Raw genomic sequence first — 54,290 nt, 5'->3', positions numbered from 1 at the left:
CGCCACCGGCGGGTGGGAACCGGCCTGGGAAGGTCTCAAGGCCCTCCGTGAGAAGAGCCTCGACGTCGACCTGCTGATGATCGTCGCCGCGCTCGGAGCGGCCTCGATCGGCCAGGCCATGGACGGTGCCCTGCTGATCGTCATCTTCGCGAACTCGGGCGCCCTCGAGGCGCTGGCCACCGCGCGGACGGCCGACTCGGTCCGCGGCCTGCTCGACCTCGCGCCCGCCACCGCCGTACGTCTGCTCCCGGACGGCGGCGAACAGGTGCTGTCCGTGGCCGAGTTGACGGTCGGTGACACGGTGCTCGTCCGGCCCGGCGACCGCGTCGGCGCCGACGGCACGGTGCTCGACGGGGCGAGCGACGTGGACCAGGCGGCCATCACCGGCGAACCCCTGCCGGTGGCCAAGACCCCCGGCGACGAGGTGTTCGCGGGCACCGTCAACGGCGCCGGCGCCCTGCGCGTCCGCGTACAGCGCGACGCCTCGGACTCCGTGATCGCCCGCATCGTACGGATGGTTCAGGAGGCATCCGAGACCAAGGCTCCCACCCAGCTGTTCATCGAAAAGGTGGAGCAGCGCTACTCGCTCGGCATGGTGGCCGCCACGCTCGCCGTCTTCCTGATCCCGTTCGTGGTCGGCGAGCCGCTGTCGGAAGCGCTGCTGCGCGCCATGACGTTCATGATCGTGGCCTCGCCGTGCGCGGTGGTGCTCGCGACGATGCCGCCGCTGCTCGCCGCGATCGCCAACGCCGGGCGCCACGGCGTACTGGTGAAATCGGCCGTGGTGATGGAGCGCCTCGCGCAGGTCGACGCGATCGCCCTCGACAAGACCGGCACGCTCACCGAAGGCACCCCTCAGGTCACCGATGTCCGCCCGCTCGCGGAATCCGGCCTGGACGAGGAGGAGTTGCTGGCGACGGCGGCCGCGGCCGAGCACCCCAGCGAGCACCCGCTGGCGCGCGCGATCGTCGCGGCGGCACGCGAACGCGGGCTCGAGCTGCGCACGGCCGAGCACTTCGCCTCGGTGCCGGGAGTCGGCGTCACGGCGACGGTCGCCGGCAGGGGCGTCTCGGTGGGCGCCCCGGCAGGGCTCCCCGAGGAGGCACCCGTACGGGAACCGGAGGAGGGAATGCTCGTACGGGAGTTGGCGGGCGGCGGCCGCACCGTCGTCGTGGTGCGCATCGACGGCGTGCCGGTCGGCGCCCTGGGTCTCGCCGACCGGCTCCGGCCGGGCGCCGCGGCCACGGTCGCCTCCCTGACGCAGCTCACCGGCACCGCGCCCACGCTCCTGACCGGGGACAACCCCCGCGCGGCGGCCCGGCTCGCGGCCGAGGCCGGCATCCAGGACGTACGAGCCGGGCTGCTGCCCGAGCACAAGGTGGAGGCCGTACGGGAGTGGGAGGGAGCCGGGCGCAAGGTCCTGGTCGTCGGAGACGGGGTCAACGACGCACCGGCCCTCGCCGCCGCGCACATCGGCGTCGCCATGGGCCGGTCCGGCTCGGACCTCGCGTTGGAGACCGCCGACGCGGTGATCGTCCGTGACGAACTCGCCACGGTCCCGGCCGTGTTGGCCCTCGCCCGCCGCGCCCGCAGGATCGTCGTCCAGAACCTCGTGATCGCCGGGGTGTTCATCGCCGGCCTGGTGATCTGGGACCTGGCGGGCGAGCTGCCCCTGCCCCTGGGCGTCGCGGGCCACGAGGGCTCCACGGTCCTCGTCGGCCTGAACGGGCTGCGATTGCTGCGGGAGCGGGCTTGGCGACGGGCCGTCGGATCCGCCGCGCAGGTTTCCTGAGGGCCGCCGACTCGGCACGCCAGGGCACGCGGCGCCCCGGACCGTAGGAACTCCTGGCGGAGGTCGCGCTCCTGTCAGCTGCCGGGCAGGTCGAGATCCTTGCGCGCCTGCTCGAACGCGTCGGCCCACACGAACAGCCGCTGTGACGGCGGCACCTCGTGGTAGTTGTAGAGGCCGACGACGCTCAGGTCGCGCAGGTCGACACAGATCCGCCGGTACGCCTCGTCGACCGTCCGCTTCGGGTCGTCGAGCCGCTCGGCGCCCAGCTTGACGCAGGCACGGAACTCGTACGCGAGCAGCAGGTCGGCACCGAACTCGGCCCACATGCCCCGTCGTTCGGTCCACGCCCGGTCGGCCTCGGCGAGCAGCAGGTTCAGGTCCGCGTTGTGGGGGAGCGAGGGGTGGACGAGGAACAGGGCTCCCCAGCCGGAGGCGACCATGTCCAGGTTGAACGTACGGCGGTCGGGGTGGTCCCTGGGTGGCAGCGGATCCGCCGAGTCCCCCGCGAACCACGGCGCCGTATAGGCGAGGAGCCGGCCGTAGCGGTCGATGATCTCGCCGGTCGGGATGACCGCCGTTCTGCGCCGGGCGCCGGACGGGCGGGTGAGACGCCGGTCGAGGAGGACGTCGAACACGGCACTGGCCCGGTTCCCCGCGGCGATGTGCCGCTCGGCGGCGTCGGGGGTCAGCCGCTCGGCCAGGTACGCGCGCAAGGCGCCGGGCAGGAACGCGTCGAAGGTCCCGTCGGTCAGTCGGGCCAGACAACGGTCCAGCTTCACCTGGGCAGTGGCGGGCAATCCGGCGTAGTGGGCCTTCTCGGGAGTGTCCACCGACACCATGCGCACCGGCTGCTCGATGACGGGCGTGTCCCCGTCGGAGGTCCGCAGCAGCCGCTGGGCGGCGGGCGGCCGCGTCACTCGGGGAAAGTCGAACTCGATCATTCTCTGGCCTCCCGCTCAGGGCGCCGCACGGTGCCATGGGAAGCGAACACCCGGAGCGACCTCGACGCAATGGCGCTGCTCGACCCCGTGTGATCCGATGCCCTGTCCCTGTCCCTGTCCCTGTCCCTGTCCCTGTCGAGCGGCGTCGACCACCACCGGCCCCCGGATGCTCGCGCCGCTCCACCGCGTCGTGGCGGCCCCGGGACGCGGTCCAGGCGATGACGCGGGCGGCGGGGCTACGCCGGCCAGGATCCGTACACGCTCACGGACTTCGGCGGACTCGGCCATGTACGGAGCGTGCTCAGTCCCGGGGGCTGCCGGAAGGCCCGCCGTCCGCACGGCGGCCCTCGCCCCGGCGGCGGAAGTCGGGCAGGTCGAGCGCCTTCGCCGCAAGTGGGTGCCCCTGGTCGCGGCAGTGCTCCAGGACGAACCGCCACAGCTCGTCACGGAGCATGTGGGCACCGGCGGTGTCGCCCTCGGCGACGGCGGCCCGGATCAGATCCGTCCGGCGGGACACCTCCGCCTCGACCTCTTCCAGCGTCACGTCCCGGCCTCCTTCGCCTGCCGCGAGGCCCGCCCGGTGGACCGGGCGGCACTCCCGGCCATGGAACCGGCCCGCAGGCGGCACCGCGAGGGGCACTGCTCCCACCGGGGGTGCCGCTGCACCGTTCGGGCCCCCCGGAGTGCGCCGGCGCGGCGGCGACGTCACGTTGTGGGGCAGGACGACGGCATACGACGAGAGCGGGTGACGGCATGCAGATCAAGTGCACCAACGCGAGCACCGGACAGGGTGTGACGGTGGGTTCGGCGGAGGAGTTCCGGGGCGTGGTCTACGGCATCGCCCTGACCCGCGGCGAGTCGGGCGACGCTGCGGACAGGATGTGCGACTCCATTCTGGGCGCCGTCCGCGACAGCGCCACGGTGTACAACTACCAGGGCTGGACGTTCGAAACGCGTTGACGGCGCAGGCGCCCGGTGGCGGCCGTCAGCGCAGGCGCCTGGCCGCGGCGTGGAGTTCGTCGAGTGCGGCAAGGGCGAGAGGTGCCAGCTCGCCCGGGTTCTCGTCGCGACTGGGGTCGGTCCACCGGCTGAAGCCGAGATGGAAGGCCAGGACGCCGAGTTCGGCCGCCACCTGTGCCGTGGCCAGGGAGGTACCGCGTCGGGTCAGCGCCTCGGTGATGGCCGCGGCCAGGCCGGCCCTCTTGGCGGTGCTGCGCCGGCGCAGTTCGTCGTTCGCCTCGATCGCGGCGTGCATCAACGGGCCGACCTCGCGGTTGAAGGCGGTCATCCCGGCCGAGGCGTGCTCCAGGCCGGCGGCCAGAGCCGTCATCGGTGTGGCGTCCGCCGGGGCCGCCGCGATGCCTTCGCTCAGCAGGCGGCTCAGCGTTTCCTGCCCCGCGGTGAGGACATCCCGCTTGTCCCCGAAGTGCCGGTGGAAGGTGCTGCGGGTGAGTCCGGCACGCTCGGCCACCTCGCTGACCGTCGTCGCGTCGTAGCCCTTCTCGGCGAACAGCTGAAGCGCCGCCATGACCAGGCGCTGGCGGGTGTCCGGCTTCCATCTGGGCATACGCCGATCCTACGCGATGCGACAGATGTCGCATCGCGAGGTATGGTGATGAGACACCTGTCGCATCACTGGAGTGTCTCCCATGCGCGTATTCGTCACCGGCGGCACGGGCCTCATCGGTTCCGCAGTCGTCTCCGAGCTTCTCTCCGCAGGTCACACCGTCACTGCCCTCGCCCGTTCCGAGGTCTCCGCTGCACGTGCGAAAGCCGCGGGTGCGGACGTGCTCCGCGGCGGCCTCGCCGATCTGGACGTCCTGCGCTCCGGCGCCGAGCAGGCGGACGGTGTGATCCACCTGGCGTTCAGCAACGACTTCAGCTCGCCCGAGGCGCTCGCCCACGGTGTTGCCGAGGAGGCCGACGCGCTCGCGACGCTGGGGGAGGTGCTCACCGGTACCGACCGGCCGCTGGTCACTGTCGCCGGTACGCCCGTGGCGGCCGGCCGACCCGCCACGGAGGACGACCCGCTGTCCGCGGAGGGGCCCGTCGCGGGACGGAGCGAGTCGGTCAACCGTGCCCTGGCGCTGGCTTCGCAAGGGGTGCGCAGCTCGGCTGTGCGGCTGCCGCGCACGGTTCACAACCAGGGCGACGGCGGGTTCGCCGGCATGCTGACCGGCATCGCCCGCCGTGCGGGTGTCGCCGGCTACCCGGGCGACGGCGCCCAGCGCTGGCCCGCGGTCCACGCCCTCGACGCGGCGGTCCTGTTCCGCCTTGCCCTGGAGAAGGCGCCCGCGGGAACGTCCTGGCATGCGGTGGCCGACGAAGGCGATGCCGTCGCCGACATCGCCGCCGTCATCGGACGCCGGCTCGGTCTGCCCGTCGCCTCGGTCCCGCAGGAGAACTTCGGCCCTCTCGGTCCCATCTTCGCCACGGACCAGCCTGCCTCCAGCGCGCACACCCGCAGTGCCCTTGGCTGGCAGCCGTCCCGGCCGCCGCTGCTCAGCGACCTGGAGAACCTGCGCGCGTGACCGCTTTCACCGGGCGGCAGATCAGGCGGCGGTGGCGTCGCAGCGGAAGTGGCACTGGATGACGGTGCCCTGCTCGGGCGTGGTGTGCACGCGGACGAGGTCGGCGACCACGTTCACCAACAGCAGTCCGCGGCCGCCCACTTGACCCCGGGGCGGCGGGCGCCGGCCGGCCAGCGGGTCGTCCAGGTGCCCGGCGTCACGGACCTCGCAGACGATGTACCGGTCCTGCGACCACATTCGCAGGGTCCCCGACCCGCCCGCGTGCTTCACGCTGTTCGTGGTCAACTCGGCCACGGCCAGCGCCAGATCGTCCATCCGGTCCGCGGGCAGACCGAGGTCGTGCGCCCGTCGCAGCGCCTGGTGCCGGATCTCGGCCAGCATCCCCGCGCCGTACGTCGTCTCCCACGCCTCGGGGAGCGCGGTCAGGGGCTGGTTGTAGCGGGCGACGATCTCGTCCGGCGCGTAGGCGTGGCTGGTCTCCTCCGTACCGGATGCGATGACGGTGGGATGGGTCGCGTAGGCGTCCGTCAGCACGGACTCCTCCAGCCGCGTGGTGTCGTACGGGCAGAGGATGGTCGCCTCGCGCCCCTGGAACGCCAGGTTGATGAGGGCCTCGTGCTGCACGCAGGCGGGGTACTCCGTCTCGGAGCGGCCGGCCCAGATCGGCTCACCGATGATGCGGACCCTCTGCGCGGGGTGCGCGTCGGCGAAGGCGCGCAGGACGCGGGGAATGATGCGGCCGGGGTTGCGCCCCTCCTGGGTCATGTCGAGCAGGCGTATGTGCCGTGCCAGGTCGCCCAGTTCGTCCCGGATCAGGTCCAGATTGGCCGGGGGAACGGCCACCGCCACCGGCTCGCCCGCGTCCAGGCCGGCGCGCACGAAGGGCACGGTGCCGGCCACGTACTCCTGCTCGTCCCGGTAGAACAGGGCCGGATGGTCGAAGGGTTCGGTGTACGCGCTCACCGTCATGAGGCGGCCACCTCGATCGTCACCAGCTCGGGCCAGAACAGCTCCAGCATGCGGCTCATGGTCCGGGGCGGGCGGTGCAGAACGATGCGCTGCCCGTCGTCCAGCCGCTGCGCGGTCACCGCCAGAGCAGTCACGCCGGCGACGTCCGTGAACGTGACCGCGGCCACGTCCAGGTGGTACGGGTGCAGCGGCTCGGCGACCAGCCGTTCGAGCGCCCGCTCCCAGACGGGAAACGTGGGCAGGCAGATCTCGCCGCTCACCTTCAGGCCGGCTCGGTCCGGCAGGGAACAGAAGCTCAACTCACCCACCCCTCCGGCCGGCTCACCTGTCGGCGGGCACCCACCCCGTGGGTCGCTCACATCGCCTCCGGCTTTCCTGTAGACCGTCGCGCCGAAAGTACTCCTGCCCGGGCCGACGAGTCTCATCCCTGTGGGATTCGCGGCAGGCCCGCCGCCGCACTCACCCTGCGGCGGCGGGCACCGGGAAGATCATGCAACTGCTGGTCGCGTGCGCCAGCACACGGTCGCCCTCGTCCACCAACTGGGCCTGGGCGAGCGCCGTTTGGCGGCCGCGGCTGATGATCGTGCCGATGGCGCGGATCCGGCCCGTGTCCGAGGTGATGCGCTTCAGGAACTTCACCGACAGGTCGAGTGACGTATAGCCCATGCCCGGCGGGAGCGTGGACTGCACAGCACAGCCCGCCGCCGAGTCGAGGAGGGTGGCGTAGACGCCGCCGTGCACACTGCCGATCGGGTTGTAGTGCTCCTCGCCCGGGGTCATCGAGAACACGGCCCTGCCCTCCGCCACCTCGTCCAGCGTGAAGTCGAGGGTGGCCGAGATCGGGGCCGCGGGCAGCTGTCGCTTCTGCACGGAGCGCAGGAATTCCAGGCCGGAGGCGGTGCCCACCGCGGCGGCGGTGATCGAGGGGTCGTCCCATTCATAGGTGCGTACGCGTCCCATGTGCTGCATCCCTCCGGCTGACTTCGTCAGCTGAAGCTAGCCCAGTGTTCCACTGGCTGTCAAAGGTGAAGCCAGCCTCTAGGGTGGAGGCATGGAGTTCCTCGAGACGAGTACGGAGAACTGTCCCGTCCAGCGCACACTCGAACTGGTCGGGGAGAAATGGACGCTCCTGGTCGTCCGGGATGCCGCCAACGGGGTGCGGCGCTTCGACGATTTCCGCCGGCACATCGGCCTTTCGGAGGCCGTCCTGAGCGACCGGCTGCGCAAGCTGACCGCAGCCGGGATCCTGCGGGCCGTCCCCTACCAGGAGCCGGGAAGCCGCACGCGCAACGAGTACCGGATGACCCGCAAGGGCTGGGATCTGTGGCCCGTACTCGTCGCGCTGAAGCAGTGGGGCGACACCCACGCCCCCGACCCCGAGGGCCCCGTCCTCGATGTGCACCATGCCGAGTGCGGGGCCCCGGTGCGCGTGGTCGTCGAGTGCTCGGCCGAGCACGAGGCCCTCGATCCGACGCAGGTGATCGCGCGCCCCGGGCCCGGGGCGCGGCGCCGTGCTACCCCAGCGCGGGAATCTCGATAGCCGGGCACCGGTTCATCACCATCTCCAGACCGGCCGCCCGCGTCCGCTCGTACGCCGCCTCGTCGATCACGCCCAGCTGGAACCAGACCGCCTTCGCGCCCTTCGCGACGGCCTCGTCCGCCACCGCGCCCGCCAGGTCGCTGTTGACGAACACGTCCACCACGTCGACGTCGAAGGGGATGGCGTCGAGGGACGGGTAGCCCTGCTCGCCGTGGACCGTCTCGGCCTTGGGGTGCACCGGCACGACGCGCTTGCCGAACTGCTGCAGCACCCGCGCGACCCCGTACGCCGCACGCTCCTGGTTGTTGGAGAGGCCCACGACGGCCCAGGTGTCGCCGGTCTCCGTGAGGATCTTGCGGATCGTTGCCTGGTCGGCGTACATGGACGGCTCCTCGCTGTCGCTGGTCATCGTCGTCGCTCGTCATCGCTCGCGATCACTCGTGTCTCGCGTATCGAACAGAACGTACGGCCCGGGGCGGGGATTCCCTCGCCGGCCGGGCCGCAGCGCATGTGTGCAGCGGAGAGCCAGGGGAGCCAGGGGAGAGTCAGGGGCGTTGCTGGAGTGCCGCCGTCACCGTGTCGTGGAAGCGGGTGTGGGCCTGTGCGCTCGGCGGGAGTTCCGGGTTCCACGGTGCGGTCCGTGCCGCGGCGGCGACCTCGGGCGGCAGGGCTGCCGCGTGCGCCCGGACATCGACGAGGAGCAGGTCCGCTCCGAGTGCCGTGGCCTGGGCCCAGGGCACCGTGGCCCAGTTCGCGCCCGGGCCTTCGCCGGGCTCCACCAGCTGCACGCCGAGTTCCGAGAGGGTGCTCAGGTCGGGCCAGGTGTGCGGGCGGGCCAGGTACGCCGTCTGCTCGTCCGCGGGGGAGAGGGCGAGCACGCGCAGGCGGGGCGCGGCCTGCGCCGCCAGCCTCAACCGCTCGCGTGCCGCGACGAGTTCGGCCTCCGCGTCGGGATCCGGGCCCGCACCCAGCGCGCCGGCGAGCGCGTCGAAGCTGGCCCGGACCTCGGCCAGGGACCGGCCTCGGCTGACGTCGAGGGCGATCACCGGGACGTGCTCCTCCAGATGCTTGGCGGTCTCGGGCGCGATCCCGTACGGCTGGCCGCCGCCGTAGGTCACGGTCACCACGAGGTCCGGGTCCGCCGCGAGCAGCGCGTCCAGTTCGAGCTCGTCGCCGGCTCCGTAATAGGGGAGTCCGGCCAGTGGCAGCTCGCCGGCCTTCGCGGGGTCGGGTGCGGCCGGGTCGTCGTGGTCCGAGCCGAAGATCCCGGCGGGCCGCAGACCGTGATCCCACAGGGCGGCACCCGCCTGGATGTAGGCGACCACGGTCTGCGGGCGGTGCAGGGCGACGACGAGATGCCCGCGGTCGTCCGTGTACTCCCAGGGCCCGGGTAAGGGGGCGGATGAGCGTGCGGATTGGGATGTCATGCGTCCTCCATCTATTCGGGGGTACCTGCCCAGGCCCGTCACGGGCCAAGCCTGGGACCGGGCCGGGCGCGGAGCCGAGCGCGGATCCGCCGCGGAGGCCGGTCCGGTCTGCGCATACGCTGATCGGATGCAGGACGAGTACCGCACCGTGGCCCACGAGGGCGTGCACGAGACCGAGGTCAACCGCTCCCGTTTTCTGTGCGCCCTGGCCCCGGCGGCCTCCGAGCAGGAGGCGCAGGAGTTCATCGCCAGGATCCGCAAGGAGCACCCCACCGCGACCCACAACTGCTGGGCGTACGTCATCGGCGCCGACGGCGGGGTGCAGAAGGCGAGCGACGACGGGGAGCCGGGCGGCACCGCCGGCCTGCCGATGCTGCAGATGCTCACGCGGCGCGACATGCGGTACGTCGTGGCGGTGGTCACGCGCTATTACGGCGGAGTGAAGCTCGGCGCCGGCGGGCTGATCCGTGCGTACGGGGGAGCGGTGGGCGAGGCGCTCGACGCGCTGGGCACGATCACCAAACGCCGCTACCGCCTGGCCACCGTGACCGTCGACCACCAGCGCGCGGGCAAACTGCAGAACGACCTGCGGGCCGCCGGCCACGAAGTGCGCGACATGCAGTACGGAGAGGCCGTCACGCTCGAGATCGGCCTGCCGGACGCCGAGGTCGAGACCTTCCGCGGCTGGCTCGCGGACGCGACGGCGGGAACGGCCCGGCTCGAGCTGGGAGCGGAGGCGTACGGGTCGGCGGAGTGACGCGCGATGCCACGGGGGCGGTTCGGGCGGAGTGATACGCGGCCTCACGGGCGAGCCGGCCGTGGGGCCACGTGCCGCGCGACCTCACGGCCGGCTCGGCCGGTCAGTCGCGGTCGGCCTCCGGCACGAAGAAGCTGTCGTGGTCGACGAGGAACCGCTGGAACTCCTCGCCGCCGCGCTGCGCCATCTCCGCCACCTGCTCGAAGTACGCCTCGCGGGGAGCACCCGGCGAGAACAGCAGCAGCATCGAGGACGGGTCGTCCGAGTCGTTGCGGAAGGCGTGCAGCCCGCCGACGGGCACGTACAGGAAGTCGCCCTGACGCGCGGTGACCCACTCCTCGCCGTTGAAGAGGCCCACTTCGCCGGACAGCACGAAGAAGGACTCCGAGATCGAACGGTGGAAGTGCGTCTTCGGGCCGGGCGCCTTGGGGCCCAAGTCCACCTTGTACAGGCCGAATTCGCCGCCGGTCGTGGCGTGCGTGGCGAGATAGTGCGTGCGGTTGCCGCCCTTGCCGACCAGCTCCGGCTCGTGGTCGGCCCCCCGGAACACGGCGTTGACCTCGCCCTTTTCGCCGAGGTAGCGGGGCTCGGGGTAGGACATGTGCTTCTCCTCGCAGAGGGTGGGTGTCGCGCACCTGACAGCTTGATCGACCCTAGTCGAGAGGAGCTGCCGTGCCGGGGCTTTTCGCGGGTGCCCGAGGAAGCCGACCCGCCGGCACGGACAGGGCACGACCCGAAGAGACAGGGCACGACCCGAAGAGACAGGACGCGACAGGACGTGACCGGATCGCCGTCTGATGGAGCCGATACACGGGGAGCCGCCCGGGTTGTCCGACCCGCCCGTTAGTCTCGGGGATCATGAGGCTGCTGCACACATCCGACTGGCACCTGGGGCGGGCATTCCATCGCGTGAGTCTGCTCGACGCCCAGGCCGCGTTCATCGACCACCTCGTCGCCGTCGTGCGCGAGCAGCGGGTCGACGCGGTCGCCGTGGCCGGGGATGTGTACGACAGGGCGGTGCCGCCGCTGTCCGCCGTGGAGTTGTTCGACGACGCGCTGCACCGGCTCGCCGACCTCGGCGTACCGGTCGTGATGATCTCCGGGAACCATGACTCGGCCCGCCGGCTCGGCGTCGGCGCGGGGCTCATCGGCCGGGCCGGCATCCACCTGCGCACCGCACCGGCCGAGTGCGGCACCCCCGTGGTGCTCTCCGACGAGCATGGCGATGTGGCCTTCTACGGGCTCCCCTATCTCGAACCGGCCCTGGTCAAGGACGAGTTCAAGGTGGACAAGCCCGCGCACGAGACGGTGCTCGCCGCCGCGATGGACCGGGTTCGGGAGGATATGTCCGTACGGGGTGAGGGCACCCGGTCCGTCGTCCTCGCGCATGCCTTCGTGACCGGAGGCGAGCCGAGCGACAGCGAGCGGGACATCACGGTCGGCGGGGTCCAGTCCGTGCCGGCCGGGGTGTTCGACGGCGTGGACTATGTGGCGCTCGGTCATCTGCACGGCTGCCAGACCCTCACGGAGCGGGTGCGCTACTCGGGCTCCCCGCTCGCCTACTCCTTCTCCGAGCAGCACCACCGCAAGACCATGTGGCTGATCGACCTCGGTCCGGACGGGGCGGTCGAGGCCGAGCGGATCGACTGCCCGGTGCCCCGCCCGCTGGCCCGGATCGAGGGGCGGCTCGAAGAGCTGCTCGCGGATCCCGGGCTCGACCGTGTGACGGAGCACTGGGTGGAGGCCACGCTCACCGATCCCGTACGGCCTGCCGAGCCGATGGCGCAGCTCGCCGAGCGCTTCCCGCACGTGCTCAACCTGGTGTTCGCGCCCGAACGCGCGCCGGGCGATCCCCAGGTGTCCTACGCGCAGCGGCTCAAGGACCGCAGTGACGAGGAGGTCGCCGAGGACTTCGTCGCGCACGTGCGCGGTACGGGTCCCGACGGGGCCGAACAGGCCGTGCTGCGGGCCGCGTTCGACGCCGTGCGCGTGGACGACACCGTGCGTGAGGTGGCCCGATGAGACTGCACCGGATGACCCTCACGGCCTTCGGCCCCTTCGGCGGCACCCAGGAGGTCGACTTCGACGCCCTGTCGGAGGCGGGTCTCTTCCTGCTGCACGGACCGACCGGAGCGGGCAAGACCTCCGTACTCGACGCCGTCTGCTACGCGCTGTACGGGTCGGTGCCCGGGGCCCGGCAGAGCGCGGGGGCCACCTTGCGCAGCGACCATGCGGCCGCGGGGGCGCGCACCGAAGTCGTGCTCGAACTGACGGTGGGCGGACGCCATTTGGAGATCGGGCGGCAGCCTCCGTGGGAGCGCCCGAAGAAGCGCGGCACCGGCACCACCATGGAGAAGGCCCAGTCCTGGCTGCGCGAGTACGACGCACGGGCGGGCGGCTGGAAGGACCTCAGCCGCTCCCACCAGGAGATCGGCGAGGAGGTCGGACAGCTCCTCAGCATGAGCAAGGAGCAGTTCTGCCAGGTGGTGCTGCTGCCGCAGGGCGACTTCGCGCGCTTCCTGCGGGCCGACGCGGAAGCACGCGGCAAACTGCTCGGCCGGCTCTTCGACACCCGGCGCTTCGCCGCCGTCGAGCAGCATCTGGCCGAACAGCGGCGCGGCGCCGAAGCCCAGGTGAAGGCGGCCGACGCGAGCCTGCTCGCCCTCGCGCAGCGCATGGGCCAGGCGGCCGGCCGGACCTGCGAACTGCCGCTCCCCGAGCTCGCCGCCGGCGAACCCGGCCTGGCGGAAGGCGTGTTGACGTGGGCCGCATGTGCGCGCTCCGCCGCGCGGGAAGTGCTCGCGGTGACCCGTGCGGCCCAGGACGCGGCCCAGCTGGCGCGGGCCGGTGCGCAGCAGCGGCTCGAGAGCGTACGGGAGACGCACCGCCTCCAGCGCCGCCACGCCGAGGCGCACGCGCGTGCCGGGCGCCTCGCCGAGCGCGCCGAGGAACACCGTGCCGACCAGGAGCGGATGGAGCGGGCCCGCAAGGCGGAGTCCGTGGCTCCCGCCCTGTCCCTGCGGGCCGCCGCCTCCGCCGAGCAGCAGCGGACCGCGGCGGCCGAGAGCCGCGCGCGGCAGCTGCTGCCCGAGACCTTCGCCGGGGCCGAGGCCGCCGCCCTCGCGGCCGCCGCGCGCAAGGCCCACGAGGAGCTCGGGTCACTGGCCGCCGCCCGCCGCGCCGAACAGCGGCTCGGCGAACTGTCCCGCGAGCGGGCCGAGTTGGAGCGCGAGGAGCGCGCCGACGAGGAGGCACTGCAGGACGCCTCCGCTTGGCTGGCCGACTGGGACGCCGTACGGCATGACCATCAGGCGCGCATCGACGCGGCGCAGGAGGCCGCCGCCCGTGCGGGGCAGCTGGAGGGCCGGATCGGTCCGGCACGCGAGCAGCTGGACGCGGCGCGGCGCCGCGACGCGCTCACCGCCTCGGTCGCCGAGGCGGAGCTGGAAGCGCTCGACGCGGCCCGGCACGCGGGCGACGCGCGCGAACACTGGCTGAACCTCAAGGAGCAGCGGCTGCTCACCATCGCGGCCGAACTCGCCGCGCAGCTGACCGACGGCGCACCCTGCGCGGTGTGCGGGTCCGTCGAGCATCCTGCCCCCGCCCGTAAGAGCGAGGGGCATGTCGACCGCCAGGCCGAGGAGGCCGCGCTGGCCGCGTACCAGCGCGCCGACCAGGCACGCACCCAAGCCGAAAGCGCCCTCGCCTCCGTCCGTGCGGCCCTCGACGCCGTCACCGCGACGGCCGGCGACGCAACCGCGGGTGAACTGGCCTCCGGACTGGGGGACTTGGAGCGCACCTACGACGAGGTCCGCGCGCTCGCGTCCACGCTGCACGCCGCACGGGAAGCCTTCGCGCGCGACGAGCAGGAGTACGAGCGGCGCGTCACCGCCCGCCAGGAAGCCGGGACCCGCGCCGCCTCGCGCACCTCGCGGCGCGAAAGCCTCGCGCGGGAACAGGCCGCGCTCCAGGAGGAGTTGGACCGAGCCCGCGGCCACGCCGCCACCGTGGCGGACCGGGCCCGGCAGCTGGAGCGGCAGGCCGAGCTGCTCACCGACGCCGCCGAGGCCTCCCGGGCCGCGCAGGAAGCGGCCGAGCGACTCAAGGAGGCCGACGGCCGGCTCGCCGAGGCCGCCTACCGGGCCGGCTTCGAGACCCCGCAGGCCGCGGCGGCCGCGGCCCTGGACGAAGCGGCCCACCGCACCCTGCAGCACCGCCTCGACTCCTGGCAGCAGGAGGACCTCGCCGTACGGGCCGTCCTCGCCGAACCCGACACACAGGCCGCGGCCGAGCTCCCGCCGGCCGACCTCGCCACGGCCGAGCAGGCCGCCGAGCGCGCCGAGCAGACCCTGCGGCACACGCTCAGCGTCCGGTCGGCCGCCGAGGACCGGTGCAAGGAGCTCGACCGGCTCTCGCGCCAGGCCGCCGCCGAGGCTCGCCAACTGGCGCCGCTGCGCGAGGAGTACGAGCGCGTCGCCCGTCTCGCCACCCTCGCGGCGGGCACCTCCGCGGACAACGAGCGCAAGATGCGTCTGGAGTCGTATGTCCTCGCGGCCCGTCTCGAACAGGTCGCGGCCGCCGCGAGCATGCGGCTGCAGCGCATGTCCGCGGGCCGCTACACCCTCGTCCACTCCGACGACCGCGCGGGCCGCGGCGCCCGCAGCGGCCTCGGACTGCACGTCATCGACGCCTGGACCGGCCGCGAACGGGACACCGCGACGCTCTCCGGCGGCGAGACCTTCTTCGCCTCCCTCGCGCTCGCCCTCGGCCTCGCCGACGTCGTCACGGACGAAGCGGGCGGCGTCCGGCTCGACACCCTGTTCATCGACGAGGGCTTCGGCAGCCTCGACGACCAGACCCTCGACGAGGTGCTCGACGTCCTCGACTCCCTGCGCGAACGCGACCGCAGCGTCGGCATCGTCAGCCATGTCGCCGACCTGCGGCGGCGCATCCACGCCCAGCTGGAAGTGGTCAAGGGGCGCGCGGGCTCGGTGGTGCGGCAGCGCGGCGTGCAGGCCTGAGGCAGCACGTCCCCGGCGGCACGCGTACGCCCTGGCAGCTCGGGTACTCGTGGGCCGCGCCGCCTGGAGCAAGGGACGCGGCGGCGCGCACCCATCCGAGGGAGGGAAGCCACCATGCCCACAGGCAGCGAAACCGGAGGCGTCACCGGCACCAAGGACAAGGACTACAACCTGGTCTGGTACGTCGAGTCCTGCTTGAACAACGCGCTGCGCCTGGAGACCTACATCCAGGACGCGGAGCGCGAGAAGGACGAAGCGGTCGTCGAGCTGTTCCGCAAGGCGCAGGCCGACAGCCGCAAGGGCGCCGAAATGGGCAAGCGGCTGCTGCGCGAGCGGCTGGCCGGCTGAACAGGTGCGGCGCGAGGGCGGGCCCGTCGCATGGCGGGCCCGCCCTGCGTTCGGCCGCCGCGCGCTCAGCGGCTGATGGCCCGGCGCGGCAGCGGCGAGGAGTACACGACGCTCGTCGTGACCGACCCCAGAGCGCCGATCTTCCCGGAGACCTCTTCGAGATGGCTCATCGAGCGCGCCGCGACCTTCAGGACGAAGCAGTCGTCGCCCGTCACATGGTGGGCCTCGAGGATCTCCGGGGTCACCTCCAGCAGGTCGTGGAACGGTTTGTAGTTTCCGTTCGGATACCGCAGGCGTACGAACGCCAGGATCGGAAGCCCCAGTTGCTCCGGGACGACCACGGCGGTGTACCCCTTGATCACGCCCGCCTCCTCGAGGCGTCGCACCCGCTCGGTCACCGCGCTCGACGACATGGAGACGGTGCGGGCGAGCTCCGCGAAACTGGCGCGGCCGTCGCGCTGCAGGGCGTCGAGGATGAGCCAGTCGGTGGCGTCTGGGGAATAGCCGGTCATGACCGAGGAATAGCAGGCCAATCCCCGGCGGATCAAGGGGTACGCCGGGGAATCTCCCTGTTCTCCGCATGATCACCGGCCGTAGATTGTTGGGCATGACGACAGCACAGACCACCGTGACCAGCGACAACCCCGTTCTGCGGGTGCCCCCGGCCGCTCCGGCCGCGGCCGCCGCCTACTTCGCCGCCTCGCTCGCCTTCCACGCCGACGTCTCCGATGTCGCGGCCGCCCTGGCCGCCGACGGCGACCCCGGCTTCGTGGTGATCGACACGCGCTCCACCGCCTCCTGGGACCAGGGCCACATCCCCGGTGCGGTCCACCTGCCGACCGCCCTCATCCCGGAGCAGGCCGAGCAGCTGCTCGACAGGTCCGTCCCGGTGGTCACGTACTGCTGGGGCCCCGGCTGCAACGGCGCGACCCGCGCGGCCCTCGCCCTCGCCCAACTCGGCTTCCGGGTCAAGGAGATGCTCGGCGGCTTCGAGTACTGGGCCAGGGAAGGGTTCGCGTACGAGACCTGGGAGGGCTCGACCCGCCGGGACGCCGACCCGCTGACCGCACCCCTCGAGGGCGACTGCGGCTGCTGAGGCGGCCGGGGCGCGGACGGATCGGCCCGGCACGCGAAGGCTCGCGTGGGACAGGAGCGCGAGCCGCCCCACCCGCCGCAAGGCCGGACTCATGGCCCAGGCGAACCGACCGCAAGAACTAATGGCTTGAGGCGAGCCGACCGCGGCGCCATCATGATCCGTCATGCCCCGACTTCCGCACCCCACCCCCGAACAGCTCCGCCGTGACCCGCTCCCGCTGCGCGGCCGCACCGCCCTGGTGACGGGCGCGAGCCGGCGCGGTGGCATCGGTTTCGCCGTCGCGCGCCGGCTCGCCGCGTACGGAGCGAGCGTCTATCTGCACCACCACGTCCCGCATGACGACGCCATGCCCTGGGGCGGCGACCGGCCGGAATCCGTGGCCGCGGCCGTACGGGAGGTGCGCGGCGACCCCGACGCCGAGGTCGTCCACGGCCCGGGCGATCTGTCCGACCCGGCGGCCCCGGCGCAGCTGATCGAGACCGCGGCCGAGGCGCTCGGCGGACGGCTCGACATCCTCGTCGCCAACCACGCGCTGAGCGGCGACGACGGCCCGCTGCACGAGATCGACAGCACGATACTCGACCGTCACTGGGCCATCGACACGCGCTCCGTCATCCTCCTCGTCCAGGCCTACGCCCGGCACCGCGCCGGCCTGCCTGAACGTGCCCGCGGCGGGCGGGTGATGATGATGACCTCCGGCCAGGACATCGGCGGAGGGATGCCGCACGAGGTGGCGTACGCCCTGCAGAAGGGCGCCCTCGCCTCCGCCACCCGCACCCTCGCCACGGCACTGGGCGAGCAGCTCGTCACCGTGAACACCGTCAACCCCGGCCCGGTGGACACCGATTACCTCACGGGCGAGGTCTACGACCGCATCGCCTCGATGTTCCCCGCAGGACGCTGGGGGATGCCCGACGACCCCGCACGGCTCATCGCGTGGCTGGCCACCGACGAGGCCGAGTGGATCACGGGCAATGTCATCGACTCGGAGGGCGGCTTCCAGCGCTGATCCCGGACGGGACCGGTGCGGGTCCGCACGCAGCCGAGGGCGGCGGCGGCCGCGCGGGCTCCGGGGGCGCCGCCACGCGAACGGCGCCCCCGGACCCGTACCGCTCACAGCCGCGAAAGCTCCTCCACCAGGTCGTCCAGACCCAGCGAACCCTGCGACAGCGCCGCCATGTGCCAGGCCTTCGCGTCGAACGAATCCCCGTGTGCACGGCGGGCGTTCTCGCGGCCGAGCAGCCAGGCGCGCTCACCCAGCTTGTAGCCGATGGCCTGGCCCGGCGTGGACAGATAGCGGATCAGCTCGCTCTCCACGAAGTCCGCGGGCCGGCTGGAGTGGCTCGCGAAGAACTCGTGCGCCAACTCCGCAGTCCAGCGCTCACCCGGGTGGAACGGCGAGTCCGCCGGGATCTCGAGCTCCAGGTGCATGCCGATGTCGATGATCACGCGGATCGCCCGCATCATCTGCGCGTCGAGATAGCCGAGCCGCTCCTCGGCGTCCCGCAGGAAGCCCAGCTCGTCCATCAGCCGCTCCGCATACAGCGCCCAGCCCTCGGCGTTGGCGCTCACCATGCCGACCGAGGCCTGGTAGCGCGAGAGCGTGTCGGCGACGTGCACCCACTGCGCGAGCTGCAGATGGTGGCCCGGGACGCCCTCGTGGTACCAGGTCGACACCAGGTCGTAGACCGGGAAGCGGGTCTGGCCCATGGTCGGCAGCCAGGTGCGGCCCGGGCGCGAGAAGTCCTCCGAGGGCGAGGTGTAGTACGGGGCCGCGGCGCCGCCGGGCGGGGCGATCCGGGACTCCACCTTCCGTACCCGCTCGGCGAGTTCGAAGTGGGTGCCGTCCAGCGCCTCGATCGCCTCGTCCATCACCTGCTGCAGCCACGCGCGCACCTCCTCGACGCCCTCGATGTGCCGGCCGTGCTCGTCGAGGTGCGCGAGCGCCACCCACGGCGTCTCGGCGCCGGGCAGGATCTTCTCGGCCTCGACGCGCATCTCGCCGAGGATCCGGTGGAACTCCGCCCAGCCGTACGCGTAGGCCTCGTCGAGATCCAGATCCGTACCGTTGAAGTAGCGCGACCACCGGGCGTACCGCTCCCGGCCGACGGTGTCGGACGCGTCCGCGACCGCCGGCGCGTAGACCTCGCGCAGCCAGTCGCGCAGCTCCACCACGGCGGCCGTCGCGAGGCGGCCCGCCTCGTCGAGCTCCGGCCGCAGCGAGGCGGGCGCCGGGTCGGTGAACTCCTCGAACCAGCCCCGCTCCTGCCCCGCCCACTCGGTGAGCTGCCCGATGAACGTGGCCGTCGCGCGCGGACCGCCGTACATCTTCTTCTCCAGGCCGAGCGCGAGCGTCTCGCGGTACCCGGCGAGCGCCGCCGGCAGCGCCCGCAGCCGGGCGCCGACCGCGCGCCAGTCCTCCTCCGTGTCCACCGGCATCAGCGCGAACACGTCGTGCACTTCCTGCGCCGGCGACATGATGTTGCTGAGCGCGCACAGCGGTTCGTCCGCCTCGATCACCGCGAGCTGCGCCGTCAGGCGCTCGCGCAGCAGCCGCGCGCAGCGCCGCTCGTGCTCGCTCTCCGCGCCCGGGCCCTGCTCGGCGGCGTCGAGCCGGCGCAGGGTGGTGCGCGCGAGCTCGGCGAGCTGCCGGGTGCCTTCCGGCGACAGGTCGGGGAGCCGGGTGGCACTGCCGGGGTCGCCGAGATAGGTGCCGGTGATCGGGTCGAGGGCGATCAGGTCGTCGACATAGGCGTCGGCGACCTGACGGGGGAGAAGACTGCGCGTGGTGTCTGGCATGTGGACAATCTTGGTACGAGGAGCCGCCCGCCGTCACCGGATTCAGCTCTCGGCTTTCCGGCTGGACCAGGGCAACTTCCGCTCCTAGTACGCGAAAGCGACGCATCGTCCGACACGGACACCGGACACCGGACGCCGCACACCGGACACGTCCTGCGGGCAAGCGACCCGCCGTACCCACGGCGCCCAGAAGCTCAGCCGGCCGCCGGCGGCAGCAGCGGCCCGCAGTCCCACTGCTGGAAGATCAGCCGGGTCTCCACCCGCGCCACCTCGCGCCGCGCGGTGAACTCGTCCAGCACGAGCCGCTGCAGATCCGCGGTGTCGCGCACCGCCACATGCACCAAGTAGTCGTCGGGGCCGGTCAGATGGAACACGGCACGCGACTCGGGCAGCGCCCGGATCCGGTCCACGAACGGGCCGACCAGCTCCCGCCGGTGCGGCCGCACCTGGACCATGAGCAGCGCCTGCAGCCCGCGCCCCAGCTTCGCCGGATCCAGGCGCAGCTGGTGCCCGAGGATCACGCCGGCCCGGCGCAGCCGCGCCACCCGGTCCAGGCAGGTGGAGGCGGCCACGCCCACCTCGGCCGCGAGGTCGCGGTAGGTGGTCCGTGCGTCGTTCTGGAGCAGACGCAGAATGTCCAGATCGACCGGGTCCAGTACGACGGAATCGCTCACCGGCCGAACGTAGCACGGGATCTCGCGGCGCATCCCGGTGCGCTGTTCAGAATCCGTGCATGGCTACCGACGACCTCAGCGCCGCACCCCGGGCGCTCGCCACCGAAGCCGTGCACGCCGGCCGCGAGGACCTCGCCGGGCTCGGACTGCACGCCCCGCCGCTCGACCTGTCGACCACCTACCCGTCGTACGACAGCCGCGAGGAAGCCGCCCGGATCGACGCGTTCGCCGCGACCGGAGCGCTCGACGACGGCCCGCCCGTCTACGCGCGGCTGAGCAATCCGACCGTCGCCCGCTTCGAGACCGCCCTCGCCAAGCTCGAAGGCACCGAGAGCGCCGTCTCCTTCGCCAGCGGGATGGCCGCCCTGACCGCTGTGCTCCTGGTGCGCGCGAGCCTGGGCCTGCGCCACGTCGTGGCCGTCCGTCCGCTGTACGGCTGCAGCGACCATCTCCTGAACGCCGGGCTGCTCGGCACCGAGGTCACCTGGGTGGACCCGGCCGGCATCGCCGACGCGATCCGCCCCGACACCGGCTTGGTGCTCGTCGAGTCGCCGGCCAACCCGAACCTGCGCGAACTCGACCTGCGCGCCATCGCCCACTCCTGCGGCTCGGTGCCGCTGCTCGCCGACAACACCTTCGCCACCCCCGTGCTCCAGCGGCCCGTCGAGAGCGGTGCGCGGCTCGTGCTGCACAGCGCGACCAAGTACCTCGGCGGGCACGGCGACGTGATGGGCGGGATCGTGGCCTGCGACGAGGAGTTCGCGCGCAAGCTGCGCCAGGTGCGTTTCACGACGGGCGGTGTGCTGCATCCGTTCGCCGGTTATCTGCTGCTGCGCGGCCTGGCCACGCTGCCCGTCCGGATGCGGGCCGCCTCCGCGTCCGCCGCAGATCTCGCCGCGCGTCTGGCCGCCGACCCGCGGGTGAGCGCCGTGCACTACCCGCGGATCGGCGGCGCAATGGTCGCCTTCGAGACCGTGGGCGACCCGCACGAGGTGATCGCCTCCGTACGGCTGATCACCCCGGCGGTCAGCCTCGGCAGCGTCGACACGCTCATCCAGCACCCGGCGTCCATCAGCCACCGCATCGTGGACGCCGGGGACCGTCGGTCCTCGGGGGTGAGCGACCGGCTCCTGCGGATGTCGGTCGGTCTGGAGGACATCGAGGACCTGTGGGCCGACCTGGACCGTGCGCTCAGTGGGTCCCGGGCTCCTGAGGAGCGGGCCGGACGGCGTACGGACGCGGTGAGCTGACCGGCACCGCGGCGAGGCGGGCCGTGATCACCAGCGTGCCCTCCTCGATCTGGTAGTCCAGCGGCAGACCCAGGCCGCGCATCGCCGCCACCATCCCGGTGTTGGCGGCCCGGGTCACCGCGTACACACTCGCGCAGCCGGCCTCCACGGCCATCTCGACCAGCCGCTCCAGGAGTTCGGTGCCGATGCCGCGGCGCTGCCAGGCGTCCTCGACGAGCAGCGCCACCTCGGTCTCGTCCCCGTCCCAGAGCAGATGGCCGAGGCCGACGAGCCGGCCCGATGCTGTCTGGACGGCGAGGGTGCGGCCGTGGCGCGGTCCGAGCAGATGGTTCAGATACGAGTCCACGTCACCGACCGGGCCGTGGTAGCGCAGCCGCAGCGTCTCCGGCGAGCAGCGCTCGTGCATCGCCTTCGCCGCGTCCAGGTCGGCGATATCGGCACGGCGCACCGTGATCGCGTTGCCCTCCGGCAGCGTGAGCACGTCCTGGGCGCGCGGGATCCGTGGCCCGAGCCGTGCGTCGAGCTCCACGAGGGCCCGGGCGCGGGCGAACTCGGTGGGCGTGAACGGCAGATAGGGCCGCTCCACGACGATCTCCCCGCCCTCCCCGTCCCGCAGCCGCATCACACAGTCGTCGACCCGGCCCTCGACGGGGGCGTTCTGCGCCGCGCGGGCGCGTGACGCGGCCGGTACGGAGCGGATGGTGCAGCGGCCGAGCAACTGGCGCAGTGCGAGCGGGAGTTCCGCGGCGTCCAGGGCGGTACGGGTGGCCAGGCCCAGGACCCGCGTCGGCGCGTCCACGAGATCGTGGGCGTCGGCCCGCTCGATCCACGTGCCCGAGCCGCCGGCCGCCGCCACGGCGCGGGTGACCTCGGCGCTGGGCAGCTGCTGCGGGGTGCGCAGCAGGAACTCGTCCACCGTGCCCCGGGCGAGCGGATGGGTCTGAAGGCTCAGGATGTCCACGCGCAGGCCGGCGAGCGCGGCGCACAGCGCGGCCAGGGACCCCGGTTCGTCGCGCACGGTGGTGCGCATCCGCCACAGGGCGGTCGGTGTCTCCAGGGGTGCGGCCCCGGAGCCGGCCGCGGCGGTGGTCCCAGGGGCAGCCGCGAGGGCCGCGGCTGTGGCGCCCGTCGTCACGGGCGGTGGCGGCGACGGTGGTGCATGGCTATGTCGTCGTGCCCACCATGTGTGGAACCCGGCCGTGGCGAGCAGTGCGACGGCCGAGGCGATCAGCATCACGGGACCGCGCGGGCCCTTGACCACCGTCTTCGCGATGGTGTCGGCGACCGCCACGGCCGTGAACAGCGCGGCGAGTTCGACGACATCGCGGCGCCAATGGTGGCGTGTTGCGCGGCGCATACGCCCGGCGCGGCGCTTCCGGTCGGTCTCAGAGGTCACTTCCGTCATGGCAGCACTCTGGACGATCGGTGTTGCGTGATCACGAACGCTTTGTGACTGAGCGGTTAAGACGCCATCTGTCCTTTTTGCCGTCATGTTTCTTGCGGAACCCCACAGGAATCCAGCGGCTCCGGAACGGTCGTGATCGCGAGGTGCCGGAGGCCTCTGTGGCGACTGATGCGAGCTGATGTTCGTCGAATCCGGTCACGAATCGAACATCCGTGATCAGCCAGCAGTCGGACCGTGGCAAATTCCTCTGGATTATGCCAGTGGCTCTCGCGCCACCCTCCGTGCGTCATAGCCTCCTGGCCACGCAGGCACACAGCACCGCATGCGGTGCGCGGGAGGGGGCGATGGTGCCGGGGATCGATGTGACCTTGCTCGAGGCGATGAGTGTGCCCGGCGCGCGAGGGGCCACCATCGTCGACTGGACGTGCGGCTTCGCCCTGGACACGGCGGGCGAGGCGGCGCAGGGCGGGGTCGAATCGGCTGCCGGCGACACCGCCGAACTGGCCCGGATCGTCATGGAGTCGGCCGTGTTCACCGCCGGCCCCGAGGACTCCGGCGGACCGCCCGTCGAGGACGTCATCGTCACCACAGGCTCCACGTACCACCTCATACGCTTCGTGCCCGACGCCCTGGACGGCGCCGTGTTCCTGCACCTGTGGCTCGACCGCGACGCGGGCAATCTCGCGCTGGCCCGGCGCCGGCTCCAGTCCCTCGCCGAGGAGATGGCCCGGCCCTTCGCACCGCAGGGGTCGGGATGAGCCGCGTTGCGCCGCCGCCCGCCCTGCCGCTGCGCTCCTCGATGCTGCTGCGGCTGGCCGAGGAGCGCGCGGGCGGGGTGCTGCAACGCGAGACCGGGGCGTTATACCTGATCGACGGACAGGTGGTGCACGCCCACAGCGACACCGCGCCCGGGCTCGGCGACCTGCTCGTGGGCTGCGGCAAGGTGCCGTCCGCGCTCTGGGCGGATGCCCTGGACCGCGGCAACCGCGACAGCGGGCGCGCCGCCGAGCACCTGGTCAAGGACGGACAGCTCTCCGAGGGGACGCTCGAACTGTGCCGCCGCACCGCCCTGTTCGACGCGGCGTACTTCGCCCTCGCGCCGGGCGGCGGCCCCGCCCGCTTCCGGCACGGTGTGGTCGCGGACGACGGCCTGGCCCTCTCCGTCCCCGCCGGCCGGGTGCTCCGCGAGGCGATGCGCCGGCAAGGGCTCCTCGACGCCGTGTGGCCCGGGCCCGTGGTGGACGAGCAGCCGGTGAACCGCCGTACCGCGTGCCCGGACCGGCGGGTCCCGGCGCGCCAGCGGGCGCTGCTCGACCTCGTGGACGGCGCGCGCACCCCGGCCCAACTCGCCCGCGAGCTGGGCAGACCCGCCTTCCACGTGCTGCTCGACATACGCCGGCTCGCCGTGGCCGGGATGGTCGAACCGCCGGGCCCGCGCGCCCGGCAGCCGACCGCACCGAGCACCGAGGGCAGCGCGTCCGACGCCAGGGCGCGGGCACCGGACGTCTACGGCTTCACCACACCCGACATCGCTCTGCTGCAACGTGTCCGCGACGCCTTGGAGGCCCGTCTGTGACGCCGTACCTCCCCGAAGTGGCCGGGGCGCCCCCATGAGACGCATGAAGCGATGGCGAGCCGAGAGGAACCAGGCGATGGCGGCACAGGCCGAGTTGAACGGCGAGTTGGCGCGGTTGCGCGCCGCCGTGCCGCAGCTCACCGGGTCCCTCGTCGTCGGCATCGACGGCAAGGTGCTGGCCGAGGACTTCGGCGCGGCGGACGGCGGGCCGCGCGGCGCGCGCACCGCCGATGTGCTCGCGGCGGCCCAGCGGCTGTCCGCGGCGGCCGCGCTGGGCGGCGTACGCGAGTTCCTCGTCCGCGGCGACCAGGGCTGGCTGGCCGCGCACACCGCGGGCGACTCGGCCGTCCTGATGCTCGTGACCGAGGCCGGAACGAATGTCGGCCGGTTCCGCCTGGAGGCCGCATGGTCCGCCGCCCGGATCGCCGCGCTTCTCGCCGGGGCGCCCGAACAACTGGAGAAGACCACCTCATGAATCCCACCCCCCGTTCGCAGAACCGACGAAAAGGAAGTGCAGCTCCCATGATCAACACCGAGACGGCTCTCAAGGAAGCGATGACCGGCATAGAGGGCGCTCTCGGAGCGGCCCTGGTCGACTACGGCAGCGGCATGGCGCTCGGCACCCTGGGCGGAGGCAAGGACCTCGACCTGTCCGTCGCCGCGGCCGGCAACACGGATGTGGTGCGCGCCAAGGTGCGCACCATGGAGATGCTCGGGCTCAAGGACGAGATCGAGGACATCCTCATCACCCTCGGCGGCCAGTACCACCTCATCCGGCTGCTCAAGTCCCGCAACAACAGCGGGCTGTTCCTCTACCTCGCCCTGGACAAGCAGCGGGCCAACCTCGCCATGGCCCGCCACCAGCTGAAGCGCATCGAGAGCGAGCTGGACGTGTGACACGGCCGGGGGGGTGCCCCGCACCTGCGCGGCACCCCCCGACGTCACGTCGCCGAGGCTCCGTGCGTCACTGCCCCACGAGCCCCGGTTGCAGCACCTTCGTGAACAGCACGGCCCCCGTGTCCTCCCGCAGGCGCACCGTCAACTCCCCGCTGCCGCCGTCGATGTCCACCTCCCCGAAGTACTGGGGCGACTCGGCCGGCGACACGTTCGCCCGGGCCGGGGCCTTCACGAAGGACTGCTCGGGGCCGAAGGTCCCGTCCAGCTTCACCGCTGGGAAGCCGCCCGCCGCGAGCGGCCCCGACACGAACTCCCAGAACGGCGCGAAGTCCTTGAACGCGGCCCGCGACGGGTCGTAGTGCTGCGCCGAGGTGTAGTGGACATCCGCCGTGAGCCACAGCGTGCCGGTGATCCGCTGGTGCTTGATGTGGCGCAGGAGTTCGGCGATCTGCAGCTCACGGCCCAGCGGCGCACCCGGATCACCCTGCGCCACCGCCTCGTAGTTCACGGCGCCGTCCCCGACGACCAGGCCCAGCGGCATGTCCGAGGCGATCACCTTCCACACCGCGCGCGAACGCCCCAACTCCCGCTTCAGCCACGCCAGCTGCTCGGCGCCGAGGATGCCCACCGGGTCCTCGGTCTGCCGGTTCGGCGAGTTCTGATTGCGGTACGTCCGCATGTCGAGGACGAACACGTCCAGGAGCGGACCGTGCCGGACCACCCGGTGGACCCGCCCCTCGGTGCGCTGCCCGGACAGCGTGGAGATCGGGAAGTACTCGCCGAAGGCCTGCCGGGCCCGGGCCGCGAGCACGTCGACGTTCTTCTCCGTATAACGGGCGTCGTCCAGGATCTGCCCGGGGTACCAGTTGTTGCGCACCTCGTGGTCGTCCCACTGCACGATCGACGGGACCTGGGCGTTGAAGCGGCGCAGATTCTCGTCGAGCAGGTTGTAGCGGAACGTGCCGCGGAACTCGGCCAGCGTCTCGGCGACCTTGGCCTTCTCCTCCGTCATCACGTTCCGCCAGACCCGGCCGTCGGGCAGCGTCACCGTAGGCTGCAACGGCCCGTCCGCGTACACCGTGTCACCGCTGCACAGGAAGAAGTCGGGATCGCGCAGCCGCATCTGCTCGAAGACGCGGTAGCCGCCGAGCTCGGGGTTGATGCCCCAGCCCTGGCCCGCGATGTCCCCGGACCACACGAACCGCACGTCCTGGTGGCGCCGTTGGGGAGCGGTGCGGAACGTTCCGGCGACCGGCCGGCTCGTGCGCCGCGGGTCGTCGGGGTCCGCGAGCAGGACGCGGTAGTGGATCTGCTCGCCGGAGGGGAGGCCGTGCAGCCGCGTCGTCCCCGTGAAGTCCGTGCCGGGGCCCAGGAGCGGGCCGTGCCAGCGGCGGGTGCGGCGGAACGACGCGGTGGCGGAGGTCTCCACGATCATCCGGGCCGGCCGGTCGCTACGCACCCACACCAGGCCCGAGTGCGCGTCGATGTCCCCGGCCTGTACGCCCCATCCGGCGCTCGGCCGCCCGGACAGCGCGAGGGCGGGGGCGGAGCCGAGCGCGGGCAGGGCGAGCGCGGCGGACGCGGCGAGCGAGCCGCGGAGAACGGAGCGGCGGCCGGGAACGGGGCCTTGCTGACCCGTGGACATCGATGAGCCTCCTCGGACGGGACCGGCGGCGGTGCGGGACCAGACCTACTCGTGCGGCACTTCGGACACGCGAACCCCAAGTGAACAACTCCCGCACCCCGCAAGGGAACACGGCACGCTCCGGGCATCCGTTCCCACGGTGACACCGGGGTGCGCACGGGCTGACGTCCGTGGCCGGGTCCCCCTGCGGGCCTAGGCCTGTCCGGGGGCCTGACGTTGGGCCCGGCCCAGGCCGGGCCGCGGACCTGGCGTAGGGCCCGGCCTAGGCCGCGAGCCCGATGTGGGCGCGGTCCGGCCTGCCTAGGCTGAGGCCATGTCGATCAACGCCCGCAGTCACATCCGTATCGCCCGCCCGTCCCGCGACCTCGCCGCCGCCGAGCGGTTCTGGCGCGAGGGCCTCGGACTGAGCGTGGTGTGGCGCACGCAGGGCGACCACGCGCCCGGCGAGCACGACCTGCTGATGCTCGGGTGGCCCGAGGCGGACTGGCATCTCGAACTCGTCCACGAGGCGGCCCGTCCCGTCGAGCCGCGCCCCACCGAGGAGGACCTGCTCGTGGTCTATCTCGACGGCCCGGTTCCGGAGGACCTCGTGGCCGCGCTGGAGCGGCACGGCGGCAAGCGGGTGCTCTCGCCCAACCCGTACTGGAACGAGTGGGGTGTGACGATCGAGGACCCCGACGGGTACCGGCTCGTCCTGTGCACGCGCGCCTGGTCCAACTCCTGAGCCGGCGGTGAGCCCGCGGACCGGCCGACTGGCCCTGTTCCGGCCGCGATAGCGTCATGCTCATGACGCTTACCCCAGGCGCCCCCACCGTCCCCCACGACCTCGCCGTCTCGGCCGGTCAGGGCCGCAGAGCCCGCCGGGCCGTGGACGCGTTCGTCTGGCTGCTGACCCCGGTCCACCTCGTGGCGGTCTCGCTGCTCGTGCAGGCCGGGACCGTCTCCGACGCACTCGTCTTCGGCAACATGGCCACCCCGCTGGTCAGCCTGCTGGTCGCCTTCTACTCCGCCACCGGCTGGCACGTCCAGGTGTCGGCCGAGGGCCTGCTCACCGCCCGCACCCTGTCCGGCCGCCGCACCGTGGAGCTGGCCGCCCTCACCAAGGTGGGGCGGGTCGAGGCCGCGGGGGAAACGGGCGGCACCGACGACCGGCTGATCCTGACGGACGCCCACGGGGTACGTGTCATCGTCCACAAGTTCAAGGGCGGCGCGGACACGGTCGACCGCACCGTGCGCCGGGCCCTCCTGGAGCGCTCGATCGACGCCGGGGTGATCGTGTCCGCACGGGCCGCCGAGCGGCTCGGGCTGGCCGATGAAGTGGCGCGCGCCAACCGCAAGATGGTGCCCGGCCGTTCGGTGCCCGGCTGGGTCGGCGGCTGGCTGCCGATCGTGGCCACCCTCGTCTATGTTCCCGTCGGCTTCGGGCTGCTCATCGCGGGCTACCTGCTGGCGGGCAGCCCCTGACGGGACGGGCTAGCGGGCGCCCGGGGCGGCCTGTCGACCGTTCGCGACCACGCGCGCGAGCAGCCGTACGGCCTCATCGATGCGATACGGCGCCAGGGCCGCGTAACCGATCACGAGCCGCACCCGCCCGTCACCCGCGGCCTGTGCCGTGTACGCGTCGAGGAGCCGCACCGCGAGCCCCGCCTCGGCCGCCCGCTCCACCAGCTCCGGGCCGGGGGTGTCTCCCGGCGGCAGCGCGGCGATCACATGGAGCCCGGCGGCGATCCCGCTGACCTCCGTGCCGGGCAGATGCTCGGCCAGCGCCTCGACCAGCGCATTGCGCCGCTCACGGTACGTGCGCAGACAGCGCCGCAAGTGCCGGTCGTAGGCGCCGTGTTCGATGAACCGGGCGAGCGTCTCCTGGTCGAGTGCCGGATTCCCCAGGTCCATGAGGCGCTTGCGGGCCACCACCGCGTCGGCCAGCCGCTCCGGCACCACCATCCAGCCCAGACGCATCCCCGGCGCGAGGGACTTGCTGACGGAGCCGGTGTACGCGACGTGGTCCGGGTCGAGTCCCTGGAGCGCACCCACGGGCGCACGGTCGTAGCGGAAGTCCCCGTCGTAGTCGTCCTCGATCACGAGACCGTCCACCGACCGCGCCCAGTCGAGGAGTTGGGCCCGGCGCGCGGGGGAGTAGGCAAGGCCGGAAGGGAACTGGTGCGAGGGCGTGGCCACGAGCGTGCGCACCCCGGCCGCCCGCAGCATGCCGAGGTCCGGGCCCTCCTCGTCCAGGGGGACGCGCACGGTCCGCATGCCCGAGTGCGCGAACAGCTCCGCATGCTCGGGACTGCCGGGGTCCTCGGCGGCCACGGTGCGCTGCCCGCCCGCGTACAGCACCAGGCCCAGGAGGGTCATGGCCTGGGAGACCCCGGAGCAGACCACGACACGCTCCGGGTCGGCGACGACGCCCCGGCGGCGCGCGAGCATCTGGGCGACCGTCGTGCGCAGCCGGGGCAGACCGCGCGGATCCGGATAGCCGAGCGTGGCGTGCGGGAGTTCGGCCAGCACCGCGCGCTGGGCCGCGGACCAGGCCGAGCGCGGGAACAGGGACAGGTCGGGCACCCCGGGCAGCAGGGTCAGGCGGTCCTCGCGTCCCCGCGGGGGAGCGCCGCGGCGGGACCCCGCGCCGGTCGCGACGGCCACCGCTCCGCCCACCCAGGTCCCCGCGCCGCGCCCCGCCCGCAGATACCCCTCGGCCGTCAACTGCTCGTACGCCTCCGTGACAAGACCCCGCGAGACCCCGAGGTCGGCCGCGAGCGCGCGGCTGGCCGGGAGCCGCGTGCCGGACGCGAGCCGTCCCGAACGGACCGCCTCGCGCAGCGCCTCCTGGAGCGCCCGGCCACGTGAACGCGCGGGCGCGGCGACGGCCGGGAGCAGCAGCTCCCAGGCTGTGGTCCAGCCGGTGGTGGTGGCTTCGCCGGTGGTTCGTATGTCTTCGGCCGACGCGCCTCCGGGACCGGCCGCGGGCTCAGCCGCATGACCGGCCGTCGGCTTGGCTGCGTGACTGGCCATTGCCTTTGCTCCGGGACCAGCCGGCGGCTCGGATGCTTGACCGGCCATCGGTTCTGCTCCAGGACCGGCCGGCGACTCGGATGCGTGACCGGCTGTCGGCTCAGCCCGGTGGCCGGCCGTCGGCTCAACTGCGTGTGCGGCCATCGGCTTTGCTCCGGGACCGGCCCGCCGCCCCGCTCGTGACCCGGCTGCCGGCTCGGCTCTCGACCCGGCCGTCGGCTCCGCGCCGGAAGCTGCCGCCCGCCCGACGTCCGAGCCGGGCGCCGACGCCGGTCCTGGCGCCCCTCCCTCAGCCCTTGGAGACGCCGACTCCGCCCCTGAAGGCACCGCCCCCGAACTCGCCCCGATCCCCGCCGAATTGGTCCCCGATGACGTCATGGAAGTGGACCTTAATGCGGACCGCCGGGATTCCTAGCGTTGCCGGTATGCCCCACACGAACTCCACGGCCGCGCCCGCTGAAGGCACCGCCCCCGCCGCCCCCGCACCTTCGCCAGGTGCCCGCCTCCCACGCCGTACCGCCGCACGCGGATCCCTGCTCGCCGCCTTTGCCTGCTGCCTCGTCGGCGCCTCGTTCACCGCGAACAGCGTGCTCGGCGACTACCCGTACGCCGGCGGGCAGTTCCTGCGCTACGGGCTCGCCTGTCTGCTGCTCCTGCCCTTCCTGGGGCGAGGCGCACTGGCACCCCTGCGCAGGCTGTCGCGCCGGCAGTGGGGACGGCTCGCCGTGCTCGCGGCCGTCGGGATGGTCGGCTTCAATCTCGCGGTGCTGTTCGCCGAGCGGACCGCCGAACCCGCCGTGCCCGGCGTCCTCGTGGGCTGCGCGCCGGTGGTCGTCGCCGTCCTCGTCCCGCTGCTCGCCTCCCGCAGGCCCACCCGGCCCGTCCTGTACGGCGCGCTCCTGGTCGCCGCCGGGGCCCTGACCGTGCAGGGCTGGGGGCGCACCGACGCCGCGGGGCTCGCCTTCTCCGTGTGCGCCCTGCTCGGCGAGGTGGGCTTCGCCGTGCTCGCCGTGCCGCTCGTGCGCCCGCTCGGCCCGAAGCTCCTGTCCGCCACCGTCTGCGGGATCGCGGCCATCGAGTCCCTCGCGATCGGCCTCATGACACAGGGCACGCACGCCCTGCGCGTACCGACCGCGACCGAGGGAGCCGCGCTGCTCTGGCAGGCGGTGGTCGTCACCGTGGTCGGCTTCGTCTGCTGGTACGCGGGCATGCAGCGGATCGGCGCCGAGCGGGCCACCCTGTTCTCCGGTCTCATCCCGGTGGCCGCCGCGGCCACCGCGCCGCTGGTCGGCACCGGCCAGTACGGGGCGGCGCAGGCGGCCGGCAGCGTCCTGGTCGGGCTCGGAGTCGCCCTGGGATCAGGGGTGTTGAGGAAGCGGCCCGCAGGATCCGCGGGCCGCTCGGCCGCCTCAGGCGGTGGCGTCGAGGATGACGCGGGCGACGAGGGCCGGGTCGTCGTTCATGGGCACGTGGCCGCATCCGGGCAGCCGGACCAGCCGGGCCCCGGGCAGCGTGTGCTTGGCGCGCACCCCCTGGCGGCGCAGGAGCAGCCGGTCGCGGGTGCCCCAGGCGACGGTGACGGGCACGGCGTCCGTGTCCATCGCGAAGGCGTCCCGGAGCTGGACGGTGCGGCCCGCGGCCAGCGTCTCGTGGAAGCCGGTGGACTCGCGCAGGGCGAGGGTCTCGGCGACCACGGCCTCCGGTGAACGGCGCCAGGGCCGCGCGTAGATGGTGCTGGTCAGCGCCGTACGCCCGGCCGCGGACCGCGACATGCGCTCGATCGCCGGGCGCGGCAACAGCGAGGCGCCGCGGTGCATGGCGAGCAGCGTGCCGAAGGCGTAGCGCCGCTCGGCCTGGGTCCAGAACCCGGCCGGGGACAGCGCGGTGACGGTCCGTACGAGCTTCTCGCGGCCCATCTCCAGCGCCAGCAGACCGCCGAGAGAATTGCCCACGACGTGCGGCCGCTCGATGTCGAGCGCCGCGCACAGCGCCCCGAGCACGGGAACGAAACCGGCCAGGTCGTACGCGAACCCGTCCGGCAGCGCGGGCGAGGCACCGAAGCCGGGCAGGTCCACGGCGATCACGTCGCGCTCGGCCGCGAGGATCGAGAACACCGGGTCCCAGGCCTGGTGATGGTGGCCGATGCCGTGCAGCAGGAGCACCGGATCCCCCGAACCGGCCCGCCGGTGGACGACGCTCACGTCCCGGGGTCCCTGTGCGGTGTCGACGCTGAAGGTGACGGTGGCGGACATGCTGCTCCTCGTCGGTGGACAACACTGCGCGGCCCGGGCGCGTACAGCGGCCGAAGCCTCCTGGATGACTCGTAGACATACTGTCAGCAACAACTACCGTTCGGTAACCCCCTGTTGGGCCCGGCTGGACACGGGGCGGGGCGTCGGGTGGGATGGGAGGGTGCCGACCGACACTCTCGTGGACGAATTCGAAGCCCAGCGCCCGGTCCTGACCGGCGTCGCCTACCGCATGCTCGGCCGCGTCGCGGACTCCGAGGACGTGGTCCAGGAGGCCTGGCTGCGCTGGTCGGCCGCGGACCGCGCCGACGTCAAGGACGCGCGCGCCTACCTCGTACGGATCACGACACGGCTGGCCATCGACCGGCTGCGGCAGGTGCAGTCGCGGCGCGAGACCTACGTGGGCCCGTGGCTCCCGGAGCCGGTGTTCACGGAGTTCGGCGACCAGGTGCCCGACACCGCCGAGCAGGCCGTGCTCGCCGACTCCGTCTCCCTCGCGGTGCTCGTGGTCCTGGAGTCGCTCTCGCCCCTGGAGCGCGCGGTGTTCGTGCTGCGCGAGGCCTTCGGCTTCCCGTTCGCGCAGATCGCCGAGACCCTGGACCGCTCCGAGGCCGCGGTGCGCCAGCTCGCCGGGCGGGCCCGCAAGCATGTGGACGAACGCAAGCCGCGCTACGACGTGGACCCGGTCGAACGGCGGGCGCTGACCGAGCGGTTCCTCGCCGCCGCGGGCGCCGGCGACCTGGAAGGCCTGGTCGGCATGCTCGCTTCGGACGCACAGCTCGTCGGCGACAGCGGCGGCAAGTCCAAGGCCCCGCTGCGCGTCCTGCACAGCGCGGACAAGGTCGGCCGCTTCCTGGTCGGCGTGGCCGGGCAGACCGGCGACGTCCTCGACGAGTTCCGCATCGTCGAACTCAACGGCGGCCCCGCCCTGTTGGGGTTCGTCGACGGCCGCGTGGACGTCTTCATGCAGCTCGACATCGCCGACGGCCTCGTCCAGAACGTGTACGTGGTGCGCAATCCGGACAAGCTGGAATCCCTCGCCGCGGACCGCAAGGCCTGATTGCCGGGAATTTCCCGTACGGGCCTCAAGTCCCCTTTCTCGCAAAGCCTCCGCGCGTCCCTGCGGAGGCTTTGTCATGAGGCGAGCGGAAATGTGACCCACCGCCGAGGCGACCGCGACGCGCGTGCGACAAGCGCGTGAACACCTCATGAGAGCGGAGCGCTGCGCTCTGTAACGGAGAGAGGATTGGTCTTGACCAAGGGTGGGCGCAGCCCTATCGTCGCGGATAGTGCAGGAACCTTTAATAAACAAGGGCACGTAAAAGCCGCCAGTGGCTGGGCATTTACGCCAGGGCGAATGCGGAGGACAGGGTGGGGACCACGCAGCTGGAGACGGTGCCGGAGACGAAGTACTGGCACCTCAAGCAAGTGATCGGCGAGGCGCTCGACTCCGAGTTCGCGGTGGGCGAGATCCTGCCCAACGAGCGTGAGCTCGCCGCCCGATTCGGCGTCGCCCGTGCCACCCTGCGCCAGGCCCTCGAGCAGCTCGAGCTCGAAGGACGCCTTCAGCGCCGCCGCGGCGTCGGCACCACCGTCGCACCGCCCCGTATGGGCGTGGCCGTGGGAGCCGCGGGCAATGGCTGGCCGGGCAGCTCCGGCGACGCCTGGCAGGCCATGGACTGCACGCAGGAGATCCCGCCCGCTGCCGTCGCCGACCTGCTCGGCGCCGGCCTCGACGAGCCGGTCCACGTCCTGCGCCGCTCGCGGATGTACAGCGGACAGCCCGTCGCCGCCGACCTGTTGTACGTACCGGCCGCGTCCGTTCCGGACCTGTCGGCCATAGACATCCCCGACGGGGCCACCCGCGCCCGCGCCGTCCTACGCGAGCTTCAGCGCCTCGGCTTCGAGGGCGAGGACCGTGCGGTCGAGCTCGGCTCCGCGCGCGCCGACGACGCCAAGCAGCTCGACCGGCTCCCCGGCGCCCCGGTGCTTCTCGTGACGACCCGCTACTTCGGCCCCGACGGCCGCACCGCCGCGGTGTCGGTGGCCACGTACCGCGCCGACACCTGCCGCCTCACGTTCGGCGGCGACGTGGAGTTCCACTCCGGGGACGAGCGCAAGGCGTCCTGACGCGCCGCAGCCTTTGAACCGGCACGGACCCTTCCGCCGAGCCGCCGTTCACCGACCCCGCCCCGGCCCACGTCCCCCCACGGACCCGGCCCGCCGTCCCCCTCCGCGGCGGGGCGGTGGGCTCGGGGCGGCCCGTGTGTGCCGGCTCCGCATGGCGCGGGGTGTTCGGGTGGTGCGTGCGCGCCCCGGAGGGCCTGTGGCCTCAGCGGCCGGTGACGGTCCCCTCGACCGCGAACAGCTCACCCTCGACATGGTCGAGCGCCAGCCGCAGCGCACCCGTCGCCACCGCGGCCTCGCCGAGCATCGACAGCTCCACGCGCGGCGGACGCAGACAGAAACGCGTCAACTCCCGGCGCAGCGGCTCCAGTACGTCGTCCAGGCCCGCCGCCCAGCCGCCGATCACGACCAGTTCGGGGTCGAGCGCGAGCACCAGCGCCGCCACGTCGTGCACCAGGCGCTGGGTGTAGCGCTCCACGGCCGCCTTCGCACCGACGTCGCCCTCGCGAGCATGCCGGAACACCTCGGTGACCGCCTGCTCGTCGAGAGGGTGCAGCGGCTCGTCCGTGGTCGACAGGAGCGTCTCGGGCGTGACCTCGCGGCCGAGCAGGTGCAGCGCGCCGATCTCACCCGCGGCGCCCCCGTATCCGCGGTGCAGCCGGCCGCCGATGAGCGAACCCGCACCGGGACTCAGGCCGGCGAGCACGAACACCACGTCGTCGGAGTCGCGGGCCACGCCCTTCCAGTGCTCGGCGACGGCGGCCGCATTGGCGTCGTTCTCCACCAGGACCGGGCACTTGAACGAGCGGCGCAGGCGTTCGCCGAGCGGCAGGCCCGTCCAGCCCGGCAGGGCGGTGCCCAGGCGTACCGTGCCGTCCGCCTCGACGATCCCGGGGCTGCCGACACCGACCGCGCGCAGCGAGCCGCGGGCGATCCCCGCCCGGCGCAGCAGCTCCGCCACGCAGGTGCGCAGCCGCTCCAGGCGCTCGTCGCTCGACGCGGTCTCGTCGACCTCCTTCTGGCCCGCGCCCAGCACCTTCCCGTCCAGGTCGGACAGGACGGCCGCGACGCGGTGCGGACCGATCTCCAGGCCGAGCAGATGCCCGGCCTCCGCGCGGAAGCGGAAGCGGCGGGCGGGCCGGCCCTGGCGCCGTGCGGCACCCTCCTCGACCGGAGCCTCGACGACGAGCCCGGCCTCGATGAGGCCCTCGACCACACCCTCCACCGTCGGCCTGGACAGGCCCGTGACGCGGGTGATCTCGGTGAGGGTGGCGGAGTCGGCGCCCTGCAGAGCGTGCAGCACCACGGCCGAGTTGATCCGTCGTAGCAGCGAGGGATCCCCGCCGGTCAACCGGCTCAACGTACGTCCTTCCTGCTCTGCGACCTGCCTGGCCGGATCGTACTCGCCGGGCCCTGGCCACGGCGAGTGCCGGGAGCCCCAGCCCGTGGTCCGGGGACTCTTGCGGAGCCGATCAGTCCGTTTGTTGCCCGTACGGGCGGGATGCGCGGACGCTGCGGGCGGCGCCGGCACTGGGCTCGCGCGCGGCACCGGAACCGAGCTCGCGTGCCGCACCGGAACCGAACTCGCGCGCGGCACCGGAACCGAGCTCAGCCGGGGGAGACGAACCCCGACTCGTACGCGGCGATCACCGCCTGGGTCCTGTCGCGCGCCCCCAACTTCGCCAGTACGGCGCTCACATGGGACTTCACGGTCTCCGCGCCCACGATGAGCTCGGCGGCGATCTCGGCGTTGGACATGCCGCGCGCCATCAGCCGCAGCACGTCCGCCTCGCGGTCGGTGAGGGCCGCGCGCTCCAGGGCCGCCCGCGCGGGAGCACTGCCGTACTCGGCCGCGAGCGCCCGGACCGCGGCAGGGAACAGGAGTGTCTCGCCCTCCGCGACCAGGCGGATGGCGTGCACGATCTCCGCGGGCCGTGCGCGCTTGAGGAGGAAGCCGTCGGCGCCGGCCCGCAGGGCGTCGTACACGTACTCGTCGTTCTCGAAGGTCGTCACCACGACGATCTTCGGGGGCGCGTCCACGGAACGGAGCACCGCGCGGGTGGCCTCGATCCCGTCGAGCAGCGGCATCCGTACGTCCATCGCGACGACGTCCGGCCGCAGCGAGCGGACCAGCGGCACCACGGCCGCACCGTCGGCGGCCTCGCCGACCACCTCGATGTCCGGCTGTGCTTCGAGCACGGCGCGCAGACCGGCGCGCACCAGCGGTTCGTCGTCGACGAGCAGCACCTTGATCGGCATCCGGCCAGCCTAGAACACCCCCGAGCACGGCCTCTCAGGCGACCGGGAGATCCACCGAGAGCCGCCACTCGCCGTCGTCGGGGCCCGCCTTCGCCCGGCCGCCGAGCAGCGTGGCCCGCTCGCGGATGCCCCGCAGTCCCGACCCGCTGCCGGCGCCGAGCGAGCTGCCGTCGAGCGGATTGGTCACGGTCAGGAGCAGTCGGCGCTCGTCGGCGCTGATGCGCACCGAGACCGGCACGGCTCCCGCATGCCGCAGCACGTTGGTGAGGGCTTCCTGGAGGATCCGGTACGCCTCGCGCGTGACCGGACCCGGCAGCCGGTCCACCGGCCCGGTGATCTCCGCGTCGACCTTGGCGCCGGAGGCCCGCGCCGAGTCGAGCAGCCGGTCGGCCTCGGCGAGCGTGGGGCGGCGGTGCGCGGGCTCACCCGGCTCGCGCAGCACCTTGAGCACCCGCTCCAGGTCTTCGAGCGCCGCACGGCCCGTGTCCTCGATGGCGGCGAGCGCCTGGTCCGTGAAGGCCGGGCTGTTGGCCGCGCGGGCCGCTCCGGCCTGCACGACGGCGACCGTCAGGGCGTGGCCGATCGAGTCGTGCAACTCACGGGCGATCCGGTTGTGTTCGAGCAGCTGCTCGGTCCGCTCCTCCAGGGCGGCGAGACGGTCGGTGGGGGAGGGGCCGAGCAGGCGCAGCGCCGTCCTGGCCATGAGGGCGCCGGCGCCCGCGGCCACGTAGCCGAGGACGATCAGCGGCAGCGGGACGAGGAAGACATGCGCCCAGTGCGCGCCCTGCGGCGCGATCAGCGAATCGGCACCGGGGTCGTCACCGACCATCGCCCCCGCGAACGACAGCGTCGTCGCGCCCGCCTGGATGGACAGCCAGGCCATCGCCGTACCGGCTTCGAGGCGGAGCACCATCCACAGGGCCGTGACGCCGCGGTCGCGCCAGGTCTGCGCAGGGCGGGCCACGATGACCGGCTCGGAGGTCTGCTCGCCGGGCTCGGACCGCCGCGCATGCCGCCCGGGGAACAGCATCAGCCGCGCCTGGAGCCCTTCGGCCAGCCGCATCGCCGGCACCAGGCCCGCGGCGGCCACGATCGGGATCGGCAGCAGCCCGAGCAGCAGCCAATTCGCGACCGAGTCCGTGTGCACCCCCACGATGAACGACCCGATCACGGTGGGCACCGCACCCACGACCAGATGCACCCAGCGCGTGTAGGTCACCGCACGGGTCAGCGGTCGCAGGATTCGAGGCATACGGACATCGTGCCAGCCGCCTGTGACAGCCGGTTCCCCCGCGCGGGGGAGAAGATCCCCACCGCCGGGGGAGGTGCGGGGAAGGCCGTTTCCCGAGGCTTGAGGCATGACAAGCATCGAGGTCACAGCGCTCACCAAGGAGTACGGCAGCACCCGTGCCGTCGACGGGCTCACCTTCACCGTCGAACCCGGGAAGGTCACCGGGTTCCTCGGCCCCAACGGGGCCGGGAAGTCCACCACCATGCGGCTCGTCCTGGGCCTGGACCGGCCGACGTCCGGCACGGCCACCGTCGGCGGCCGCGTCTACGCGTCCCTTGCCGACCCCCTGCGCGAGGTCGGCGCGCTGCTCGACGCGCAGAACGCCCACGCCTCGCGCACCGGCCGCAACCACCTGCGGGCCCTCGCGGTCAGCAACGGCCTCGCGCCGGGACGTGTGGACGAGGTCCTGGAGGAGACCGGCCTCACCTCGGCGGCCGGCCGCCGGATCAAGACGTACTCCCTCGGCATGCGCCAGCGCCTCGGCATCGCGGCCGCCCTGCTCGGCGACCCGCCGGTGATCATGCTGGACGAGCCGTCCAACGGACTCGACCCCGAAGGCATCATCTGGATCCGCGAACTCCTGCGCCGGCTCGCCCGCGAGGGCCGTACGGTCCTGGTCTCCAGCCACCTCATGAACGAGACGGCCTCCTTCGCCGACCACCTGGTCGTGCTCGGCCGCGGCCGGCTGCTCGCGGACACCCCGATGCGCGCGTTCCTCGACGCGCACCGCCACGACCGCGTGCGGGTGCGCAGCACCGAGCAGAGCCGGCTGCGCGAGGCCCTGGTGAAGCAGGGGTACGCGGTCGCCTTCGACGAGGACGGGAAACTCACCGTCGAGGACGCCCAGGCCGCCGACATCGGCGCCCTCGCGGCCCGCGAAGGCGTACCGGTGCTCGAACTCGTCGACGAGCAGACCTCGTTGGAGCAGGCCTATCTGGCGCTCACGGCAGAGGACGCCGAGTTCGCCGCACAGCACACCCCTTCCGGCGCGGCCCGCTCGTGATGCGGCCGGCTCCCGCAGCCGGCCGCCCTCTCGCCGCTTGACGCCGCCTCTCGCCGCCGAACACCACCCCGAAGCCGAGGAGACCACACCATGACCACCGCCGCCGTACTTCGTTCGGAATGGATCAAGATCCGCTCCGTACGCGCCAGTTGGGGCTCCCTGCTCTCCGTGTTCGCAGCGGCCCTCGCCGTCACGCTGCTCGCCTTCCCGCTGATCGGCCAGGCGGAGGCGGACAACCCCGACTACGACGCCCTGTTCAGCGCCTTCTACGCGATGAACTTCGCCCAGATCGCGGCGATCAGCTTCGGCGCCACGGCCTTCTCCTCCGAATTCGCGCACGGCGCGCTGCGCGTCTCGCTCGCCGCGGTGCCCCGCAGAGGCCTCTTCTACGCGGCGAAGACCGCCGTCATCGGCTTGGCGGCCCTGGCCCTCGGCCTCGTCACCTCCTTCGCCACGTTCCTCGTCGGGCAGCTCTTCATGGGCGACTACGCCATCGGACTCGGGCACCCCGGAGCGGTGAGCGCCTGCATCGGCGGCGGTATCTACCTGGCGCTTATGGCGCTCCTCGCGAGCGGGCTCACCGCGCTGCTGCGCAGCGGGGTCGCCGTCCTGAGCATCCTCATCCCCTTCGTGCTGATCGTGGGCTTCGTCATCGGGGACATGTCCGCGGGCGTCGCCGAGTTCCTGCCCGACCGGGCCGGCCAGATCGTCCTGCACTCCGAGCACACCGGAACACTCGGCCCCTGGACGGGACTCGGCGTCACCGCGCTGTGGGCGGCGGCCTCGGTGCTCGCGGGCTGGTGGGCCGTCCGCCGCAGGGACGCCTGAGGTGCTCGCCGCCCCTTCGGCCCGGCCGGATTGTCAGTGGCGGTTGCTCTACTGAACGCATGACCGCAGAACCGCACCCGCCGACGAGCAGCGAAGCCCGGCTGCTCCACGACCAGTTGGCCGCGCTCGCTCTGCTGTGCTCCCGCGACCTCGGTGCGGAGCCCGGCGGGGCGGGCCTCGGTGCGTCAGGTCCCGGCTACCGCATATCCGAACTGGCCCGCGACAAGGCGGCGAAGTCCCGGGACGCGCTGCTCGCGCCGCTCACGAAGCAGTGGGGAAGTGTGCGGCGCGTCGCGCTCCGGGACGGGCAACTGCGCGAGCCCTGGGCCTTCTTCGCGACGCTGGCCCCCGAGGTCCACGTCTGGCACACCCCCGACCGCTGGCTGGCCCTCGGTGTGACGTCCGCCCCGCCGGCCCGGCTGCTCGCCCTGGTCACCACCACGGCCCCGCCCGGCACGCCGGCGCCCGCTGCGGAGACCGGTGAGACCTGGGCGCTCGACGCCGACGTGCCGGTGCCGGTCACACCGGACGAGGTGGCGCAGTTGCTCCGGACGCGGATCGGCGGCGGGCAGTTCGACCTCTGGCTCAAGTCCCCGTCCGGGCGGGCGGTTTCCCTGCTCACGAACGCCGACCGCGCCATGGTCGTGCTCTTCGAAGGCCCGGACGACCCCGGCGAACACGCCCTCGACCCCGGGGCGGAGGGCGCGAGCGGCGGATTCCTGCTGGCCGACGGGCAGATCGACGCCTACCCGGACGCGGACACGGTGCCGCTCGGCGAGGCCCTGCGCCTGGTGGAGCACATCGTGCGCACGGGCACCTGGCCCGATGACGCCCCCTGGATGTCCGACCGCTAGGCGCGGCTTCCCTTGCCCTCGCCGTCGGCCGCTTCCCGCAGCCGGGCGAACTCCTCGGCCATCGTCTGCGCGGTCCAATGCGCGTTCAGACCACTGGGGTTGGGCAGCACCCACACCCGGCTGCCGCCGATGGTGCGCTCCTGCGGACCGATCCGCGCGGCACGGTCCGCGAACGCAGCGCGGTACGCCGTCACGCCCACGACCGCAAGCCACCTGGGCGCCAGCCGCTCGACCTTCGCTTCGAGGATGCGGCCGCCCGCCACGTACTCCTCGGCGGTCAGCTCGTCGGCGCGGGCCGTGGCGCGTGCGACGACGTTCGTGATGCCGAGCCCGTACGAGAGCAACTCCCGCTGCTCGGACGGCTGGAGCAGCCGCGGGGTGAAGCCCGAGAGGTGCAGCACCGGCCAGAAGCGGTTGCCGGGGCGGGCGAAGTGGTGGCCCGTGGCGGCGGTCAGGAGACCGGGGTTGATGCCGCAGAACAGCACTCGCAGACCGTCCGCGACCACATCGTCCACGATGCGGCCGCGGGCGGCCTCGAGTTCCTCGCGCGTGAAGCGGGGCATCCCTGTGCGGCGGCTAGAGGATCGCGCCCGGGGTGTACGCCGCCGCCTCCGGGTGCTGCTTGACGATCTCGTCGATCCGGGAGACCACCACACCGACCTGGCCGGCGGCGGCACCCGTGAACGACAGCTTGTCCGCCATCAGCTCGTCGAGCTGCGCACGGTCCAGCGGGATGCGGTCGTCGGCCGCCAGCTTGTCGAGCAGCTCGTTGCGCTCGGCGCCCTGCTCGCGCATCGCGAGCGCCGAGGCCACCGCGTGCTCCTTGATGGCCTCGTGCGCGACCTCGCGGCCCACGCCGCCGCGCACCGCGCCCATGAGGACCTTGGTGGTGGCGAGGAACGGCAGGTAGCGGTCGAGCTCACGGGCGACGACCGCGGGGAACGCACCGAACTCGTCGAGGACGGTCAGGAAGGTCTCGAGCAGACCGTCGAGCGCGAAGAACGCGTCGGGCAGCGCGACCCGGCGCACCACCGAGCAGGAGACGTCACCCTCGTTCCACTGGTCGCCGGCCAGCTCGCCGGTCATCGAGGCGTAGCCGCGCAGGATGACCATCAGGCCGTTGACGCGCTCGCAGGAGCGGGTGTTCATCTTGTGCGGCATCGCGGACGAGCCGACCTGGCCCGGCTTGAAGCCCTCGGTGACCAGCTCGTGCCCGGCCATCAGACGGATCGTCTTGGCGAGCGAGGAGGGCGCGGCGGCGAGCTGGACCAGGGCCGTGACGACCTCGTAATCCAGTGAGCGCGGGTAGACCTGGCCGACGGAGGTGAAGGCCTGGCCGAAGCCGAGGTGCCGCGCGATGCGCTGCTCCAGGTCGGCGAGCTTCGCGGTGTCGCCGCCGAGCAGGTCGAGCATGTCCTGGGCCGTGCCGACAGGGCCCTTGATGCCGCGCAGCGGGTAGCGTCCGAGCAGCTCCTCGAGGCGGCCGAAGGCGACGAGCAGCTCGTCGGCGCCGGTCGCGAAACGCTTGCCGAGGGTGGTGGCCTGGGCGGCGACGTTGTGCGAACGGCCCGCCATCACCAGCTCGCCGTACTCGGCGGAGAGCTTGCCGAGCCGGGCCAGGACGGCGACGGTGCGGTCGCGCATCAGCTCCAGGGAGAGGCGGATCTGCAGCTGCTCGACGTTCTCCGTGAGGTCACGGGAGGTCATGCCCTTGTGCACGTGCTCGTGGCCGGCGAGGGCGTTGAACTCCTCGATGCGGGCCTTCACATCGTGCCGCGTGACCTTCTCGCGCTCGGCGATCGAGGCGAGGTCGACCTGGTCGAGCACGCGCTCGTAGTCGGCGAGCGCCTGCTCGGGCACCTCGATCCCGAGGTCCTTCTGCGCACGCAGCACGGCCAGCCACAGCTGACGCTCCAGCTTGACCTTCTGCTCGGGGGACCACAGGGCGGCCAGCTCCACGGAGGCGTAGCGGCCGGCCAGAACGTTCGGGATACGGGGCTTCACAGTCACGATCGGTAAGTCTACTGGCCAAACGTGCAGGCCAACGCCGGTGGGGATTTTGTCGGAAGGTACGAGTTGGCCCGACTGTGCGCGGCACCGTGCTCCGCCGCTCCGCGGCGGGGTCGTTTCCGGGGGCTGACGCCCCCCGGGCCCCCGTAGGCGGGTGGTTGTCGGGGTCTGACGTCCCCGGTGTCCCGTGGGGCGGGTTGGCGGCCCGCTCTCGGCCCTGCTGCTGGGCCGCCCTCGCTGACGCTCCGCCGCTCCGCGGCGGTGGGTTGTGCGTGGGCTGACGCCCTGTACCCCGCTCCGGGGCTTCGCCCCTGACCCCGTTGGCGCTCCGCCGCTCCGCGGCGGGTGAGGTTCCAGGGCTGCCGCCCCTGCCCCCCCGGGGTCCGTGGGCTCCGCCCCCTGTACCCCCGCGGCCTGGGCAGCACACCGGCTCACCCCTGCACCCTGGTTCGGGGGCTCCCCCCTGGCCCCCGCGTGACGTGCGCGGCGCACCGGCTCACCCGCGTGACGTGCGCGGCGCACCGGCTCACCCGTGTGGCCTGCGCGGCGCACCGGCTCCTCACCCGCGTGACGTGCGCAGCACACCGGCTCACCCGCGTGACGCGCGCAGCACACCGGGGCCCGGCCGGGCCAGAAGCGGGCCGCCCCTGCCCCTACTCTCCGAGGACCTCGTACGGCAGCAGGTCCGGGCGCTTGGCCGGGCGGCCGTCGCCCGAGCTGCGGCCCGTGAGGCGGCGGCCGATCCACGGCATCAGGTGCTGGCGGGCGAAGCTGATGTCCGCCGTGCGCCGGGCCATCCACTTCAGCGGCACGGCCGGCGGCAGCGGTGCGCGCCAGTCCTCCTCCGGCTCGTAACCGAGCGCCTGCCACACCGCCTCGGCCACCCGGCGGTGCCCTTCGCCGGTGAGATGGAGCCGGTCCACGTCCCACATCCGCTGGTCCGACAGCGCCGGGGCGCCGTACAGGTCCACGACCACCGCGTCATGCCGCGACGCCAGCTCGTCCACGTACGAGAAGAGCTCCTCCATGCGCGGCCGGAAGCGGTCGAGGACCGGGCCCTGGCGGCCGGGGCTGCGCATCAGGACGAGCTGCTTGCAGGAGGGCGCGAGCTTCTCGACGGCCTCCGTGAGCCGGTCGCGCACCATGACCATGTCGCACTTGGGCCGCAGGGTGTCGTTCAGGCCGCCGACCAGCGTCACCACGTCGGCGCGCATCGCCGCGGCCACCTCGACCTGCTCGTCGACGATCTGGCGGATGAGCTTGCCGCGCACGGCGAGGTTGGCGTACCGGAACCCGGGCTCGACGCGCGCCATCCGCGTGGCGAGCAGGTCGGCCCAGCCGCGGTAGCTGCCGTCGGGCAGCAGGTCCGACATGCCCTCGGTGAAGGAGTCGCCGACCGCGACGAGACTGGTGTAGGAGGCATTGATCTGCATGGCGTCAGCGATGCTATCCCGTCGCCCGGGCACCTGTTACGTCCGCCCGGGCAGCCTCGTCAGGTGGGTGCAAGCACCACACACCCGAGCGAGGAGCACGCCATGGAAGCCCGTATCGACCCCATGACCCACGACGTCACGCGCAAGTCCCTGAAGCACATCGTCGCGGCCGGCAAGGCGCTCGCCGACTCCACGCTGCCGCAGTCGACACAGGAGCTGGTGAAGATCCGCGCCAGCCAGATCAACGGCTGCTCCGGCTGCCTCGACATGCACACGAAGGAGGCGGCTGCGGCCGGGGAGACCGCGCTGCGGCTGCACCTCGTCGCCGCCTGGCGCGAGGCCACCGTCTTCACCGAGGCCGAACGCGCGGCGCTCGAACTGACCGAGCAGGGCACGCGGATCGCGGACGCGTCCGGCGGCATCAGCGACGAGGCGTGGGCGAACGCGGCCAAGCACTACGACGAGGAGCAGCTGTCGGCGCTGGTGTTCGCCATCGCCGTCATCAACACCTTCAACCGCATCAATGTGATGGCTCAGCGGCCCGCCGGGGACTACGTGGTGGGTCAGTACTGAGATGGGCTGACCCGGCGGGGGCCCGGTTGGGGGTGCTCACCCCAGGTCGAGCACCCCCACCGTCTGCCCGCCGCTGACCTCGCCGGTCAGCTCGAAGCCGAGGCTCCGGTAGAACCCCTCCGGCCCGTCCGGCCCCGGGTGCCAGGTCACGTACAGCCTCGAGCCGCCGCGCCGGCGGATCTCCGCCGCCACCGCGTCGACCGCGAACCGTCCGTAGCCCCGCCCCTGCACCCCGTCGGCGATGTTCAGACGCCACAGACCGGAGCGGATGTCCGTGCCCTGCGGGTCGTCGTCCCAGTGGATGTCGAGGAACGCCATGAGAAAGCCGACGGCCCGGTCCCCGTCCATGATCAGACGGGGCCAGGCCACCTCGGCGTGCACATACGCCTCGGCCAGGGACTTCACCACGGGCGCGACCAGGTGCTCCTGGTCGGCCCGCACGCGGATCGCGAGTGCCGTGTCGAGGTTGTGCGCGGTGATCGGTTCCAGGCGAACGCTCATGCCCGGAACCCTATGGAGGGCGTCAACCGATTAAGGGCGGCTGCGGTCTGCCGGCCGGCGGACCGCACGCCCCGCCTCACACCGGCTGGCCGAACAGCTCCCGCAGTACGTCCTCCATCGTCACGAGTCCCGCCAGTCGCCCGTCCGTGCCCAGCACCGCGGCCACATGCGTACGGCTGCGGCGCATCGCCGTGAGCACGTCGTCCAGCGGGGTGGTCTCGCGCACCCGGGCGATCGGCCGCATGTCCTGCACCTGGAACGGCAGATCGCGCGGCTGCACCTCCAGAGCGTCCTTGACGTGCAGGTATCCGACGATCCTGCGCGCCTGGTCCACCACCGGGAAGCGGGAGAACCCGGAGTCGGCCGAGAGCCGCTCCAGCTCCTCCGGCGTCACGCCGAGCCGCGCGTAGACCACGCGCTCCAGCGGGAGCACCACGTCGCGGACCGGGCGGTTGCCCAGTTCCAGGGCGTCGTGCAGACGCTCCGTCGCGCGGTCGTCCAGCAGACCCGCGTCGCTGGAGTCCTTGACCATACGGGCCAGTTGGTCGTCCGAGAACGTCGCCTCGACCTCGTCCTTCGGCTCCACGCGCAGCAGCTTGAGCAGCGTATTGGCGAAGGCGTTGATCGCGAAGATCACCGGACGCAGCGCCCGCGTGATCGCGACCAGCGGCGGGCCGAGCAGCAGCGCGGACTTCACCGGCTCGGCGAGCGCGATGTTCTTCGGGATCATCTCGCCGAGCAGCATGTGCAGATACGTGGCCACCGCGAGCGCGATCACGAACGAGATCGGGTGCACCAGACCGTGCGGCACGCCCACGGCGTCGAAGCCCGGCTCCAGGAGATGGGCGATCGCGGGCTCGGCGACGATACCGAGCACCAGGGTGCACAGCGTGATGCCGAGCTGCGCCGCGGCCATGAGGTGCGAGACATGCTCAAGACCCCACATGACGCTGCGGGCCCGGCGGTCGCCCTGCTCGGCGTGCGGCTCGATCTGGCTGCGGCGCACCGAGATCAGCGCGAACTCGGCGCCCACGAAGAACGCGTTGACGACCAGCGTCGCCAGACCGATGAGGAGCTGTACGGCGATCATCGCTGGTCCTCCTCGACCGTCTCGTGCAGGGGTGCGTGCAGCAGGACGCGGGCGGCGCGGCGGCCGGTCGCGTCCACCACGTCCAGGCGCCAGCCGGCCACCTCGACGGTGTCGCCGACGACCGGGATGTGGCCGAGCTCGGTGGCGACCAGGCCGGCCAGCGTCTCGTACGGGCCGTCCGGCGCCTTCAGGCCGATCTTCTCCAGCTGGTCCATGCGGGCGGCGCCGTCCGCGGAGAACAGCGCGCGGCCCTCCTCGTCCTCGCCCGCGGGCGCGAGGTCGGCGGTCTCGTGCGGGTCGTGCTCGTCGCGGACCTCGCCCACGACCTCCTCGACGATGTCCTCGAGGGTGGCCACCCCGGCCGTGCCGCCGTACTCGTCGATGACCACGGCCATCGTGCGCTTGCCGGAGAGCCGGTCAAGGAGCCGGTCCACGGTCAGCGACTCGGGCACGAGCAGCGGCTCACGCATCAGCTGCGCCACCGACTGCCGCGGCCGGAGCTCGGCGGGCACCGCAAGGACGTCCTTGATGTGCACGACGCCGACGACCTGGTCGAGGGAGTCCCGGTAGACCGGGAAGCGCGACAGGCCCGTGGCCCGCGTGGCCGAGGCGACATCCTCCGCCGTGGCCTTCACGTCGAGCGCGATCACCTGGACGCGCGGGGTCATCACGTTCTCGGCTGTGAGGTCGGCGAGGTTGAGCGTGCGGACGAACAACTCGGCGGTGTCCGCCTCCAGCGCGCCCTCCTTCGCGGAGTGGCGCGCCAGAGCGGCCAGTTCCTGCGGGCCGCGCGCGGAGGCAAGCTCCTCGGCCGGCTCCATGCCGAGGCGGCGCACGGTGCGGTTGGCCGTGTTGTTGAGGTGGTTGATCAGCGGCTTGAAGGCCAGGCTGAACCAGCGCTGCGCCGTCGCGACCCGCTTGGCCACGACGAGCGGCGAGGAGATCGCCCAGTTCTTCGGCACGAGCTCGCCGACGACCATCAGGACGACCGTGGAGACCACGGTGGCGAGGACGAGGGCCAGGCTGTCCGCGGCGCCGCGGGACAGACCCAGGTCGTCCAGCGGACCGGCGAGCAGCTTGCCGAGCGAGGGCTTGGAGAGCATGCCGATGACCAGGCCCGTCACGGTGATGCCGAGCTGGGCGCCGGAGAGCTGGAAGGTGAGGGTGCGGACGGCCTTGAGGGCGCTGTCCGCGCCGCGCTCGCCCTCGGCGGCGGCCCGTTCGAGGGTGGAGCGCTCGACCGTGGTCAACGAGAACTCGGCGGCCACGAACACACCGCAGGCCAGCGTGAGCAGCAGAGCCGCGGCGAGCAGGAGCACTTCGGTCATCGGGTCACCTCCGTCCCATGATCGGCCAGGGATGCGGACAGTGCGCGATGTCGGGTACTGGGAGGCTCGCCCATGGGCGGACGCTCACACCTTTCGTCAGGAGGGACGCTGAGGACTACAGCGGTGATGACCATCGTAAAGGAATCGCAAAGTAGAGTTCGCCTAAGGTCCGGAGCCAGGTGCCCGATGCGGGTTTCCCCGGAGCGGCGACTCAGTCGGACCACCTCGCGGCAAGCGGCCGGCTCCGTCTCGCGGCACGCGGTCGGCCCCGTCTTGCAGCGCGCCGCCGGCTTCGCCTCGCAACACGCGGCCGACCCCGCCTCGTACCCGCTACGCGGCCGGCTCGCCGAGCGGCTTCACCCAGCGCCGCCAGTGCTCCTCCGGGTGGTAGCCGCCGGCCTGCCAGGCCCGCTGCCCCGTCTCGTTCCGTACGAGGACCATCGCGTCGGCCCGCCGCCCGCCGAGGGCCGCGAACCGTTCCTCGGCCGCCGTAAGGAGCGCCGAACCGATTCCGCGCCGGCGCCGCCCGGGATGCACGGCGAGCCGGTACAGATGGCAGCGCCAGCCGTCGAACCCGGCGATCACCGTCCCGACCAGTTCCCCGTCGAGCTCCGCGAGGATCAGCGCCTGCGGGTCGCGCTCGACGAGACGTTCCACCCCCGCCCGGTCGTCGCTGATGCTCGTGCCTTCGGCGGCGGTCTTCCAGAAGGCGAGGACGGCGTCGAGGTCGTCGGGTGCGGCGGTGCGGATCTGCAGCTCGTTCATGCGGGCATCCCATCACCGGTTTCCGTGCGCGAGCCACCGGATTCCGGGATACGGACAAGGGTGGATGCGTGGATACGGAGACGATGCCCGGCCGACGGACCGGCCTGACTCTCTGCGCGCTCGGCAGGCACCGAGGCGCTACGCCGCCCGAAGTGCCTCGATCACCGGTGCGAAGGTCTCCATGTACGGCTCCAGGACGGTGAGGTACGACAGCCCGAACCGGTCGCGCTGGTCGAGGAGTTGACGGGTCACCTCCTCCAGCGTGCCCACCGCGAGGATCGGCAGCCCGAGCACCTGCTCCGCCGTGAGATGCGCACTGCGTTCCGCCAGTTCCTCGACCGCCTTCGCGCGGTCGTCCGTGAGCTGCACCGTCTGCAGCAGCAGGTTCCGCTCGGCGGGATCCGCTCCCTCCGGACGCACGCTCCGCTCGACCTCCTCGTACCGCTCGACCGAAGCCGCGAACTCCTCGGCGGAGAGGGCGAGAAGCGTGCCCGGTTCCTCCGGGTGCGAGCGCGCGCCCGTGAAGGCCACGACGTCCGCCTCCCGGGCGGCGAGCTGCATCACCCGCGCACCGTTGCCGCCGATCAGCAGCGGCGGGCCGGCTGCCTGCGCCACTTGGTCCCGCAGCGGCTCCTCGGCGTAGAGCCGCCTCAACTCGCTTACGGTGTGGACGAGATGGCCGACCCGCTCACCGGGTGAGCCCCAGGGCAGCCCGGCGCTCTCGTGCTCGGCGCGCACGTACCCCGCGCCCAGACCCACCTCGAGCCGCCCGCCGGTCAGCGCGTCGGTCGTGGCGATCTCGCGGGCCAGCAGCGCGGGGTTCCAGAAGCCGGCATTGAGCACGAAGGTGCCCAGGCGCACCCGCTCCGTCGCGCCGGCCGCGGCGACCAGCGCAGGGAACGGGGCGGGCATGCCCAAATGGTCCGGGACGAGCAGCACGTCGTAGCCGAGCTCCTCGGCCCGGCGGCACTTGGCGCGCCATGCGGCGGCGGGCGCGGGCTGAAGCAAGTTCACCCCGAAGCGGAACGGGCGCTGGTTCATCGGTCCTCCCTGCTCGATGACTGCCCCTGCTCAGGGCGCGATCCTCGACGGCCGCCCCTGCTCAGGGCATGAGGGGCAAGCCGGTGACCGCCGCCGGGCCGCCGGCTGACGGCGGCCGGCCGACGGCCACCAGGCTCACGCATGATCCCTGCGCCCGTATCCGCTATTCATGCGCGATCGCCGCGAGGACATTCATCCGGGCCGCACGCAGCGCCGGCAGGAGCGCGGCCGCCAGGCCCACGACGACCGAGGCGAGCACCACCGCGATCATCGTCCCCCAGGGGATCGCGAACGCGGTCATCCCTTCGAGGGCGAGCACCTGCTGGATCGCCACGCCCCAGACCAGTCCGAGCGCGATGCCGAGCAGCGCCCCGAACACGCAGATCACCACCGACTCCAGCCGGATCATCCAGCTCAACTGGCGCCGTGCCAGCCCGATCGCGCGCAGCAGACCGATCTCACGGGTCCGCTCGACGACCGACAGGGCGAGCGTGTTGATGACGCCGAGGACCGCGATGATGATCGCGAGCCCGAGCAGGGCGTACACGAGGTAGAGCATCACGGCGATCTGGCCGCGGATCAGCTCCTTGTAGTCGGCCTGGTCGCGCACCTGCACCTGGGGGTACGGGTCGAGGGCCTTCTCCAGGTCCGCGCGCAGTTCGTCGGCGTCGACGCCCGGGCCGGCGTTGATGTACACCGCGGAGTCCTGGCCGTCCGGCACATACTGGTCGGCGGTTTCGAAGCCGAGGAACACCCCGCCCTGCGGCCCGAACGTGCCGCTGCCCGGCAGGTCGGTGAGGGCTCCCACGGTCAGCGTCGCCTTGCGCCCGCCCGGGAACTCGACGGGCAGCTCGTCGCCGGCCTTCACCCCGTGCTCGGCGGCGAACGCGTGGTCCATGCCCAGGTGGCCGGCCGCCAGCGCCGCCTGCGTGTCCCCGGCCGTGTACTCGACCTTGGCGACCTCGTCGAGCCGCGATTCGTACGCCGAGGCCGTGGACTCCACACGCTCGCCGTCCGGCAGGTCGAGCGCGATCGGCACGAAGCGCTGCCGTACGACCAGACCGGCGCCGTCCGCGCCCTTCGCCGCGTCGGTGACCTCGGCGGGGAACGGCATGAAGTTGCTGTTCTGGATCACGAAGTCGGCGCCGAGCGAGCGGTCGATCTGCTCGTCGAAGGACTTGGTCATCGACGCGCTCGCCACCGACAGACCGCCCACCAGGGCGAGCCCGACCATCAGCGCGGCCGCGGTCGCCCCCGTACGGCGGGGATTGCGCAGCGCGTTGCGCTGGCTCATCCGGCCCACCGAACCGAACACGGCCGGGAACGCCCCGCCGAGCACCCGGATCACCGGCCGCACCAGCAGGGGCCCGGCGATCACGGTGGCGATCAGGGTCAGCGCCACCCCGAGACCGAGCAGCGAGCCCGCGCCCGCGCTGTCCTTGGCGAGCGCGCAGCCGACGAGCGCCGCCGCACCCGCGGCGCCCACGACGGACCCGACGATCGCGCGCACCGTCAACGGCCGCCCCACGCCCATGACTTCGACATCCGCGAGCGCCGCCATCGGCGACACCCGCGAGGCGCGCCGGGCCGGCAGATACGCCGCGAGGAAGGTGACCCCGACCCCGACCGCGTACGAGGCCACGGGTGTACCCCAGCCGATCACCATCTCGGTGGTCTTGAGGTTCATCCCGAACAAGCCCATCAGCTCGATGAGCCCGGCCGCGAGACCGATCCCGGTGGCCAGGCCGAGCGTCGAGCCGACCAGTCCGAGCAGCAGCGCCTCGGTGAGCACCGAGCGGCGCACCTGGCGGCGGTCGGCGCCGAGCGCGCGCATCAGGCCCAGTTCGCGGGTGCGCTGCGCGATCAGCATCGAGAAGGTGTTGACGATCAGGAAGATGCCGACGAGGACGGCGATGCCCGCGAACCCGAGCATCACGTACTTGATCACGTCGAGGAACCCGCCGAGCTCCGCCGCCGCGGACTCGGCCTGCTCGTCGGCGGTCTGCAGCTCGTAGGCGCCGCCGAGTTCCGCGGCCAGATTGCGCTTGAGCTGCTCGTCGCTCACGCCCGCGGCCGCGTCGACGGAGATCCCCGTGGCCTTCTCCGGGTCGCCCAGCAGCTCCTGCTGCGCGGTGGCGGTCTCCAGGAACACCAGCGCCGCACCGGGGTTGGTGGTGGTGAAGGTGGCGATACCGACGATCTCCACCTTGAACGAACCGGGCCGTGCGAGCACGGTCAGGGTGTCGCCGATCTCCAGGTTCTTCTTGTCGGCGGTGTCCGCGTCGAGCAGTGCCTCACCCGGCCCGGCCGGCTCCCGGCCGTCGGTCAGCTCGACCGGACTGCGGTCGGTCACATACCAGTTGGTGGCGATGGTGGGCGCGCCCGTGGTCGATCCGACCGGCTCGTTGTCCGCGTCGACGACGGTGATGTTCTCCACGCCGACGTCGAGGTGTGTGCGTGCCACGCCCTCCACCGAGCCGATCCGGTCGGCGAGTTCGGCCGGCACCGTCGGGACGAGACCCGACGGGATCCCCTCGTCGATGTCCTCCTTGGCCGTGACGGTGACATCGGCCGAGGTCGAGGCGAAGAGCCGGTCGAAGGTACGGGTCACCGTGTCGGAGAAGATCAGGCTGCCCGCGACGAACGCCACGGACAGGACGACGGCGAGCGCCGAGAGGAAGAGCCGCCCCTTGTGGGCGAAGAAGCTGCGCAGCGTGGCTTTGAGCACGGCCGCCTCAGTCCTTGCGCAGCGGGTCGTCGGCGCCCGCCGCCTGCGGGGCGCCCGGGCTGCTTGCACCCGCGGAGCCCGGACCGTCGGATCCTCCGCGTACGGAAGCGTCGGCCCGCGCGGACGGCACCGCGCCGAGGGAGTCGAACCGCTTCATGCGTTCGAGCACCGCCTCCGCGGTCGGCCGCTCCATCCTGTCGACGATCCGCCCGTCCCCGAGGAAGAGCACGAGGTCGGAGTGGGCCGCGGCGCCCGGGTCGTGCGTGACCATCACGACCGTCTGCGCCAGCTCGTCCACCGCCTCGCGCAGGAACCCGAGCACTTCGAGACCGGCACGCGAGTCCAGGTTGCCCGTCGGCTCGTCCGCGAAGATCAGCTCCGGGCGTGAGGCCAGTGCCCGCGCGCATGCCACGCGCTGCTGCTGCCCGCCGGACAGCTGTGCCGGCCGGTGCCCCAGACGGTCCCGCAGACCGAGCGTGTCGATCACCCGCTCCAGCCACTCGGCATCGGGTTTGCGGCCCGCGATGTCCATGGGCAGGGTGATGTTCTCGCGCGCGTTCAGTGTCGGCAGCAGGTTGAAGGCCTGGAACATGAAGCCGATACGGTCCCTGCGCAGCCGCGTCAGCTCCCGCTCCCGCAGACTCGTGATCTCGGTGTCGCCGAGCCACACCTGGCCCGCGGACACCGAGTCGAGGCCCGCCAGACAGTGCATGAGCGTCGATTTGCCCGAGCCCGACGGCCCCATCACCGCGGTGAACCGGCCGCGCGCGATGTCGACGTCGACCGCGTCGAGGGCGAGCACGGTCGTCTCGCCCGAGCCGTACGCCTTGGTCAGACCCCGCGCCCTGGCCGCGATCCCGGCCGGCTCCGCGAGGTCGGTGAGATGTGCTGCTGACGGTGTGGACAAGGCCGCCTCCCGGGCTCCAGTCCGTCCCAACTCCCCTGCGGCTGCCGAGAGTAGCCGCCCGGGATGTCCGCCCGGTATCCCTCCGAAGTCGGGCCTCGGGGGCGTGTGTAAGGGGCACGCGAAACCGGAACGAGGGCCTCGGGCGGGCGCGCCGCCGGATGCCTGCGATGGGCACGCCGGACGCACGCGGTGGGCACGAAGCCGGACGCCCGCGGTGCGCACGCCGTACGCCTCCCGTACGCCACCGAATACGCCCGTGCGCCCTTGCCGGTGCTAGCGCTCCGGCGCTAGCGTGAAGGTATGCCGAAGACTCAGCTCAACGTCCGCGTGGACGAGGCGACCGCCAGGGCCGCCCGCGAGCGCGCCCTGGCGCGCGGGATGAGCGTCAACCGCTACATCGAGGAGCTCGTCCGCCAGGACGCCGGTGAAGCGGGCCGCACCTTCGTGGACTCGGCCGCGGACTTCATGAAGCAGTACGAGGCGGTCTTCGCCGAGGAGTTCGGCCCCGAGGCCCCGGAGCGCACCCGGCCTTGACCCTCAGCATCGATCTCGCCTGGCTGCTGATGATCGCCGAGCAGAAGACCCCCGGCGATCCCCAGGTCACCGACTGGGGCTCCCTCGTGGCCGCGGTCAGCCGCCATGAGGCGGAGATATTCGGCGTCCCGGTCTACGACGAGCCGCACGAGCGCGCCGCCGCCCTCCTCCAGCAGCTCCTGCACATCCCGGCCCTCGAGCGCTCCAACGCGATGTTCGCCTGCGCGGTCGCGTACGGCTACCTCGTGGCGAGCGGTCTGAAGGTGGTCGTCTCCGCCGAGCAGGTACGCGACCTCGCCCGCCTGGTGAAGTCGGGGGATGCGGGCATCGACCGGATCGCCCAGGAGCTGCGGGGCTGGAGCGGCTAGGGCTCGACCCGGACGCGGCGTCACGCGGCGTCACACGCCCCGGCCCACGGCACCCTTCGGTTGCGCGTACGCCGTCGGCGGCACCCCGACCGTGGCCGTGAAGTCCCGTACGAGATGGGCCTGGTCGGTGTAGCCGAGCTCGGCCGCCAGTTCGGCCCAGCGCACCTCCGCCTCCGACTCGGCGCGCTCCAGGGCCTCGTGGATGCGGTAGCGCAGGATGACCCACTTGGGTCCGACCCCGACGTACTGCGCGAACAGCCGTTGCAAGGTGCGCGGAGACATGCCTTCGGCGCGGGCGAGCGCACCGGCCCGCAGGATCGTGCGGTCGCCGCGGATGCGCTCCACCAGCTCCATCGCGAGGTCGGCCTGCGGGTCGGGCCGCGGGCCGCGCGCGAGCAGGAAGGCGTCGAGCGCCGCGACGCGCCCCGCGTCCCCGGTCGGATCGAGCACCGCCGCGATCTGTTCGTCCACGCGCTCCCCGAGCCCCTCGAAGACCTCCCCGAGCGGGAGCCTGCGCCCCGTCCACTCGGCCACCGGCGCCGAAGGCGCGAAGGGCCGGAAGCCGCCGGGCCGGAACTGCACCCCGCACACCCGCCCCGTGCCCTCCAGCTTCTGCGTGAACAGATCGAGCCCGATGCCCGCGACCTCGGCGAAGCTGTGGTCGCCGAAGCGCTGGAAGACCACGTTCACCGACGGGTGCGGGACGACATGGGAGGCG

The 54,290-nt window shown here is 72.7% G+C and carries 55 protein-coding genes and 1 pseudogene (2 of these 56 running past the window's edge); 26 read left to right on the top strand and 30 right to left on the bottom strand.

Going from position 1 to position 54,290, the window contains the following annotated elements; translation table 11 throughout:
• Nucleotides 1-1,792: the 3' portion of a heavy metal translocating P-type ATPase gene (locus BLT97_RS16105; protein WP_093610612.1), read on the top strand. Its footprint begins 221 nt before the window's first position; only the last 1,792 of its 2,013 coding nucleotides appear in the window; its start codon lies beyond the left edge, outside the window; its stop codon occupies nt 1,790-1,792.
• A gap of 74 nt (nt 1,793-1,866) precedes the next feature.
• Here the strand turns inward: BLT97_RS16105 and BLT97_RS16100 are convergent, their stop codons facing one another.
• Both BLT97_RS16100 and BLT97_RS16095 read right to left on the bottom strand, forming a co-directional pair.
• A complete protein-coding gene (locus BLT97_RS16100; RefSeq protein ID WP_093610610.1) occupies nt 1,867-2,733 on the bottom strand; it encodes a hypothetical protein in 867 nt (288 codons plus the stop codon).
• Between the two features lie 301 nt (nt 2,734-3,034).
• On the bottom strand, nt 3,035-3,277 hold the full coding sequence (locus BLT97_RS16095; protein WP_093610608.1) for a hypothetical protein: 243 nt from the start codon (nt 3,275-3,277) through the stop codon (nt 3,035-3,037).
• A 209-nt stretch (nt 3,278-3,486) separates the two neighbouring features.
• Here BLT97_RS16095 and BLT97_RS16090 point away from each other — a divergent pair, with 209 nt between their 5' ends.
• A complete protein-coding gene (locus BLT97_RS16090; RefSeq protein ID WP_093610606.1) occupies nt 3,487-3,693 on the top strand; it encodes a hypothetical protein in 207 nt (68 codons plus the stop codon).
• Nucleotides 3,694-3,718: 25 nt separating this feature from the next.
• On the opposite strand, the gene BLT97_RS16085 is transcribed toward BLT97_RS16090, so the two are convergent.
• Complete coding sequence (locus BLT97_RS16085; protein ID WP_093610604.1) at nt 3,719-4,300, bottom strand: TetR/AcrR family transcriptional regulator; 582 nt, start codon at nt 4,298-4,300, stop codon at nt 3,719-3,721.
• Nucleotides 4,301-4,382: 82 nt separating this feature from the next.
• Here BLT97_RS16085 and BLT97_RS16080 point away from each other — a divergent pair, with 82 nt between their 5' ends.
• Nucleotides 4,383-5,264: an SDR family oxidoreductase gene (locus BLT97_RS16080; RefSeq protein ID WP_093610602.1), complete on the top strand. Its 882-nt coding sequence runs from the start codon at nt 4,383-4,385 to the stop codon at nt 5,262-5,264.
• Nucleotides 5,265-5,285: 21 nt separating this feature from the next.
• Here BLT97_RS16080 and BLT97_RS16075 read toward each other — a convergent pair whose 3' ends face one another.
• From BLT97_RS16075 to BLT97_RS16065, 3 genes are all read right to left on the bottom strand, one after another.
• The gene (locus tag BLT97_RS16075; RefSeq protein WP_093610600.1) at nt 5,286-6,233 is read right to left on the bottom strand and encodes a sensor histidine kinase; all 948 of its coding nucleotides are present in this window, start codon (nt 6,231-6,233) and stop codon (nt 5,286-5,288) included.
• Complete coding sequence (locus tag BLT97_RS16070) at nt 6,230-6,541, bottom strand: STAS domain-containing protein (protein WP_425442716.1); 312 nt, start codon at nt 6,539-6,541, stop codon at nt 6,230-6,232. Before BLT97_RS16070 ends, BLT97_RS16075 begins: the two co-directional genes overlap by 4 nt.
• A 151-nt stretch (nt 6,542-6,692) precedes the next feature.
• Complete coding sequence (locus tag BLT97_RS16065; RefSeq protein ID WP_093610596.1) at nt 6,693-7,193, bottom strand: PaaI family thioesterase; 501 nt, start codon at nt 7,191-7,193, stop codon at nt 6,693-6,695.
• A 91-nt stretch (nt 7,194-7,284) separates the two neighbouring features.
• Between BLT97_RS16065 and BLT97_RS16060 the strand changes: the two genes are divergently transcribed.
• On the top strand, nt 7,285-7,773 hold the full coding sequence (locus BLT97_RS16060) for a winged helix-turn-helix transcriptional regulator (protein ID WP_093610594.1): 489 nt from the start codon (nt 7,285-7,287) through the stop codon (nt 7,771-7,773).
• Here the strand turns inward: BLT97_RS16060 and BLT97_RS16055 are convergent.
• Together BLT97_RS16055 and BLT97_RS16050 are read right to left on the bottom strand one after the other, a co-directional pair.
• The gene (locus tag BLT97_RS16055; RefSeq protein WP_093610916.1) at nt 7,748-8,155 is read right to left on the bottom strand and encodes a CoA-binding protein; all 408 of its coding nucleotides are present in this window, start codon (nt 8,153-8,155) and stop codon (nt 7,748-7,750) included. The genes BLT97_RS16060 and BLT97_RS16055 overlap by 26 nt on opposite strands.
• A 163-nt stretch (nt 8,156-8,318) precedes the next feature.
• A complete protein-coding gene (locus tag BLT97_RS16050) occupies nt 8,319-9,200 on the bottom strand; it encodes a substrate-binding domain-containing protein (protein ID WP_093610592.1) in 882 nt (293 codons plus the stop codon).
• A 127-nt stretch (nt 9,201-9,327) separates the two neighbouring features.
• Between BLT97_RS16050 and BLT97_RS16045 the strand changes: the two genes are divergently transcribed.
• Complete coding sequence (locus BLT97_RS16045) at nt 9,328-9,957, top strand: YigZ family protein (protein WP_093610590.1); 630 nt, start codon at nt 9,328-9,330, stop codon at nt 9,955-9,957.
• A 103-nt stretch (nt 9,958-10,060) separates the two neighbouring features.
• Here BLT97_RS16045 and BLT97_RS16040 read toward each other — a convergent pair whose 3' ends face one another.
• A complete protein-coding gene (locus BLT97_RS16040) occupies nt 10,061-10,558 on the bottom strand; it encodes a cupin domain-containing protein (RefSeq protein WP_093610588.1) in 498 nt (165 codons plus the stop codon).
• A gap of 257 nt (nt 10,559-10,815) precedes the next feature.
• On the opposite strand from BLT97_RS16040, the gene BLT97_RS16035 reads away from it, so the two are divergent.
• The 3 genes from BLT97_RS16035 to BLT97_RS16025 all read left to right on the top strand — a co-directional run bounded on the left by BLT97_RS16035 (nt 10,816) and on the right by BLT97_RS16025 (nt 15,326).
• Nucleotides 10,816-11,979: an exonuclease SbcCD subunit D gene (locus BLT97_RS16035; protein WP_093610586.1), complete on the top strand. Its 1,164-nt coding sequence runs from the start codon at nt 10,816-10,818 to the stop codon at nt 11,977-11,979.
• Complete coding sequence (locus tag BLT97_RS16030) at nt 11,976-14,978, top strand: AAA family ATPase (protein ID WP_093610584.1); 3,003 nt, start codon at nt 11,976-11,978, stop codon at nt 14,976-14,978. Before BLT97_RS16035 ends, BLT97_RS16030 begins: the two co-directional genes overlap by 4 nt.
• A gap of 114 nt (nt 14,979-15,092) precedes the next feature.
• Nucleotides 15,093-15,326 carry a hypothetical protein gene (locus BLT97_RS16025; protein ID WP_093610582.1) on the top strand — a complete coding sequence of 78 codons (234 nt, stop codon included), beginning with the start codon at nt 15,093-15,095 and terminating at the stop codon, nt 15,324-15,326.
• A gap of 65 nt (nt 15,327-15,391) precedes the next feature.
• Here BLT97_RS16025 and BLT97_RS16020 read toward each other — a convergent pair whose 3' ends face one another.
• Nucleotides 15,392-15,838, bottom strand: a complete 447-nt coding sequence (locus BLT97_RS16020) for an Lrp/AsnC family transcriptional regulator (protein WP_093610580.1) — start codon at nt 15,836-15,838, stop codon at nt 15,392-15,394.
• A gap of 95 nt (nt 15,839-15,933) precedes the next feature.
• Between BLT97_RS16020 and BLT97_RS16015 the strand changes: the two genes are divergently transcribed.
• On the top strand, nt 15,934-16,422 hold the full coding sequence (locus BLT97_RS16015) for a rhodanese-like domain-containing protein (RefSeq protein ID WP_093610578.1): 489 nt from the start codon (nt 15,934-15,936) through the stop codon (nt 16,420-16,422).
• A gap of 163 nt (nt 16,423-16,585) precedes the next feature.
• Nucleotides 16,586-17,431: an SDR family oxidoreductase gene (locus tag BLT97_RS16010; protein ID WP_093610576.1), complete on the top strand. Its 846-nt coding sequence runs from the start codon at nt 16,586-16,588 to the stop codon at nt 17,429-17,431.
• A 104-nt stretch (nt 17,432-17,535) separates the two neighbouring features.
• Here the strand turns inward: BLT97_RS16010 and BLT97_RS16005 are convergent, their stop codons facing one another.
• Nucleotides 17,536-19,221 (bottom strand): DUF885 domain-containing protein, encoded by a 1,686-nt coding sequence (locus BLT97_RS16005; protein ID WP_093610574.1) that lies wholly within the window; start codon nt 19,219-19,221, stop codon nt 17,536-17,538.
• A 194-nt stretch (nt 19,222-19,415) separates the two neighbouring features.
• Nucleotides 19,416-19,895, bottom strand: a complete 480-nt coding sequence (locus BLT97_RS16000) for an Lrp/AsnC family transcriptional regulator (protein WP_093610914.1) — start codon at nt 19,893-19,895, stop codon at nt 19,416-19,418.
• A gap of 59 nt (nt 19,896-19,954) precedes the next feature.
• Between BLT97_RS16000 and BLT97_RS15995 the strand changes: the two genes are divergently transcribed.
• Nucleotides 19,955-21,145 carry a trans-sulfuration enzyme family protein gene (locus BLT97_RS15995; RefSeq protein WP_093610572.1) on the top strand — a complete coding sequence of 397 codons (1,191 nt, stop codon included), beginning with the start codon at nt 19,955-19,957 and terminating at the stop codon, nt 21,143-21,145.
• Here the strand turns inward: BLT97_RS15995 and BLT97_RS15990 are convergent.
• Nucleotides 21,087-22,550: a GNAT family N-acetyltransferase gene (locus BLT97_RS15990; RefSeq protein ID WP_093610570.1), complete on the bottom strand. Its 1,464-nt coding sequence runs from the start codon at nt 22,548-22,550 to the stop codon at nt 21,087-21,089. The two genes, BLT97_RS15995 and BLT97_RS15990, sit on opposite strands and share 59 nt — an antisense overlap.
• A 347-nt stretch (nt 22,551-22,897) precedes the next feature.
• Here BLT97_RS15990 and BLT97_RS15985 point away from each other — a divergent pair, with 347 nt between their 5' ends.
• Genes BLT97_RS15985 through BLT97_RS15970 form a run of 4 tightly spaced genes read left to right on the top strand, consistent with a single transcriptional unit; the run spans nt 22,898 to nt 25,023 of the window.
• Nucleotides 22,898-23,308, top strand: coding sequence for a hypothetical protein (locus tag BLT97_RS15985; protein WP_093610912.1), 411 nt, complete (start codon nt 22,898-22,900; stop codon nt 23,306-23,308).
• Nucleotides 23,305-24,126, top strand: coding sequence for a hypothetical protein (locus tag BLT97_RS15980; protein WP_093610568.1), 822 nt, complete (start codon nt 23,305-23,307; stop codon nt 24,124-24,126). The genes BLT97_RS15985 and BLT97_RS15980 overlap by 4 nt, the downstream gene beginning before the upstream one ends.
• 43 nt (nt 24,127-24,169) lie before the next feature.
• Nucleotides 24,170-24,601 (top strand): roadblock/LC7 domain-containing protein, encoded by a 432-nt coding sequence (locus BLT97_RS15975; RefSeq protein WP_245769350.1) that lies wholly within the window; start codon nt 24,170-24,172, stop codon nt 24,599-24,601.
• A gap of 47 nt (nt 24,602-24,648) precedes the next feature.
• Nucleotides 24,649-25,023 (top strand): hypothetical protein, encoded by a 375-nt coding sequence (locus tag BLT97_RS15970; RefSeq protein ID WP_093610564.1) that lies wholly within the window; start codon nt 24,649-24,651, stop codon nt 25,021-25,023.
• 67 nt (nt 25,024-25,090) lie between these two features.
• Here BLT97_RS15970 and BLT97_RS15965 read toward each other — a convergent pair whose 3' ends face one another.
• Nucleotides 25,091-26,668, bottom strand: coding sequence for an alkaline phosphatase D family protein (locus BLT97_RS15965; protein ID WP_093610562.1), 1,578 nt, complete (start codon nt 26,666-26,668; stop codon nt 25,091-25,093).
• Nucleotides 26,669-26,981: 313 nt separating this feature from the next.
• Between BLT97_RS15965 and BLT97_RS15960 the strand changes: the two genes are divergently transcribed.
• Both BLT97_RS15960 and BLT97_RS15955 read left to right on the top strand, forming a co-directional pair.
• Nucleotides 26,982-27,392, top strand: a complete 411-nt coding sequence (locus BLT97_RS15960; protein WP_093610560.1) for a VOC family protein — start codon at nt 26,982-26,984, stop codon at nt 27,390-27,392.
• Between the two features lie 62 nt (nt 27,393-27,454).
• Entirely contained in the window at nt 27,455-28,132 is a 678-nt protein-coding gene (locus BLT97_RS15955; protein WP_143041337.1) for a hypothetical protein, read from the top strand.
• Nucleotides 28,133-28,141: 9 nt separating this feature from the next.
• Here the strand turns inward: BLT97_RS15955 and pdxR are convergent, their stop codons facing one another.
• A complete protein-coding gene (pdxR, locus tag BLT97_RS15950) occupies nt 28,142-29,683 on the bottom strand; it encodes a MocR-like pyridoxine biosynthesis transcription factor PdxR (RefSeq protein WP_093610556.1) in 1,542 nt (513 codons plus the stop codon).
• 32 nt (nt 29,684-29,715) lie between these two features.
• Here pdxR and BLT97_RS15945 point away from each other — a divergent pair.
• Nucleotides 29,716-31,026: pseudogene (locus BLT97_RS15945) on the top strand (DMT family transporter); the annotation flags it as partial.
• A gap of 66 nt (nt 31,027-31,092) precedes the next feature.
• Here BLT97_RS15945 and BLT97_RS15940 read toward each other — a convergent pair.
• Nucleotides 31,093-31,935: an alpha/beta fold hydrolase gene (locus BLT97_RS15940; protein WP_093610554.1), complete on the bottom strand. Its 843-nt coding sequence runs from the start codon at nt 31,933-31,935 to the stop codon at nt 31,093-31,095.
• 160 nt (nt 31,936-32,095) lie between these two features.
• Here BLT97_RS15940 and sigJ point away from each other — a divergent pair, with 160 nt between their 5' ends.
• A complete protein-coding gene (gene sigJ, locus BLT97_RS15935; RefSeq protein WP_245769349.1) occupies nt 32,096-32,992 on the top strand; it encodes an RNA polymerase sigma factor SigJ in 897 nt (298 codons plus the stop codon).
• A gap of 311 nt (nt 32,993-33,303) precedes the next feature.
• Nucleotides 33,304-34,062, top strand: a complete 759-nt coding sequence (locus BLT97_RS15930; RefSeq protein WP_093610552.1) for a GntR family transcriptional regulator — start codon at nt 33,304-33,306, stop codon at nt 34,060-34,062.
• 202 nt (nt 34,063-34,264) lie between these two features.
• Here BLT97_RS15930 and BLT97_RS15925 read toward each other — a convergent pair whose 3' ends face one another.
• From BLT97_RS15925 to BLT97_RS15915, 3 genes are all read right to left on the bottom strand, one after another.
• A complete protein-coding gene (locus BLT97_RS15925) occupies nt 34,265-35,419 on the bottom strand; it encodes an ROK family transcriptional regulator (protein WP_093610550.1) in 1,155 nt (384 codons plus the stop codon).
• Nucleotides 35,420-35,667: 248 nt separating this feature from the next.
• On the bottom strand, nt 35,668-36,318 hold the full coding sequence (locus BLT97_RS15920) for a response regulator transcription factor (RefSeq protein WP_093610548.1): 651 nt from the start codon (nt 36,316-36,318) through the stop codon (nt 35,668-35,670).
• 34 nt (nt 36,319-36,352) lie between these two features.
• Nucleotides 36,353-37,570, bottom strand: a complete 1,218-nt coding sequence (locus tag BLT97_RS15915) for a sensor histidine kinase (RefSeq protein WP_093610546.1) — start codon at nt 37,568-37,570, stop codon at nt 36,353-36,355.
• A 106-nt stretch (nt 37,571-37,676) separates the two neighbouring features.
• Here BLT97_RS15915 and BLT97_RS15910 point away from each other — a divergent pair, with 106 nt between their 5' ends.
• The 3 genes from BLT97_RS15910 to BLT97_RS38510 all read left to right on the top strand — a co-directional run bounded on the left by BLT97_RS15910 (nt 37,677) and on the right by BLT97_RS38510 (nt 40,294).
• Nucleotides 37,677-38,612 (top strand): ABC transporter ATP-binding protein, encoded by a 936-nt coding sequence (locus tag BLT97_RS15910; protein WP_093610544.1) that lies wholly within the window; start codon nt 37,677-37,679, stop codon nt 38,610-38,612.
• Between the two features lie 90 nt (nt 38,613-38,702).
• A complete protein-coding gene (locus BLT97_RS15905) occupies nt 38,703-39,440 on the top strand; it encodes an ABC transporter permease (protein WP_093610542.1) in 738 nt (245 codons plus the stop codon).
• A 59-nt stretch (nt 39,441-39,499) separates the two neighbouring features.
• Nucleotides 39,500-40,294 carry a hypothetical protein gene (locus BLT97_RS38510; protein WP_245769348.1) on the top strand — a complete coding sequence of 265 codons (795 nt, stop codon included), beginning with the start codon at nt 39,500-39,502 and terminating at the stop codon, nt 40,292-40,294.
• On the opposite strand, the gene mug is transcribed toward BLT97_RS38510, so the two are convergent.
• From mug to BLT97_RS15885, 3 genes are all read right to left on the bottom strand, one after another.
• Nucleotides 40,291-40,857, bottom strand: coding sequence for a G/U mismatch-specific DNA glycosylase (mug, locus tag BLT97_RS15895; protein ID WP_093610540.1), 567 nt, complete (start codon nt 40,855-40,857; stop codon nt 40,291-40,293). The two genes, BLT97_RS38510 and mug, sit on opposite strands and share 4 nt — an antisense overlap.
• 13 nt (nt 40,858-40,870) lie before the next feature.
• Nucleotides 40,871-42,304, bottom strand: a complete 1,434-nt coding sequence (gene purB / locus BLT97_RS15890) for an adenylosuccinate lyase (RefSeq protein ID WP_093610538.1) — start codon at nt 42,302-42,304, stop codon at nt 40,871-40,873.
• A gap of 653 nt (nt 42,305-42,957) precedes the next feature.
• Nucleotides 42,958-43,737, bottom strand: a complete 780-nt coding sequence (locus BLT97_RS15885; protein WP_093610536.1) for an SGNH/GDSL hydrolase family protein — start codon at nt 43,735-43,737, stop codon at nt 42,958-42,960.
• A gap of 102 nt (nt 43,738-43,839) precedes the next feature.
• On the opposite strand from BLT97_RS15885, the gene BLT97_RS15880 reads away from it, so the two are divergent.
• A complete protein-coding gene (locus tag BLT97_RS15880; protein WP_093610534.1) occupies nt 43,840-44,310 on the top strand; it encodes a carboxymuconolactone decarboxylase family protein in 471 nt (156 codons plus the stop codon).
• Between the two features lie 36 nt (nt 44,311-44,346).
• Here BLT97_RS15880 and BLT97_RS15875 read toward each other — a convergent pair whose 3' ends face one another.
• The 7 genes from BLT97_RS15875 to BLT97_RS15845 form a co-directional block, all read right to left on the bottom strand.
• A complete protein-coding gene (locus BLT97_RS15875; protein WP_093610532.1) occupies nt 44,347-44,811 on the bottom strand; it encodes a GNAT family N-acetyltransferase in 465 nt (154 codons plus the stop codon).
• A gap of 76 nt (nt 44,812-44,887) precedes the next feature.
• Entirely contained in the window at nt 44,888-45,901 is a 1,014-nt protein-coding gene (locus BLT97_RS15870; protein ID WP_093610530.1) for a hemolysin family protein, read from the bottom strand.
• Nucleotides 45,898-47,229, bottom strand: coding sequence for a hemolysin family protein (locus tag BLT97_RS15865; RefSeq protein WP_093610528.1), 1,332 nt, complete (start codon nt 47,227-47,229; stop codon nt 45,898-45,900). Before BLT97_RS15865 ends, BLT97_RS15870 begins: the two co-directional genes overlap by 4 nt.
• A gap of 330 nt (nt 47,230-47,559) precedes the next feature.
• Nucleotides 47,560-47,994 carry a GNAT family N-acetyltransferase gene (locus BLT97_RS15860; protein WP_093610526.1) on the bottom strand — a complete coding sequence of 145 codons (435 nt, stop codon included), beginning with the start codon at nt 47,992-47,994 and terminating at the stop codon, nt 47,560-47,562.
• 138 nt (nt 47,995-48,132) lie between these two features.
• On the bottom strand, nt 48,133-49,035 hold the full coding sequence (locus tag BLT97_RS15855) for an LLM class F420-dependent oxidoreductase (RefSeq protein ID WP_093610524.1): 903 nt from the start codon (nt 49,033-49,035) through the stop codon (nt 48,133-48,135).
• A gap of 163 nt (nt 49,036-49,198) precedes the next feature.
• Nucleotides 49,199-51,763, bottom strand: coding sequence for an ABC transporter permease (locus BLT97_RS15850; protein WP_093610522.1), 2,565 nt, complete (start codon nt 51,761-51,763; stop codon nt 49,199-49,201).
• Between the two features lie 7 nt (nt 51,764-51,770).
• Nucleotides 51,771-52,670: an ABC transporter ATP-binding protein gene (locus BLT97_RS15845; RefSeq protein ID WP_093610520.1), complete on the bottom strand. Its 900-nt coding sequence runs from the start codon at nt 52,668-52,670 to the stop codon at nt 51,771-51,773.
• A 300-nt stretch (nt 52,671-52,970) separates the two neighbouring features.
• Here BLT97_RS15845 and BLT97_RS15840 point away from each other — a divergent pair, with 300 nt between their 5' ends.
• Both BLT97_RS15840 and BLT97_RS15835 read left to right on the top strand, forming a co-directional pair.
• Nucleotides 52,971-53,204 (top strand): antitoxin, encoded by a 234-nt coding sequence (locus BLT97_RS15840; RefSeq protein ID WP_093610518.1) that lies wholly within the window; start codon nt 52,971-52,973, stop codon nt 53,202-53,204.
• A 29-nt stretch (nt 53,205-53,233) separates the two neighbouring features.
• On the top strand, nt 53,234-53,572 hold the full coding sequence (locus BLT97_RS15835) for a fic family toxin-antitoxin system, toxin component (protein ID WP_093610906.1): 339 nt from the start codon (nt 53,234-53,236) through the stop codon (nt 53,570-53,572).
• 30 nt (nt 53,573-53,602) lie between these two features.
• Here the strand turns inward: BLT97_RS15835 and BLT97_RS15830 are convergent, their stop codons facing one another.
• Nucleotides 53,603-54,290, bottom strand: partial view of a helix-turn-helix domain-containing protein gene (locus BLT97_RS15830; protein WP_093610516.1) — the 3' portion only. The gene runs 152 nt beyond the window's last position; only the last 688 of its 840 coding nucleotides appear in the window; the start codon falls outside the window, past its right edge; the stop codon is at nt 53,603-53,605.

Source organism: Streptomyces indicus (genome assembly GCF_900100315.1).
GTDB classification, from domain to species: domain Bacteria; phylum Actinomycetota; class Actinomycetes; order Streptomycetales; family Streptomycetaceae; genus Streptomyces; species Streptomyces indicus.
Note: the sequence above shows the minus strand (reverse complement) of the source record. Positions and strands in the feature narration are given on the sequence as shown.

What these genes read in the sequence shown, in the direction of transcription:
- BLT97_RS16100 (WP_093610610.1), bottom strand. Translation starts at nt 2,733, where the DNA reads ATGATCGAGTTCGACTTTCCCCGAGTGACGCGGCCGCCCGCCGCCCAG.
- BLT97_RS16090 (WP_093610606.1), top strand. Translation starts at nt 3,487, where the DNA reads ATGCAGATCAAGTGCACCAACGCGAGCACCGGACAGGGTGTGACGGTG.
- BLT97_RS16085 (WP_093610604.1), bottom strand. Translation starts at nt 4,300, where the DNA reads ATGCCCAGATGGAAGCCGGACACCCGCCAGCGCCTGGTCATGGCGGCG.
- BLT97_RS16080 (WP_093610602.1), top strand. Translation starts at nt 4,383, where the DNA reads ATGCGCGTATTCGTCACCGGCGGCACGGGCCTCATCGGTTCCGCAGTC.
- BLT97_RS16075 (WP_093610600.1), bottom strand. Translation starts at nt 6,233, where the DNA reads ATGACGGTGAGCGCGTACACCGAACCCTTCGACCATCCGGCCCTGTTC.
- BLT97_RS16065 (WP_093610596.1), bottom strand. Translation starts at nt 7,193, where the DNA reads ATGGGACGCGTACGCACCTATGAATGGGACGACCCCTCGATCACCGCC.
- BLT97_RS16060 (WP_093610594.1), top strand. Translation starts at nt 7,285, where the DNA reads ATGGAGTTCCTCGAGACGAGTACGGAGAACTGTCCCGTCCAGCGCACA.
- BLT97_RS16055 (WP_093610916.1), bottom strand. Translation starts at nt 8,155, where the DNA reads ATGTACGCCGACCAGGCAACGATCCGCAAGATCCTCACGGAGACCGGC.
- BLT97_RS16050 (WP_093610592.1), bottom strand. Translation starts at nt 9,200, where the DNA reads ATGACATCCCAATCCGCACGCTCATCCGCCCCCTTACCCGGGCCCTGG.
- BLT97_RS16045 (WP_093610590.1), top strand. Translation starts at nt 9,328, where the DNA reads ATGCAGGACGAGTACCGCACCGTGGCCCACGAGGGCGTGCACGAGACC.
- BLT97_RS16040 (WP_093610588.1), bottom strand. Translation starts at nt 10,558, where the DNA reads ATGTCCTACCCCGAGCCCCGCTACCTCGGCGAAAAGGGCGAGGTCAAC.
- BLT97_RS16035 (WP_093610586.1), top strand. Translation starts at nt 10,816, where the DNA reads ATGAGGCTGCTGCACACATCCGACTGGCACCTGGGGCGGGCATTCCAT.
- BLT97_RS16030 (WP_093610584.1), top strand. Translation starts at nt 11,976, where the DNA reads ATGAGACTGCACCGGATGACCCTCACGGCCTTCGGCCCCTTCGGCGGC.
- BLT97_RS16025 (WP_093610582.1), top strand. Translation starts at nt 15,093, where the DNA reads ATGCCCACAGGCAGCGAAACCGGAGGCGTCACCGGCACCAAGGACAAG.
- BLT97_RS16020 (WP_093610580.1), bottom strand. Translation starts at nt 15,838, where the DNA reads ATGACCGGCTATTCCCCAGACGCCACCGACTGGCTCATCCTCGACGCC.
- BLT97_RS16015 (WP_093610578.1), top strand. Translation starts at nt 15,934, where the DNA reads ATGACGACAGCACAGACCACCGTGACCAGCGACAACCCCGTTCTGCGG.
- BLT97_RS16010 (WP_093610576.1), top strand. Translation starts at nt 16,586, where the DNA reads ATGCCCCGACTTCCGCACCCCACCCCCGAACAGCTCCGCCGTGACCCG.
- BLT97_RS16005 (WP_093610574.1), bottom strand. Translation starts at nt 19,221, where the DNA reads ATGCCAGACACCACGCGCAGTCTTCTCCCCCGTCAGGTCGCCGACGCC.
- BLT97_RS15995 (WP_093610572.1), top strand. Translation starts at nt 19,955, where the DNA reads ATGGCTACCGACGACCTCAGCGCCGCACCCCGGGCGCTCGCCACCGAA.
- BLT97_RS15990 (WP_093610570.1), bottom strand. Translation starts at nt 22,550, where the DNA reads ATGACGGAAGTGACCTCTGAGACCGACCGGAAGCGCCGCGCCGGGCGT.
- BLT97_RS15980 (WP_093610568.1), top strand. Translation starts at nt 23,305, where the DNA reads ATGAGCCGCGTTGCGCCGCCGCCCGCCCTGCCGCTGCGCTCCTCGATG.
- BLT97_RS15975 (WP_245769350.1), top strand. Translation starts at nt 24,170, where the DNA reads ATGAAGCGATGGCGAGCCGAGAGGAACCAGGCGATGGCGGCACAGGCC.
- BLT97_RS15970 (WP_093610564.1), top strand. Translation starts at nt 24,649, where the DNA reads ATGATCAACACCGAGACGGCTCTCAAGGAAGCGATGACCGGCATAGAG.
- BLT97_RS15965 (WP_093610562.1), bottom strand. Translation starts at nt 26,668, where the DNA reads ATGTCCACGGGTCAGCAAGGCCCCGTTCCCGGCCGCCGCTCCGTTCTC.
- BLT97_RS15960 (WP_093610560.1), top strand. Translation starts at nt 26,982, where the DNA reads ATGTCGATCAACGCCCGCAGTCACATCCGTATCGCCCGCCCGTCCCGC.
- BLT97_RS15955 (WP_143041337.1), top strand. Translation starts at nt 27,455, where the DNA reads ATGACGCTTACCCCAGGCGCCCCCACCGTCCCCCACGACCTCGCCGTC.
- pdxR (WP_093610556.1), bottom strand. Translation starts at nt 29,683, where the DNA reads ATGGCCAGTCACGCAGCCAAGCCGACGGCCGGTCATGCGGCTGAGCCC.
- BLT97_RS15940 (WP_093610554.1), bottom strand. Translation starts at nt 31,935, where the DNA reads ATGTCCGCCACCGTCACCTTCAGCGTCGACACCGCACAGGGACCCCGG.
- BLT97_RS15920 (WP_093610548.1), bottom strand. Translation starts at nt 36,318, where the DNA reads ATGCCGATCAAGGTGCTGCTCGTCGACGACGAACCGCTGGTGCGCGCC.
- BLT97_RS15915 (WP_093610546.1), bottom strand. Translation starts at nt 37,570, where the DNA reads ATGCCTCGAATCCTGCGACCGCTGACCCGTGCGGTGACCTACACGCGC.
- BLT97_RS15910 (WP_093610544.1), top strand. Translation starts at nt 37,677, where the DNA reads ATGACAAGCATCGAGGTCACAGCGCTCACCAAGGAGTACGGCAGCACC.
- BLT97_RS15905 (WP_093610542.1), top strand. Translation starts at nt 38,703, where the DNA reads ATGACCACCGCCGCCGTACTTCGTTCGGAATGGATCAAGATCCGCTCC.
- BLT97_RS38510 (WP_245769348.1), top strand. Translation starts at nt 39,500, where the DNA reads ATGACCGCAGAACCGCACCCGCCGACGAGCAGCGAAGCCCGGCTGCTC.
- mug (WP_093610540.1), bottom strand. Translation starts at nt 40,857, where the DNA reads ATGCCCCGCTTCACGCGCGAGGAACTCGAGGCCGCCCGCGGCCGCATC.
- BLT97_RS15885 (WP_093610536.1), bottom strand. Translation starts at nt 43,737, where the DNA reads ATGCAGATCAATGCCTCCTACACCAGTCTCGTCGCGGTCGGCGACTCC.
- BLT97_RS15880 (WP_093610534.1), top strand. Translation starts at nt 43,840, where the DNA reads ATGGAAGCCCGTATCGACCCCATGACCCACGACGTCACGCGCAAGTCC.
- BLT97_RS15875 (WP_093610532.1), bottom strand. Translation starts at nt 44,811, where the DNA reads ATGAGCGTTCGCCTGGAACCGATCACCGCGCACAACCTCGACACGGCA.
- BLT97_RS15870 (WP_093610530.1), bottom strand. Translation starts at nt 45,901, where the DNA reads ATGATCGCCGTACAGCTCCTCATCGGTCTGGCGACGCTGGTCGTCAAC.
- BLT97_RS15865 (WP_093610528.1), bottom strand. Translation starts at nt 47,229, where the DNA reads ATGACCGAAGTGCTCCTGCTCGCCGCGGCTCTGCTGCTCACGCTGGCC.
- BLT97_RS15860 (WP_093610526.1), bottom strand. Translation starts at nt 47,994, where the DNA reads ATGAACGAGCTGCAGATCCGCACCGCCGCACCCGACGACCTCGACGCC.
- BLT97_RS15855 (WP_093610524.1), bottom strand. Translation starts at nt 49,035, where the DNA reads ATGAACCAGCGCCCGTTCCGCTTCGGGGTGAACTTGCTTCAGCCCGCG.
- BLT97_RS15840 (WP_093610518.1), top strand. Translation starts at nt 52,971, where the DNA reads ATGCCGAAGACTCAGCTCAACGTCCGCGTGGACGAGGCGACCGCCAGG.
- BLT97_RS15835 (WP_093610906.1), top strand. Translation starts at nt 53,234, where the DNA reads ATGATCGCCGAGCAGAAGACCCCCGGCGATCCCCAGGTCACCGACTGG.